The sequence below is a fragment of the Streptomyces sp. NPDC048643 genome (genome assembly GCF_040650615.1).
Taxonomy (GTDB): domain Bacteria; phylum Actinomycetota; class Actinomycetes; order Streptomycetales; family Streptomycetaceae; genus Streptomyces.
Genome location: NZ_JBEZHO010000007.1, coordinates 230,686 through 271,519 on the forward strand (window position 1 = coordinate 230,686; position 40,834 = coordinate 271,519).

Annotated in this window: 36 protein-coding genes and 4 pseudogenes (1 of these 40 cut by a window edge); 20 read left to right on the plus strand and 20 right to left on the minus strand. The window is 66.9% G+C overall.

Annotation, left to right across the window (positions count from 1 at the left end; genetic code table 11):
• A protein-coding gene (locus AB0C62_RS10160) for a GNAT family N-acetyltransferase (protein ID WP_362971440.1) crosses the window boundary here: on the plus strand, nucleotides 1-141 show its end. 387 nt of this gene lie to the left of the window's left edge; 141 of the gene's 528 nt are visible here — the last part of the coding sequence; its start codon lies off the left edge, out of view; the stop codon is at nucleotides 139-141.
• A gap of 16 nt (nucleotides 142-157) precedes the next feature.
• Here the strand turns inward: AB0C62_RS10160 and AB0C62_RS10165 are convergent, their stop codons facing one another.
• Both AB0C62_RS10165 and AB0C62_RS10170 read right to left on the minus strand, forming a co-directional pair.
• Complete coding sequence (locus AB0C62_RS10165) at nucleotides 158-3,031, minus strand: hypothetical protein (protein WP_362971442.1); 2,874 nt, start codon at nucleotides 3,029-3,031, stop codon at nucleotides 158-160.
• Nucleotides 3,032-3,231: 200 nt separating this feature from the next.
• On the minus strand, nucleotides 3,232-4,503 hold the full coding sequence (locus AB0C62_RS10170; protein WP_362971444.1) for a hypothetical protein: 1,272 nt from the start codon (nucleotides 4,501-4,503) through the stop codon (nucleotides 3,232-3,234).
• A gap of 501 nt (nucleotides 4,504-5,004) precedes the next feature.
• Between AB0C62_RS10170 and AB0C62_RS10175 the strand changes: the two genes are divergently transcribed.
• Nucleotides 5,005-6,030 carry a hypothetical protein gene (locus AB0C62_RS10175; RefSeq protein ID WP_362971446.1) on the plus strand — a complete coding sequence of 342 codons (1,026 nt, stop codon included), beginning with the start codon at nucleotides 5,005-5,007 and terminating at the stop codon, nucleotides 6,028-6,030.
• Nucleotides 6,031-6,081: 51 nt separating this feature from the next.
• Here AB0C62_RS10175 and AB0C62_RS10180 read toward each other — a convergent pair whose 3' ends face one another.
• From AB0C62_RS10180 to AB0C62_RS10195, 4 genes are all read right to left on the minus strand, one after another.
• On the minus strand, nucleotides 6,082-6,267 hold the full coding sequence (locus AB0C62_RS10180; protein WP_362971448.1) for a hypothetical protein: 186 nt from the start codon (nucleotides 6,265-6,267) through the stop codon (nucleotides 6,082-6,084).
• Nucleotides 6,268-6,393: 126 nt separating this feature from the next.
• Nucleotides 6,394-7,158: a hypothetical protein gene (locus AB0C62_RS10185; RefSeq protein WP_362971450.1), complete on the minus strand. Its 765-nt coding sequence runs from the start codon at nucleotides 7,156-7,158 to the stop codon at nucleotides 6,394-6,396.
• A gap of 204 nt (nucleotides 7,159-7,362) precedes the next feature.
• Nucleotides 7,363-8,352, minus strand: a complete 990-nt coding sequence (locus AB0C62_RS10190; protein ID WP_362971452.1) for a DUF4238 domain-containing protein — start codon at nucleotides 8,350-8,352, stop codon at nucleotides 7,363-7,365.
• A 66-nt stretch (nucleotides 8,353-8,418) separates the two neighbouring features.
• A complete protein-coding gene (locus tag AB0C62_RS10195; RefSeq protein ID WP_362971454.1) occupies nucleotides 8,419-9,582 on the minus strand; it encodes a hypothetical protein in 1,164 nt (387 codons plus the stop codon).
• A gap of 233 nt (nucleotides 9,583-9,815) precedes the next feature.
• On the opposite strand from AB0C62_RS10195, the gene AB0C62_RS10200 reads away from it, so the two are divergent.
• The 3 genes from AB0C62_RS10200 (at nucleotide 9,816) to AB0C62_RS10210 (ending at nucleotide 12,985) form a co-directional block, all read left to right on the plus strand.
• The gene (locus tag AB0C62_RS10200; protein ID WP_362971455.1) at nucleotides 9,816-10,040 is read left to right on the plus strand and encodes a hypothetical protein; all 225 of its coding nucleotides are present in this window, start codon (nucleotides 9,816-9,818) and stop codon (nucleotides 10,038-10,040) included.
• Nucleotides 10,041-10,150: 110 nt separating this feature from the next.
• Nucleotides 10,151-11,548 (plus strand): hypothetical protein, encoded by a 1,398-nt coding sequence (locus tag AB0C62_RS10205; protein ID WP_362971457.1) that lies wholly within the window; start codon nucleotides 10,151-10,153, stop codon nucleotides 11,546-11,548.
• A gap of 117 nt (nucleotides 11,549-11,665) precedes the next feature.
• Complete coding sequence (locus tag AB0C62_RS10210) at nucleotides 11,666-12,985, plus strand: ATP-binding protein (protein WP_362971459.1); 1,320 nt, start codon at nucleotides 11,666-11,668, stop codon at nucleotides 12,983-12,985.
• 96 nt (nucleotides 12,986-13,081) lie between these two features.
• Here the strand turns inward: AB0C62_RS10210 and AB0C62_RS10215 are convergent, their stop codons facing one another.
• The 5 genes from AB0C62_RS10215 to AB0C62_RS10235 all read right to left on the minus strand — a co-directional run bounded on the left by AB0C62_RS10215 (nucleotide 13,082) and on the right by AB0C62_RS10235 (nucleotide 16,152).
• Nucleotides 13,082-13,303: a hypothetical protein gene (locus AB0C62_RS10215; protein ID WP_362971461.1), complete on the minus strand. Its 222-nt coding sequence runs from the start codon at nucleotides 13,301-13,303 to the stop codon at nucleotides 13,082-13,084.
• A gap of 66 nt (nucleotides 13,304-13,369) precedes the next feature.
• Nucleotides 13,370-13,699, minus strand: coding sequence for a hypothetical protein (locus AB0C62_RS10220; RefSeq protein ID WP_362971463.1), 330 nt, complete (start codon nucleotides 13,697-13,699; stop codon nucleotides 13,370-13,372).
• Nucleotides 13,700-14,342: 643 nt separating this feature from the next.
• A complete protein-coding gene (locus AB0C62_RS10225; RefSeq protein WP_362971465.1) occupies nucleotides 14,343-15,233 on the minus strand; it encodes a hypothetical protein in 891 nt (296 codons plus the stop codon).
• On the minus strand, nucleotides 15,230-15,796 hold the full coding sequence (locus AB0C62_RS10230) for a helix-turn-helix domain-containing protein (RefSeq protein WP_362971467.1): 567 nt from the start codon (nucleotides 15,794-15,796) through the stop codon (nucleotides 15,230-15,232). Before AB0C62_RS10230 ends, AB0C62_RS10225 begins: the two co-directional genes overlap by 4 nt.
• A gap of 17 nt (nucleotides 15,797-15,813) precedes the next feature.
• Nucleotides 15,814-16,152, minus strand: a complete 339-nt coding sequence (locus tag AB0C62_RS10235; RefSeq protein ID WP_362971469.1) for a replication/maintenance protein RepL — start codon at nucleotides 16,150-16,152, stop codon at nucleotides 15,814-15,816.
• Between the two features lie 310 nt (nucleotides 16,153-16,462).
• Here AB0C62_RS10235 and AB0C62_RS10240 point away from each other — a divergent pair.
• The 3 genes and pseudogenes from AB0C62_RS10240 to AB0C62_RS10250 form a co-directional block, all read left to right on the plus strand.
• Nucleotides 16,463-16,588, plus strand: a pseudogene (locus tag AB0C62_RS10240) (IS110 family transposase); the annotation flags it as partial.
• Nucleotides 16,589-16,775: 187 nt separating this feature from the next.
• A complete protein-coding gene (locus AB0C62_RS10245) occupies nucleotides 16,776-16,865 on the plus strand; it encodes an ATP-binding protein (protein ID WP_362971471.1) in 90 nt (29 codons plus the stop codon).
• Between the two features lie 319 nt (nucleotides 16,866-17,184).
• A complete protein-coding gene (locus AB0C62_RS10250; protein WP_362971473.1) occupies nucleotides 17,185-17,904 on the plus strand; it encodes a hypothetical protein in 720 nt (239 codons plus the stop codon).
• Between the two features lie 113 nt (nucleotides 17,905-18,017).
• On the opposite strand, the gene AB0C62_RS10255 is transcribed toward AB0C62_RS10250, so the two are convergent.
• A complete protein-coding gene (locus tag AB0C62_RS10255) occupies nucleotides 18,018-18,887 on the minus strand; it encodes an IS5 family transposase (RefSeq protein WP_362971475.1) in 870 nt (289 codons plus the stop codon).
• Between the two features lie 311 nt (nucleotides 18,888-19,198).
• Here AB0C62_RS10255 and AB0C62_RS10260 point away from each other — a divergent pair, with 311 nt between their 5' ends.
• Nucleotides 19,199-20,050: an IS5 family transposase gene (locus AB0C62_RS10260; protein ID WP_362971477.1), complete on the plus strand. Its 852-nt coding sequence runs from the start codon at nucleotides 19,199-19,201 to the stop codon at nucleotides 20,048-20,050.
• Nucleotides 20,051-20,907: 857 nt separating this feature from the next.
• Nucleotides 20,908-22,164: an IS701 family transposase gene (locus tag AB0C62_RS10265; RefSeq protein WP_362971479.1), complete on the plus strand. Its 1,257-nt coding sequence runs from the start codon at nucleotides 20,908-20,910 to the stop codon at nucleotides 22,162-22,164.
• 79 nt (nucleotides 22,165-22,243) lie between these two features.
• Here AB0C62_RS10265 and AB0C62_RS10270 read toward each other — a convergent pair whose 3' ends face one another.
• The gene (locus AB0C62_RS10270; protein ID WP_362971481.1) at nucleotides 22,244-22,762 is read right to left on the minus strand and encodes a hypothetical protein; all 519 of its coding nucleotides are present in this window, start codon (nucleotides 22,760-22,762) and stop codon (nucleotides 22,244-22,246) included.
• Nucleotides 22,763-23,008: 246 nt separating this feature from the next.
• Here AB0C62_RS10270 and AB0C62_RS10275 point away from each other — a divergent pair, with 246 nt between their 5' ends.
• Both AB0C62_RS10275 and AB0C62_RS10280 read left to right on the plus strand, forming a co-directional pair.
• A complete protein-coding gene (locus AB0C62_RS10275; RefSeq protein WP_362971483.1) occupies nucleotides 23,009-24,232 on the plus strand; it encodes a hypothetical protein in 1,224 nt (407 codons plus the stop codon).
• A 625-nt stretch (nucleotides 24,233-24,857) separates the two neighbouring features.
• Complete coding sequence (locus AB0C62_RS10280) at nucleotides 24,858-25,295, plus strand: hypothetical protein (RefSeq protein WP_362971485.1); 438 nt, start codon at nucleotides 24,858-24,860, stop codon at nucleotides 25,293-25,295.
• 272 nt (nucleotides 25,296-25,567) lie between these two features.
• On the opposite strand, the gene AB0C62_RS10285 is transcribed toward AB0C62_RS10280, so the two are convergent.
• Nucleotides 25,568-26,212 carry a hypothetical protein gene (locus AB0C62_RS10285; protein WP_362971487.1) on the minus strand — a complete coding sequence of 215 codons (645 nt, stop codon included), beginning with the start codon at nucleotides 26,210-26,212 and terminating at the stop codon, nucleotides 25,568-25,570.
• A gap of 1,126 nt (nucleotides 26,213-27,338) precedes the next feature.
• On the opposite strand from AB0C62_RS10285, the pseudogene AB0C62_RS10290 reads away from it, so the two are divergent.
• From AB0C62_RS10290 to AB0C62_RS10300, 3 genes and pseudogenes are all read left to right on the plus strand, one after another.
• A pseudogene (locus AB0C62_RS10290) lies at nucleotides 27,339-27,515 on the plus strand (IS701 family transposase); the annotation flags it as partial.
• Nucleotides 27,516-27,661: 146 nt separating this feature from the next.
• Nucleotides 27,662-28,594, plus strand: a complete 933-nt coding sequence (locus tag AB0C62_RS10295; protein ID WP_362971489.1) for a transposase family protein — start codon at nucleotides 27,662-27,664, stop codon at nucleotides 28,592-28,594.
• A 97-nt stretch (nucleotides 28,595-28,691) separates the two neighbouring features.
• Nucleotides 28,692-29,447, plus strand: a pseudogene (locus tag AB0C62_RS10300) (transposase); the annotation flags it as partial.
• Nucleotides 29,448-29,586: 139 nt separating this feature from the next.
• On the opposite strand, the gene AB0C62_RS10305 reads toward AB0C62_RS10300, so the two are convergent.
• The 4 genes from AB0C62_RS10305 to AB0C62_RS10320 all read right to left on the minus strand — a co-directional run bounded on the left by AB0C62_RS10305 (nucleotide 29,587) and on the right by AB0C62_RS10320 (nucleotide 35,190).
• Nucleotides 29,587-30,375 (minus strand): NUDIX hydrolase, encoded by a 789-nt coding sequence (locus tag AB0C62_RS10305; protein ID WP_362971491.1) that lies wholly within the window; start codon nucleotides 30,373-30,375, stop codon nucleotides 29,587-29,589.
• A 37-nt stretch (nucleotides 30,376-30,412) separates the two neighbouring features.
• Complete coding sequence (locus AB0C62_RS10310; protein WP_362971493.1) at nucleotides 30,413-32,989, minus strand: CHAT domain-containing protein; 2,577 nt, start codon at nucleotides 32,987-32,989, stop codon at nucleotides 30,413-30,415.
• Nucleotides 32,990-33,262: 273 nt separating this feature from the next.
• Nucleotides 33,263-34,798, minus strand: coding sequence for a CATRA conflict system CASPASE/TPR repeat-associated protein (locus AB0C62_RS10315; protein WP_362971495.1), 1,536 nt, complete (start codon nucleotides 34,796-34,798; stop codon nucleotides 33,263-33,265).
• 47 nt (nucleotides 34,799-34,845) lie between these two features.
• A complete protein-coding gene (locus AB0C62_RS10320) occupies nucleotides 34,846-35,190 on the minus strand; it encodes a CATRA system-associated protein (RefSeq protein ID WP_362971497.1) in 345 nt (114 codons plus the stop codon).
• Between the two features lie 212 nt (nucleotides 35,191-35,402).
• Here AB0C62_RS10320 and AB0C62_RS10325 point away from each other — a divergent pair.
• From AB0C62_RS10325 to AB0C62_RS10335, 3 genes are all read left to right on the plus strand, one after another.
• Nucleotides 35,403-36,232, plus strand: a protein-coding gene (locus AB0C62_RS10325; protein ID WP_362971523.1) for an IS5 family transposase whose coding sequence is annotated in 2 segments (ribosomal slippage) — nucleotides 35,403-35,715 and nucleotides 35,715-36,232 — 831 coding nt in all. Because the reading frame shifts where the segments join, the coding sequence is not laid out codon by codon here.
• A 33-nt stretch (nucleotides 36,233-36,265) separates the two neighbouring features.
• Nucleotides 36,266-36,523, plus strand: coding sequence for a DUF6221 family protein (locus AB0C62_RS10330; protein WP_362971499.1), 258 nt, complete (start codon nucleotides 36,266-36,268; stop codon nucleotides 36,521-36,523).
• 59 nt (nucleotides 36,524-36,582) lie between these two features.
• Nucleotides 36,583-37,173: an IS5 family transposase gene (locus AB0C62_RS10335; protein ID WP_362971525.1), complete on the plus strand. Its 591-nt coding sequence runs from the start codon at nucleotides 36,583-36,585 to the stop codon at nucleotides 37,171-37,173.
• 65 nt (nucleotides 37,174-37,238) lie between these two features.
• Here the strand turns inward: AB0C62_RS10335 and AB0C62_RS10340 are convergent.
• A pseudogene (locus AB0C62_RS10340) lies at nucleotides 37,239-37,468 on the minus strand (transposase); the annotation flags it as partial.
• Nucleotides 37,469-37,623: 155 nt separating this feature from the next.
• Nucleotides 37,624-37,932 (minus strand): hypothetical protein, encoded by a 309-nt coding sequence (locus AB0C62_RS10345; protein WP_362971501.1) that lies wholly within the window; start codon nucleotides 37,930-37,932, stop codon nucleotides 37,624-37,626.
• Between the two features lie 876 nt (nucleotides 37,933-38,808).
• Between AB0C62_RS10345 and AB0C62_RS10350 the strand changes: the two genes are divergently transcribed.
• Nucleotides 38,809-39,381 carry a transcriptional regulator gene (locus AB0C62_RS10350; RefSeq protein ID WP_362971503.1) on the plus strand — a complete coding sequence of 191 codons (573 nt, stop codon included), beginning with the start codon at nucleotides 38,809-38,811 and terminating at the stop codon, nucleotides 39,379-39,381.
• Between the two features lie 724 nt (nucleotides 39,382-40,105).
• A complete protein-coding gene (locus tag AB0C62_RS10355; protein WP_362971505.1) occupies nucleotides 40,106-40,654 on the plus strand; it encodes a DUF4262 domain-containing protein in 549 nt (182 codons plus the stop codon).
• The last annotated feature ends 180 nt before the right edge of the window (nucleotides 40,655-40,834 follow it).

Below are 40,834 nucleotides of genomic sequence, written 5' to 3' on the forward strand. Positions count from 1 at the left end.
CTTGCGGTGCTCCTAGTGGACACCACTCATCCGAAGGTCCAGGAGTTGTATGCGACATGGGGTTACAAGAAAGTGGGCGAGCAACAACCGTTCGCCGACTCTCCGCTGTATGCCGTCATGGTGAAGGCTCTTCGGTCTTGAAAGACGGCCTGGGACGCTACGTAACTGCCTGTGTGCTTGTGGTGGGAAAGTCCAGTAGCCGCGGAATGAGGTTCTGAGTCTCGAGCTCCAGAGAAGTATCGATGGACCGGTTGACTTGTTGGAGGCGCGAGATAGCTATGTGGAGGCCGGAGCGGTTTCCGCTGGCGTGCTCGATCCTGAACCAGTCGCGGTAGAGCAACTCGGCACTGTTGTCGACTTCGAGTCCGGCGGCCACGGCCTGGCGCGCCGCGACCAGGTCGTGCCTGTGCCCCGGCTCGGTCCGCCACTGAGCGACCGTGTGCGCGACGTCGATGATCCGGGTGACCATCTCCTGCGCCAAGGGCTCCGCCCAGGGAAGGAGATGCGTTCCGAACGGGCGGCCCCGGACCATGCTCAGCGCCTCTTCCAGAAGTGCGACATCGGCCGGTCCGTTGACCAGAGCGTCCTCGGCGAGCGCCTTGAACTCGGTCCAGTCGCAGCGGACCTCCGGGCTGAGGAGGTACGGGTCATCCAGCGAGGCCCGACGGGGCACGTAGGGGTTGCCCTCTGGGTCGTCACCGAGGGCGCGGCGAAGGTCTCCCAAGCGGGTGTTGAGGGTGCGGTGCGTCCACGGGTTGAGCGGGTCAATGTCCGTGCACAGCGTGTTGGCACTGCGGCCCGGCCTGAAGTGAAGCAGGGCGGCCAGTTGCGCTTCGCGGGGACCGTAGCTGCTGCCGGTGGCCCCGATGATTTGCACGGTGCCGAGCACGCTGAGGATCGGGCTCTGTGGTTCTGCCGCCGTCTGCGGCACGCGAGTAGCTCTTTGGGGGCGCGCAGGCGAAGAGGTATCGGCACCCGCGGCGGCAGCTGCAGCGGACGCTTCTGTCGGCTTGCCGTCGGCTCCCGATCCCATCGCCAGTCGTGCTGGGAACACACCCAGGTCTGCTGGTCCGAGGCTCGCGGGCTGCGGAGCGCCGGCTTCCTCTGCTGGCGGTGTCGGCCGCATCTGTGAAGCGGGAGCGGAGTCATGCGGTTCTTCTGGGACTGCCTGCCAGGCTCCTTCGGCCGGGTGTGGCGGCTGTCCGGAGATGTGCAGGTCGGTGGTGATCTGCTGGTAGGCCGCGTCGTCGATTCGCTGAATGATGAGCTCGACGTCGGTGCCGTCGAGGTGCTGCGGACCCGTCGCGGTGATGTCGAGGACCTGGGCGTCGGCGAAGTGCCGGGCGGTGTGTTCCGCGGGGGCGATCACCATGACGGTCAGGTCGCCTGCCTTGTCGAGCATCTCGGCAAGCTGCCATGCACTGTCCGGATCGAGGGATGAGGCGCAGACCAGGAGATAGGCATCTCCTGATTCGCCGGGAAGCTGTACGGAGGCGAGCATCCAGTCGGCCAGGTCCCGAAGGGCGTGCTCGGTCTTTTGCCGGTACCCGAAGCGCAGAGTGGGCAGAAGGCGGATGAGGTCTTCACCGAATCCCAGAGTGATGATCTCCAGCCGTTCCGACCAGTCGCTCATCGCCAGTTCCAGAATGATGGACCGGCACACCTGGCGCACGTCGTCCTCTGCTTCGTCGAGGAGGACGACGCGGTCGGTGGCCATGTTGAGGAGGACGAGGTCTCCGGTCCTCTCGTCGGCCCCGATGGTGACGAACGCCGGATAGGGCGCTGCCACGTCACGCGCCGGGTCTTCGTCCAGGAGCTCCGCGTCGTCGGGGAGGTGCCACCAGCCGTCCTGGCCGGCGGTGAAGGGGGCGAGTGGCGTGCTGTCCTCGTCTACCGGCAGGACGGACAGAGAAGACTTCTGGCTGAGCCGGGCGACGCGTAGGGCGGGCAGAGGCTGTCCGACCTCGTCGCAGGCGTGAGCGAGGGTGCGCAGCGCCAGGTTGAACCGCGGTGCGAGCAGTGGTTCGGCCAGTGCGCGAGTTGTGCCGCGGCGGGCGAGGGTGCATCGCCGATGGCGATCGTCTCGCCCACCTTGCGGCGTCGTCGCTGCAGCAGGCGCCGGGTGCCGAGTGCGCCGGTCACGGCGGCGGCCAGCAGGGCGAAGGCCCCGAGCGCGGTGCGCAGTTCGGTGGTGCGACTCGGGGAACTCGTGGGCTCGGCTGAGGCCGGGACTGTGCTGTCGGTCGTGCTCTTGGAGGTGGTGGCTGATGCGCCGCTCCTCGAAGAGCCGTCTGGCCTCTGCCGACAGGGCTGTTGTCATGGCCAGCATGTTCAGCAGGACCTCGCCGGAGCTGGACAGTCGAACCTTGACCACGTTGCCGACCTGGCTGTGGACGGTGCGCTCCAGCAGTCCCAGCGTTGCCCATTCCCGGCCGTGAGCGAAGCCGCTGCAGATCTGCCACAAGGCCTGCGCGGAGGGCTCTTTGCCCTTGTTCAGGAGTTCATCGACGTACTTGACCTGCTGCTGGGTGCTCCAGCGCCCGCAGACCCCGTTCGGGTCGATGCCGTGCTCTGTGGCGAGGTCCCGGATCTCCTGAATGCGCGTCGCGGCCGATCGGCCCGAGGGTTGCACGTCGGCAAGGTCCGCGAACTGCTGGCCCTTGCTGACGTTCTCGTACGCTCGTTTGAGGCACCGGTGTATCCGTTCCTGTCGACTGTTGGGTCCCAGGAGCCAGATCGCTTCGCCAGCCGCCTCCACGGCGGCGCGCAGCAGGCTGTACGGCGCATACGCATGCATCATCTTCGCTTCGAAGAGCAAGGCCTGCACCGCGTGGAGGTGATCCACGGCGTGGGAGAAGCACTGGTAGGCGGCGCTCGACACCATGAGCGTAGGGACCTTGGCGTCGTCCCCGAAGAGACTGCTGCCCGGCTCGACCGGGGGAACGCGCTCGCCTGACTCCTTCTGCCACGCATTGATCAACGTCAAAGCGTGCTGCGCACTCGGCGGAACGGGGATCTGTTCGTTCGACATGGCACATCAGCCCGCGCGCAGGAGTCCACGGCACTGGATTTCTCCGACCTGCGCAACAAGGCCCTGCCCGGCGCAGGATCCGGGCCCAACGGCTGCTCTCGGCAACGTGGGTTGGGGGGCGGGCGCCGGGTTCTGGTGGACGGCCCGTCGAGTGCGCATCAGCGTCTGCGCTGGTTCCGAGGCGGGCTTAAGGCGCGTCGTCAGCGTCGGGCACCGTCCAGCCACCTTGCGAACCTCGTTCGGCGTTCGCCGGCGTCCGGGACGCGCGGCGGGAAGGGCGGGAGCGGCGGCGCGACAACCGCAGGGTGCGCTGGGGCCGCAGGGGGCGGCTCGGCGGGCGGTACCGGAGGCTGCGGAGCGTCACCATGAGGCTGGGGCTGCGCATCCGGTTCCGGCTCGGCTACTGAGCCGTCCTGAGGAGGCGGCGTGGCTTTCACTTCCGAAATTGGGGCGGATGCCGGAGGTGCCGTCGCTGGCGGCGGAAAGGTACGGCGCTCGGGCTCGGGCTTGCGTGCAGTCCGGGGTTCGGGAAGGGGGATAGTGGTGCCGTCGGTGTCCCAACGGGTCGCCTGCCAGGGCTGCTTCACCCAGAGCTGGAGTTCGATCCAGCCTTGCCTGCGGGCCTTGGCCGGGTCGGTGGGGAAGAGCTGCCAGTAGCCGTAGCCGAGGACCTGCCCGGAGCGGGTGTTCGCCCCGATCCAGTCGGCCTGCGCGCTGCGCACCGCGACGCGCAGCCGGACCGGTTTGCCCTCGATGTGGACGGGGTTGGTGGCCTGGTACATGACGACGTAGGAGTCGTTGTTGCGGCCGGCGGCATCAGCGGAGTGGACGGGTCCCCACACGGCGTGCGGGATCGGCGCGGCGGTGCGGTCGAGGAGGGCCTGGGCGAGCTGGTCGGCGTCCGCGCGGCCGCGGCAGAACTCGGACCAGGGGATGTCGCGTCGGCCGTTGGGGGCGACGGCGGCGAACTCGGCCGCGACGTCCGGGTCCTGGTCGAAGTCGTCGAGGATCCGCACGATCCGCCGGGCCGAGGCGATCGCAGCGCCGGCCTGCTTGCTCGTGACGCGAGGACCCGACCCGCCACCACGTCCAGGGAGAGCGGGGCAGCCGGGGACCGGCTTCTGTCCGCCGGTGCCGCCGTGGTGCAGCGGAGGGCAGATCAGCCGCCACTGACCGGCCTTGCGCACTACCGTGCCGGGTGCCTGGTCGACGAGCTGCTTGCCGCGCTGGTCGAGGTCGTACCGGCAGGCCGCAGAGTGGGGGTCGATCCGGAAGTAGTGGGAGGTGCGGCTGTCGGGGTCCTCCGCGTTGCCGTGCCGGGCACTGACCCGGGTCCCGCACCCGCCGCACTTCAACGGCGCCACGTACCGCGGCGCGGGCTGACGGTCGATCTCGGAACGGTCGTAGCGGTCCCCGCGGCTGTCGGTGACCCACGGGATCCGCACGCCGCGCTTCTTCAGCGGCTTCGGCACACACCCTCCCCCTATCGCCCGAAGACGGACGCACAGCCCGATCGTGCCCTTCTGCCAGCGGTACTTGCTCGAATTCCGACGAATTAGGACCACACGGCGCGCCAGCTACGGCCGATGCACCTGACCGTCAAAAGTCCTGGGGGCCTGGGGAAGGGCGACGACCCGCTCACCCCGGTCGGGAGGCCCATACGGTGCACCGGGCGGATCGCGCGCGCCGGCACCGACGGCGACCGACAGCCCGCGCACCGATCTTCCCGCTGAACCGAAAGGGTGAAGATCGGCTCCAGACCAGCCTGTCGAGTCCCAACGACGCCTCTGCGTGACATCATCCTGTCCGGCCCTTAGGGGGCCTTGTCCTGGTGCTCTCCCGACTGACTTACGGGCACCCACTGAGGGGACAGAAGTGGGCTGCGCCCCACACCGGTACGACATGAGGCGGCCGCACACGACCACCCTGCCGTGCGACGACGTCGGGACGTAGTACGGCCATGGGGAGTCACCATGGCAAAGACCTCTCTGACCCGGGACGCCGAACTGCTCGCGCTCTACACCGGGATGTCCCACCAGCAGGCGCTTCAGATCGCCGGAGCCACCCGGCGCCGCGACGCGCTGATGCCCCTGCCCACGCCCGCCCAGGAGCTCCTGGAGCGCTGGGTGCTGCGGAAGATCGCCTGGCCGTCCCACGATCCCGTCTACCCGTGGGGCATCGTCTGGGCCCGGCCCGAGCTGGAGCGACTGACGCTGTGTATCGACGGCGAGGCCTCAGCTGCGGAGTTCGCCCGCGTGCTGCCGCCGCGCCTCGACAAGGGCGGACAACTGCTCGGCATTCCCGGGGCGCGGATCTCACCGCCCGGCAAGCACGGCATCACCGTCAGGCTCCTGGGCACGCGGGCCTCCGTCCAGATCACCGGCGTCGACGCCCACGTGTGGAGGGACGTGCTTGCCGCCGAAAAGCAGGCACGCGCAGACGAGGGCGTGGTCAGCTGCCAGCAGCGCTCACCGTGGCGCTGGACCGAGGAGGAGCGCGCGTACGGCCGGCACAAGGGTGCTCTGTCGGTCCAGCGCTCACGTCGGGCCTCCGACACGGCGTGGCTGGCCAGCGGGGTGCTGCGCCGTGTCGGCCTGTGGCGCACGCTCGGCGTCCCGCTCTCCACAACGTCCTGGACCAACCCGATGAAGCCCGGTGAGCAGTGGATCATCGATCACATTCACCACGCGCCTCCCCAGTCCGACCGGCACGACGCCTTCATCCGGCTGCTCACCGCGCCCGGTTGGGGCTTGCCCGTGAAGGCGACTGACACGTGGTGCTCGTGCACGTATGGCGACGCCGGCTGCCAGGTCACCTTCACCAGCCCTGCGGGTCTGCCCGGGGAGCTGCAGATGCGCTTTTCGCGGAGTACCGACCCGTGCACCTGGCAGGACCTGGATCCCGATGAGCACCAAGCACGCGAGGGCATCACCGTGCGCGTGAAGCCCTGGATGCTGAAGACGGTCAGCGCCACGGCCCGGCGCCACTCGATCCGGTGAGCTGGTCGGTGGGACTTCCGCGGGCGTAGTCCTACGGAGGCTGTGCGGTTGTCAGCTCGCAGGCTGGAGCCGTTCTCCGGGCTTGACCGGCACGATCTCGATGTCGCGGCACTTCTGCGCGGTCAGTCGCGCCTCCCGGTCCTCGGCGCTGGCCTTGTCGTAGGAGACGCCAGCTGCGCGCGGCACGCCGTCGGGGTCGGTCCAGCGGATTCCGTAGCTCGTCATCGTGGTCGCCATGGGGTGAGTATCGCCGTCGGGTCTGACATTCGTCGGACGCGGGGGATGGTGACGCTTGCGCTGTTCGCCGGGCACCGGAGGGTCACGCTGTCTGTCGCTGCTACTCCAGAACAAGCCGGTGGGTGACTACTTTCGGGGGAGCTCTGGGAAGCGGTCGTAGGCGTGATCACCAGGGAAGGCGATTGACTCGACGTGGTGGGGTGGAATCGGGTTGCGGTAGAAGACGTCGGCGTTGGCCGGTGCATATCCGAGGGCCTTCCCGACGAAGGTATGGATCACCGATTTGAAGACGGAGTGCGTGCCGGGACTGGCCAAGTCGACGTAGGCGGCAACGAGGGCGGGGCGTCCCAGGGCGCGTAGCCGCTGAGTGATGCCTTCATCGTCGTCGCAGTGGTGCCAGTAGATTGCTTCGCTACCCCAGAAGGTCAGCAGCCGCCAGACTCCGGACACGTCGTGGGAAAGGGCCTCGGCGGAGAGGGTCAGGCAGACCTGACCCTCTCGGCGCCCCAGCTTTCGTTTCTCCGGGACGACCATGCTGTGGGCGCGCAGGGTTTCTCGGTCGGCCGCGGTCAGGTAGCCGCGCTCGTGGGCTTGGTCGAGGCGGTCCTCGACGAGCGTCGCGTCCAGGAGGCGCAGGCCGTGGTCACGAATCGCGGTGGCCTCGTGGTCGAGCAGCCTCGTTGCGTGGTGGGCCCGCAGAAGGTGCTCGCGGAGCAGGTCGTGGACCTCCGACTCTCTGTCATGCAGGTCCAGGTCGACGTACAAGTCGGGCTCGGCCAGTTCGGCTGCGTCGGCGATCTTGTGGATGAGATCCGCCAGTGCCGGTGGCCAGGTGCGGGGATCATCGACATCCACAACGGGCCGGTCGCTGGCGGCGTGATCCAGTGTCATAACGAGTCAGTATTCCCTGCCGGAGCCGGATCGGAGATCGCAACGTCTGCCCTGGCCTGCCTGTCCCCTCCGCGGCCTACCGTGCTCGGCTGCCAGGACACGGCCCGGCGCCGGCTGACGCAGTTGGTGCATTCGCGCCGTTGCCGAGTCGGCAATCGGGACGTTGGCGCCGGAAGCTGAGGCTACCCGCGGGACCGATGAGGCTCATGCGCTCGCGACCTCGTCGTGGTCGGCGAGCCAGTGGTGGCTGACTTCCCGAATCATGGGTGCGAGAGGGCTGCCCGGGCGGGTGTACACGTAGCGGCGGGAGGCTTTGATCTGGAGCACGTTCATGCGGTCGACGTCGGCCTTGGATGCGGTTGCGTAGCGGTCGGCGGGTCCCAGGGCGAGCATGTAGCGGGGGCCGATGGGGAGCACGGTGGAGTGGGCGTCGCCCAGGGCCATGCTGTACAGGAGCAGGTCGTCGCGGTGGCGCACCGTCAGGGCGGGGTTGTCGCCGATCAGGAACTCCCCGTCTTCGGGTTCCAGGATTTCGAGCGGGGTTCGAGAGATGAACTGGCGGGCTTTGCCGAAGCTGTCCTCGATGCGTACGCGCAGCAGCGACCCGTTGTGGTAGGTCGTCATCATCACGTCCAGGACCTCGTCCGCGCGAGCGGCAAGTCCCTGCGGGCCGGCCGTGTGCAGGCCGGTGCGTTCTAGAACGGCGGCCTGCAGCCGGGGTGCCCCGTCCGTGAGGAGCCAGCGGCGCTGCTCGTGGTAGGTCTCGACGAAGAGGCGGTGGAAGAGCTCGCGGTAGTGCTGCGAGCGGACGTAGTGCAGTGCGATCAGGTCGCGCAGCACTGTGCCGATGTGCGGGTCGTTGAACGCGTCGCCCGCCTTCACCGCGTCCAAGGCGTTGGGCAGTTCGCGCTCGACTGCGCCCCACAGGTCTTCCAGGGACGCGGAGGCGAAGGGCACGAAGTTCTCGATCTGGGCGACCCCGCGAGGCGCCCGGGTCTTGAGCCGGCGCTCAGGATGCCGCAGATCGTAGGGCTGGACGTGCCGACCGGATACGCGCTTGCCGGGCATCGCGAACTCGCGCAGCAGAACCTGCGAAATCACATGCTGGTGACGCACGTTGGCATTCGCCTGAGGTGTGAGTTCGGCGATCCTGGCCAGGTCCCCGCTTCCTGCGACGGTGCTTCTGACGTTCACGTGCTCCATGGTCCCCAACAGCCGAGGTCCGCGCATCAGGTTTCCAGCAGGTCCATGACGATCGCATCAACTCTCCCGGGTGGAAACCGTGCGCTGCAGGGCTGCGAGGATCAGGTCCCGGACGGGCGGCGCCATCACCCCCTCCATCTCCAGGACGGGCCATTGGCAGCCAGGCACCTGCTCGTCAAGTTTTTCGTACATCTGCCGCTGGAACAGCAGCACCAGTGTCGAGACGGCGGCACCGGAAGGTGACCAGCGTCGTTCGCGCAGCGTTTCGAGCACGGAGATCCCGGACGGCATACCCCTACCGAACAGCCAGAGAGTGGCAGCGTCACCGAGCTGTCCGTCGTCCAGTTCGGCTTCGACTCGCTTGCACAGATCGAGGGCCCACTCGCGGACCTGCTGGGCAGTGCGCCAGCAGACTCGGAGGTCTTCCAACGGTGCGGTGTCGGCCAGGTCGCGCAGGCTGTCGCGGGCGTCTCCGTCGGGCAGGAGAGTGAACGTGCCGTCGTCCGCCATCACTTGGTCTGCGGCTTCCGGCACGTCTTGCTGGGTGGTTTCGACCAGCGAGGCGAACGGATGAGCCGTAGCGCTCGGGTTCATGCCGCGCAGCAGGCTCCCGATCTCGTCCACGGACATGGTGCCACCGAGGACGGCGGTCACAGCGGTCAGGGACGCGTCGTGTGTTGTCATCGGGCGGGGCTCGGTATTCTTGTCCAGCTCCGCCAGTTCCTTCGGGGCCTCGCCCAGGAGGCGGGCGATCCGCTCGTCGATCCGCCGCGCGCGGGCCGGAACGAGAGTGAAGGCCTGTCCGTTCTCCGCGAGGCGGCCCACGAGGCGGTCCACGCGCTCCTCCAGCGCCTCGTCGTCACCGTCGATGCCGTCGTCCTCGCCGGGCAGGGCGACAGCGTCCACGGCGCCGCGGAAGGCCGCACGGACTGTCGCCTCGGGCACCGGGTGACCGTCGGCGAACAGCAGGAGTGCGAGATCGGTCGGCCGTTTACCCCGGCTGGCACAGCGGGCGAGCGCGAGGATCAGGTCGAAGCTCTCGGGCGGCGGGGATGACGTACTGCCCCTCCCGCGGCCGAGACCGCCGCCCGGCACGTTGCCCGGGAGCAGGCCGGCGCGCCGCCAGATTTCGAGCTGCTTCGCCGTGACGGCGAGGTCGTGGAGCGCCGCGTGGTCGATGAGCTGCCGGTCAGCAGCGCTGGGACTGTCGTTGGAAGTCATGACCAGGAACCTAGCGGCGCCCTGGTGCGGGCACGTCAGGCTTTTAGAGACCCCCCATCTTCGTCCGGTCTCTGTGCTGGCCGTCCTCTGAAATGGCAGTCGAGTGGCAGACGGATGGCGTACCGACGCCGTCGCGCTTCCACCACGGAAGCAGCCCCGACACCTGCTGCCCTGCAGCGCGCCCACCCTGGGGTGTGCGCTGGCGGCACTGAATCGCAAAGGACCCATTTCCGATGACCACGGACACGGACGGAACCGCTCGCCAGGATCGCGAGCATCACGAACTGCGCTTGGTGCTCCTCCTGCTCACCCTCGTGGTGGGCCTGCTCATCACCGCGGCTGCCATCTACGTGGCCCGTATGCATCCGGCTCTCGCACAGCCGCTAGGGGTGGGCGCCGCCGTCGTGAGCGCGCTCGCCGGCATCGTTGGTGTCATCGGCCGCGCGCTGCGGAGGTGATCAAGTCCTGCGTTGGAGCGGCGGCTCGGTTGTGGGCGCCCAGAGGGCGGGTGGCCGGTAGCCGAGGCCGGCATCTGGCCGGAGACGTGGATCTGTCTCATCATCGTGTGATGGCTGATGAGACGGGCTTGGCCCGGTTGCGGAGCTTGATCGATGATTTCCTGACTTCCGCGTACCAGCAGCACCGCCATCAGGACCTGCACGGGCTGTGCGAACAATTGCACCTCCCCGAGCCTCCGCCGCAGGAGGGGCACAGCAAGCATCAGCGCCTGACAGCCAGCCTGCAGGCGTGCAACGACAACCGGCTCGAGGCGGTCGCCGAGGCGATTCTCGGCAGTCAGCCGCTTGCCGCGTGGGAACGCAACCGTCTGCAGGACGTTCTGTGGCTGCGGCGCCCGCATGTACGGATCCCCGGCCGCGTTCGGCGGGAGTTGGCCAAGGAACTCGACCTGTCCGATCACCTCGAATACGCCGACCGCTTCATGGCCCTGCTGAGCCGGGTCTGGGATCTGGGTGACGATCTGCGGGGCTCATGGGACCTTTCCGCATCCACCCTGCGGGAGGAGATCGAACGCCACGTGATTCGTTTCCGTAACGACTGGAGCGCCGAGTACCTCTTCGAGCAACTGCACGCGTTCGAAGCCCCTGATCCTCGCTTCGGGCGTTTCCTCGAAGGTCTGGCTTCCGCCGCCGCCCTGCCAGATGAGCGCGCCCAGCGTCATTTCGTGAACTTGGCTAACAAGCATCTCCAGCCCATGGGGGCACAGTTGCGGCTCGAAGGCGAGGAGGACGGATACCCCGTGTTCCAGCTCGTCCAGACCGGTCAGGGAACGAGCCGGCGGCCACGGAACCTCATCTTCGCCACGTTGGGCAAACCGGACATCCGCTTCACCAGCGCCCTCGACAACGACATCGAGATCGCCGAGCGCTCCGATCAGGTCCTGGTCTACGACCGACCGGTCGGCAAGAACGGACTGCTCTGGGCCGAGTTGCTCACCTGGTGGCAGGAGACCCGGAACTTCCCCGACCCGAAGGAGGCAGGCCGGTCCCTCTACGACCGCATGTACGCCTCGCTGCCACCGAAGTCCGATGGCCAGCAGAACCTGTTCTGGCTCTACCACAACATCCACCGAGAGGACTTGGGCGCGGTCCCGGCTCTCCTTCCTGAGATATGGGTGCACTGGGATCCCAAGACGGTGCGGGAACGCGGTGCTCTGGCTCTGCAGAATCTGCGCATGGACTTTCTCATGCTGCTGCCGGGCAGCCGACGCGTGGTCCTGGAGGTCGACGGCGTGCAGCACTACACACGCGAGCAGGGCAGCATCCCGGACAGCGGGCGGTACGCGGCCACCATGGCCGGCGACCGTGATCTGAAGTTTCGCGGCTATGAGGTCTTTCGCTTCGGTCACGATGAACTCCGCGACCGTGACAAGGCCAAGCCCGTCCTCGCAGCGTTCTTCGAGACCCTCCTCGGCAGAGCTCCTCGTGCTCCCGAGCAGGCCAATTGACCGGTGAGGGCACTGAACCCGCGGCTCTGAATTCTCATGGTGAACAGACCTGGGATGCGTCTACCGTGATGGGGCTGACGAACGTCAGCAGCGCGTAGCAGCACTTGTGGAGTACCGATGGCACTGCCTGCACGACTCACCGCCGCACTGGGAAGCCACCCCGACGAGCTGTCCGAGGACGATCTGCAGCGCGCGGTCGACAACCGGATACCCGAGGGTCTCGACCTCGACTGGAAGAAGGACTTCTACAAGGGGACCGACGCGGGCAAGAAAGAGCTCGCCAAGGATGTGAGCGCCATGGCGAACACTTCCGGCGGCATGATCGTCATCGGCGTCGACGACGGCAAGCAAGACCACGCACACGGCCTCGCGCCCAGTGAGCCGGACCCGAACCGTGGGGAGGAGTGGATCCGCTCCGTGCTCGCGAACTGGATCCAGCCCGTCGTCCCCAACGTAGGGGTGCGCCCCCTGCGGTCCGCGCTCCACGAGGGCAGCGCCTACTGGCTGCTCACCGTGCCGTCGAGCACGCAGGCGCCGCACGCGGTCTCAGCGCCGGGCAACGACTACAACTTCCGCGTCCACGTCCGGCACGGCACCACGACCCGCACCCTCGCCGAGTCCGAGATCGCCCAGCGCTACCGCGACCGCTTCCAGGCCGCGTCCGCAGACGCCGACCACCTCCGTGAGATCGCCGACGCTGGCCTGCGCCACCTCGGCAGCCAACTGTCAGTCGAAGTCCCCATCGGGGGCAGCCTCATGGACCACGAGCCGGGATGGATGAGCCTGACGGCCGTGCCGACAGTCCGCGGCAACTATCCGCTCACCAGGCAGACCGAGCGCGCAGCCGCCTTCGACCGCTTCCAGGGGATCGCCGTCCAGGGAGTGACCCGAGCCTTGATGCCACGGCACCCCATCCTCGCGGGACGCCGACAGCTGCGCTTCGAAGGATCCCCGACCGGCCACCTGCACCAGGACGGCAGCTTCTGGTCCGCCCTGCCGCTCAACATCGGGGGCGACCGACGTAGCCCGGAGGGTCCGAAACTGCTGTACCAGCACGGACTGGAACTCGGGCTGGTCGCCCAGGTTCAGGCGGCTGCAGCCTGGGCCGCTGAGACCGGTGCAGCAGGAGACATCATGTTCGAAGCCGCGCTCCACCATTACGGAGGCAGCGACGTGCCCCTGCGCTTGGCCACGTCGGCGGACGCATTCCAGCGTGGCCCTGTGAGCCCAGTGCCGGCTACGCCGGCTCAGACCACAGCAGATCTCGCGGCACTCACGCTGAGTAAGCAGGAGGCCGTCGTCGTGGCTCACATCTTGGTGTCCGACTTGCTGGCCGACATGGGAGCTCACGAACCAGAACTGCTGACCGCCGACGGCAGCATCGCAGCTGACAAGCTCAACTCCGAATGGCGGGCCGAGCTCACTGGCTGGCACTGAGAGCCTTCAGTCCAGCCAACTGGACCACGATCGGCGGGCTGCGAACGGGAATGTCCTCAGCCTGCGTTCTCGTTCGGTTCGCTGATCTGGCCGGTGTCAGCGTTTGCGGGTTTTCAGAGCCTGCAGGGCTGCGTTCAGCAGGTCGGGCACCGCCTCTGGCGGGACGACGCGCATCGCCACGTAGGTGAGGACCAGCGTGACGATCGCGGTGAGCGCGATCCGGACGATGCCGGTGACGTCGGTGTCCTTGGCCTTGTCCAGGGCCCGCCATACAACGCCGGCGACGATCAGCAGGGCCAGCGGGAGCAGCACGATCATGGTGGCTTCCTTCAACGAGAAGTGGTTACCTCTCGGTCCTGGGAGCCACCTTGACCGGCAATGTTCCTAACGTTCCTGTCTGGGCGGCCCTTCGTGACGCTCAGAGACGCGCCTGCGTTGCTCGGCAGCCAAGCGCTTGGCCTTCCGCCGCACTCGTTCGCCGAAGGCCATCGGGTAGGCAGCGCCGGCCACGAGGCTGGCCTCCGTCCAGGTCACCCCTTCGCCAGCGGCGAGAGCAAGAACAACCCGGCGTTCCTCGGGTGTCAGAGCGCGAAGCACTCTGTTGAGTCGCTCGTCCTCGAACACACCGCTTTCCACGCGGCTGAGTAGGTCGAGGTCGCTCGCTACGAGGTCGTGGAGAGACAGGCCTCCGAGGTCGGCATCAAGGGAAAGCATGCGTCCATGCTTCCGGGGCCCGTTTCGCCACAGCGGCACCAGTTGCCGGTGCAGGGTGCGCGTCTCGGCCCGGAGAATGTTGAGGGACAGGATTGCCGTACCGGAACGCTCGCCCTCACGCCACCAAGGGCCAAGCAAAGCGGTGGAAGCCGCCTCCCTCCACCGGCTGCTGGTGGTGCGGAGGCCCAAAACCTCAGTACAGAGGGCGTCCATGTTCCGCGCGATGACGAAGTCAGTTACATCCCCCAGCACTTCGTGGACTGGGCTGATGAGCAGCTGACGGTAACGACTAGCTTCCGCAAGCTCCCCGCGGCCGGATCGATACCACCGCCGGCCTTCGTGCTCCGCCAGACGGACCGAAGTTTCGACCGAGCGGGATCGATTGTCCACCCTTGAGTCCCCCGGGTGAGGCAGGGCTGTCCACTCAAGGGAGGCTCGCCTCAACGCCACCCCGAGTTCCGCTGGTGGAGGGGACGAGAGGCGTCGGCGTCCGGCAGTTTCGCGGACCGGGCTGGAGGAAGGGGGCACTGGCGTGAGCTCCTGCTGATGCGGTGTTTGCGATGTCACTCTTCGGTCGCGGCAAGAAGACAGAGCAGCAAGAAAAAAGTGTGATACCCGTCACACTTGGGTTGGGGCTGCGAAATCAGGCACGTGGGAAATCGGGTGACGCATCCGACGGGACGGGATCCTCCTGCGCTCCGGGCACATTGGTGCCTGCCTGGATGAAGCCATCGACCACGCGGCCGAGGGCTGCTGCGCGCTCCGGCTCACTCAGACGGTCTGCCAAGTGCTCAGCGGCGAGTAGGTAACCGCCGGCGAGGGGTTCACGGAAGTAGAACCGTGCCTGTTCGACCGAGACTCGGTAGGTCGCCAGTAGCGTGGCGGAGATGTAGCCGCTCAACGCCGTGACGAACGCGGTCAGAGATGCAAGCGTGACCGCGGTGGCGGTCTTGGAAGCCCAAATCACGCTAAGGGCGCCTGCGGTAATCAACACTGCCGATGCCCCCATCACCCGCTGCGCCAGTTGAAAGGCGGACCTCGCCTGGCCTGTCGAGAGGCGGTGGTACTCCATCAGAAGTTGTCGATTGGCGAGCAGGGACGACTGGCTGTCAGCGGCGCTGTCAAGTTCCGCCAGCCGTTCCGCAAACTCGCGCCGTTGAAGGTCATGAAATTCAGTTATCCTGTTGGCTCGTCGGACACCGAAAACAGCCATAGCCAATAGGCCGAGACTTAAGAGACCGACGCCCCAAGCCATCGACGCGATGTGGAATGGCTTGATTCTCGACGAAGTGAAACCGGATATCAGCCAGGTAGCAACGATATAGGTGCCGGGAATTATGCAGAGAATAAAAGGGCCAAAATAAAACAGGTCCTTTACCGCGGCAGCCCGGACCTTTGCATGGGCCTGTTGAGCCTTGTAGAGGGCAAGTGCCTCTGCCCTCAGCACTGAGGGGTTGGCATCGGCGGTCTCTTCTGCCCTTCCCATGGCGGGCTGTGTTTCTGGGTCTGGTTCTTCCATGGGCGAGGTGGTCATGGCTCCCTGCTCTGACGACCGTGGATCGCGTCTCTTCCCGGAGCTGCCGCAGGTTCCGGGTGGCTGAGTGTCCGGATACCTGGGCATACTGGTGGTGGACGCTTACGCGTACAGGTGCAGAAGGCCCCGGCAATCGCGCCGGGGCCTCGCTGCGTTCTGGGGGTCAGGCGACGGCGTGGAGGCCGCCCTTGCCGGGTTTGGGCGGGCGCTTGGCGTAGCCGGGGACCTTGATGGGCCGGGGGGCCGCCCACGGCGAGCTGCTGGGTCATGGACTTCTCGAGCTCGGTCTGGGACTCGTAGCCGGCCACCGCGGGGTTTAGGGCGTAGCGGTGGCCGCGGCCGCCTCCTGAGCGGATGACGATGCCTCGTTCGACGAGGAGGGCCATCGCGCGGCTCATGGAGGCCTGTCCGACGCCGAGGATTTCGTCGATCTCGCTCTGCTTCATGCTGACGTTCCCGCTGGCGTCCTGGTGGCCGACCATGACGGAGAGGACGTCGATCGCTGTGGGGGTGAGCTGCAGCTGGTGGAGCATGCCGAACAGCCCGGTGGTTTGGAACAGCATGTCGAGTATCCCTTCGGTCAGCCGACCTCAGACCTGGGGAACAGGCTGAGCTCAGGTGCGAGTTCGTCGGGGAAGTTGGAGTCCAGTGCGAGTGCCCGCAGCTCGGCCAGGAAGTCGTGCTGCTCCTGGCCGTTCCCGTTATACGCGACGCGGGGGTTGAGCTGATAGGAGGACCGCTTGACCTTGCGGACGAGGTTCTTCTCGCACAGGGCGTCGAGGGCGTGGCCGATGCTTGTCCGTTTGACGCCCAGTTCCTCGGCGATCTCGGCGTGGGTCGCCTCGATCTTGCCCTTCTTCTGGCGCCCGATCATGTTGGAGAGCACGGCGGCCTGGAGCTTGCTGATGATGTTGTGCATCAGGCAGTAGGGCCGGAACCGCTGAGGGCGGCCAAGGGCCTCGACCAGGTGCGCGACTCGCTATGTCGCTTACTGGGGTTCGGCCGCAGTCGTCGGCCGCCCGCGGCGGCGGGCCCAGCGGTGGCAGAACGCGACCTGCCCCCGTTACCTTTTGCGTGGCTCCGCAATGGGGCCTCCGGCCTTCGGGTCCGGCGTGACTTCCCCCTCCTGTTGTTCATGATCCGGGGGGGTGTCACCGGGCTCGGAGGCATCGACGGACCGCTGATGAGGGGCTTGAGCACCGGCTTCACCCGAGCTGGAAGAGCTGCAAGAAGTCGCCCAGGGCAAGCACCGCACCCTGGCTCTGCTCTGCCTTGCCAGACGCCGGGCCGACGTCCTGTTCGCGATGCTCCGTAACGGAACCTTCTACGAGCCCCAACGGGCTGCGGCCAGGTGAGGAGTCCAGACCGCTCGATCAGTCCTCCGGCCGAAGCCGCTGACGAGCGGCTTCAAGCCGCTGGTCATAATCGGGCGCGAACAACTCGGGAAGGGTCTTGTCGAGGGTTTCGGCGATTCGATGAATCGGTGCCCAGACCTTCGGGCGGTGGGGAGAGACCTTCTCAGACGACGTCGCGGCCGCCGAGATGATCGACCGCCTGGTCCACCACGCCGAGGTCCTCACCCTCACCGGCGACTCCTACCGCCGACAGCCGACGTGGGCCAGGCGGCCGTGAGCTCGGATCGCGACCGGCTCTTGAGGGCGCACACCAGCACGCGGACATCAGCTCGCTCCTGCCCTGGCAGGATTTGCTCCTATTGCCCCAGCCGGACCACGCGATCGTCCGGTTCGGCGACGCCGCGTCCGAGGCTGCCGTACAGGCCGCGGGCTGGCTGACCGATCTCGGCGGAGCCGGCCGCACCGTCCCGTACGGTCGAGGTGTGATCATTGAATCGGGTGCCCCGCGTAGTCTCGGCCTTCCCGCGCCTGAGGCGCGGTTGCGTTTCGGCACAGAGTTGCAGGAGGTCGGCGGTGGGCCGAGGCGTCGTTTGCTCATGGTGGACGACGAGCCTGCGTTCGAGCTCAGCTTCTACTGCGGAACGTGCCCGTTCTTGTTTCGCCGGCTGGAGGGCGCGAAGGAGAAGCTGTCCCTGCAAGACGTGCAGGCCCGACTCAGCGGCGCGTTGCACGAGCTGGACGAGGGCGGAGTGATTGATGCGTATGCCAGCCTGCTGCCCGAGGGCGAGTACCTCCCACTGCTTCTGAGCGTCAAACCCAGACTGGTCGTCCCGGGCGAGGAGGGCGACTACTTCAGCGGCGAGCAGGTCACGACGTGGGGGATCGATCAGTTCTGGGGCCTTCCGGAGTACCCGCACACTCCGTATTACCGAACCTTCGAGACTGTCGTAGACACGGACGCTCACCTATACGAGTTCGTCGTGCCCATGGTTCCTCTGGTATGGAACGAGAGGGAGCGCGTCAAGCGGTACGTCACGCTGATGGAACAGGGAACGGTCCCCACAGCGGTGGCGGTCTCCACTCTCGACGTGTGCGAACCCGCCGTCGGGGCGCCGGTCGACCACTACCGGCACTGGGGCCTGACCCACTTCCTCCTGGACGGCCACCACAAACTGGAGGCAGCTGCCACAGCCAGCCAGCCCGTACAGATTCTCTCGCTGCTGACCCTCGGGGAGAGCTTGGCCGGAAAGGAGGACTGTGCTCGACTTCCCACGCTGCGTGCCCAGCCTAGTGCGGCCCGCAGTGAACGGGCCTGATCCAGCACCTATGGATGCGTTCGCGGGTCAGCGACCGTGCATACCCGAGCAATGAAGCACTGCGTTACACGCCGCTAATAGCGGAGTCTTAGAGGTCGTTTCATCCCGTTGTTTCATCCCCGAATGCGGCTTTGGTGTGCTGGTGTCGGATCGTGCCAGGAGATGGTGTTCTCGCTGGCGAGGCGGCGGGCCATGAGGTCGGTCATGGCGATGTGGATCATGGCTTCGGAGCGGGCGGGCAGGGTTTCGTAGTCGCGGGCCAAGCGGCGGTGGAGCATCAGCCAGCCGTAGGTCCGCTCGACTGCCCAGCGTTTCGGGATCGGGGTGAATCCCCTGGTCCCGGGCTTGCGTTGAGTGATTTCCATGTCGATGCCGAGGGTGGCTGCATGCTCGACGAGGTGCTGACGGTAGCCGCCGTCGACCCAGACCTTGCGTAGGCCAGGATGGCTGGCGGCGGCCTGGTCCAGGAGGGTTTCTCCGGCGGTGGAGTCCTGGACGCCGGCCGCGGTGACCAGCACCGCCAGCAGCAGGCCGAGGGTGTCGGTGATGATGCTGCGTTTGCGGCCCACGATCTTCTTGCCCGCATCGATGCCCTGGCTCCTGGCAGGGACACTGGTGGAAGTCTTGACGCTCTGCGCGTCGATCACGCAGGCCGAGGGCTCGGGGCTCTTTCCTTCCTGCTGGCGCACCAACTCCCTCAGCAGACCGTTGAGCTGGGCGAAGACACCGTTCTTTTGCCACCTGGCGAAGTAGCCGTAGACGCTCTGATGCGGTGGGAAGTCGTGCGGGAGATAGGCCCACTGGCAGCCGGTGCGATCCACGTAGAGGATCGCGTTCATGATCTCGCGCAGGTCATGCCTCGGGGGCCGGCCGAAGTCCAGAGCCCGGCCGCGATGCTCGAAGCGCCAGGCTGACAGCACCGGCTCAATCAACTCCCAGCGGGCATCGGACAGATCACTCGGATACGCACGACGTTCCGTCATGACCTGGACATACCGCTGCCCGGGGGCGTGCGCCCAGGCGTGCACCCTGCCGCGTCGAAGCACGGAACAGACCCGGGCGTCCTGGAATGAGACAGGCGCAAGCAAACCTTCATCCCATCCGTCACACCACCAGCCTCACCGAGAAGAACCGCCTCCACAGACTCACCAGCAACACACCAAGAGGCGGAACAAACCAACTCAGAGTGTCGCACTCAAGATGAAAACGACCTCTTAGAGGGCAACTGATCTATTTTGCAGGCGATTTGAGGCATTCGCTGTGACCCGGGTGATGGTGGGTCGTTGCGTGTCTTGTGAGTCCACGACGCCCATACCGCAGTGATGTCTCCGATGCCCGCTGGAGGTTGATCGAGCCGGTGTTCGCCTCTTGGCGGGCAGCCCGCACGGGGCCGGGAACCGCTGCGCGGGTCCATGATCTGCGGGAGATCGTGAACGCGATCCTTTATGTCAACCGGACGGGCATCCCGTGGGAGTACCTGCCGCACGACTTCCCTCCGTACAAGACGGTCTATGACTACTACGCGAAGTGGGAAGTGGACGGCACCACCCAGCGGGTGCATGACCTGTTACGTGACAAGGCCCGTCGCGCACAGGGACGGCCGGCGGCCCCGTCGGCCGCTGTCATCGATGCGCAGAGTGTGAAGACCTCCGCAAATGTCGCCGAGGTCAGTCAGGGCATCGATGCCGGCAAGAAGATCAAAGGGCGCAAGCGTCATGTCGCCACAGGCACGCTCGGCCTGGTCCTCGCGGTCATCGTCACGGCCGCCTCGGTCCACGACTCAACCGGAGGGAAACGCCTCCTCGACGAGCTCGCCACATCGCACCCCAGCGTGATGAAGGTCTGGGCCGATGGCGGATACCAGAACAGCGTCTTCCAGCACGGGGCGTCCAGGGGCATCGACGTCGAGGTCGTGAAACGCTCCACCGTCAAAGGGTTCCAACCCCAGAAGAAGCGCTGGGTGATCGAGCGCACCTTCGGCTGGCTGATGCAGAACCGCCGCCTCGTCCGGGACTGCGAAGCCCTCCCTCAGCGATCACGCACCATGGTCCACTGGGCCATGGCTAACAAAACCAGCCGTGAACTCACCGGAGAATCAGCACCAACCTGGCGAATCGAAACAGGTGATTCAGACAATCCAGCCTGAACATTGATCAGATGCTCTCTAAAAGGCCCTAACAGAGGCTTTGGACGTGCCGGTGGGTGATCAGCAGGTGGCGAACCGAGGAAGGCCTCGAGGATGTCGTAGCGTCGCTCCCAACGGATTTGCAAGCCACCGCCTACCCCGAAATGGCCGAGCCGCGCCAGGTTGCGGTAGGCGGGAGCGGGTAGGCGGTCTGCGGCCAGCCCTCCGCGCGTCGAGCACGGAAAATTGTGCCGAGAACCCAGCCGGGAGTTGGATGAACGCTGGGCACCATGGCGTGGCAGAGGGCTTCTGCTTCGCTGGGTCAGCTGGCGTTCGATTCGCCCACAGGTTGACGGGTGCCCGTGTTGTGCGTTATGCATCAACTCGTCTGTGACGTCGGTTGGTTCGGGCACGAGACGGGGGAGGGAAACGCGCGTGTCGCCTTCGTATGTTGCGCCGCCACCGCATGCAACGGAAGCATCCAGGTTGCTGTGCGCCGGCACGTACCTCGACGACACTTTCCGTGACGCGGTTATCGACGAGCTCTACGTCCACGAGGAGCGAAGAGTCGCACCCGCATTCGACTTCGACGCGGCCCGTGTGCTGGCGCATGCCTTGCACGCACGGCGCATGGCAATACTCTGGGCGGCTCTGATGCTGGTTGTCTGGGTGGTAGGTTCCACGCTCAGCAACGGCCTACTCAGTCTCTTCGCACCGCCCTTCGCCTTGCTAGTACTCCAGCCGTAGATCGTGATCTTGCTTCTCGGGGCCGGTGGGGAGACGGCTGCGGCCACCGTTGATCATCGTGAGTTGTGTCGACAAACGAAGATCAGGCGGTGGCCGCAGGTCACAGCGCAGTACCTGCCCGATGGCGGTCGATGTTCGACCAGCTGACGGGCCGTATCGCAGCCCGGTTCGCGCGGGTCGAACCACGCCGCCATGCAACGGCGTTGGTCCTTGGCCTGCTGTCGGACCTGCCGAGGAAGAACTGCTGGACCCTGGCCGAGCACGCGGGCGATGCCACCCCGGACGGCATGCAGCACCTGCTGCATCGCGCGAAGTGGGACGCAGACGCGGTCCGCGACGACGTGCGCGCCTACGTGGTCGAGCACTTGGCCGACGACGAGGCTGTGCTGGTGGTCGACGAGACCGGCGACCTGAAGAAGGGCGCCGCCACGGTTGGCGTCCAACGTCAATACACCGGTACTGCCGGGCGGATCGAGAACTCCCAGGTCGCCGTCTACCTCGTCTACTCTGCCGCCCGCGGGCACGCCGCGATCGACCGCGCCCTGTACGTGCCGCTCTCGTGGACCGACGACCCCGGCCGCTGCCGGGCCGCCGGCATCCCCGACAACCTCGCCTTCGCAACCAAGCCGGTCCTGGCGGCCCGGATGATCGGCCGGGCGCTGGACGCAGGAACGCCCGCCCGCTGGGTCGCGGGCGACGAGGTCTACGGCGACAACCCGCACCTGCGGACCGCACTCGAACACCGCCAGTTCGGCTACGTCCTGGCAGTCTCCAGCACCCACCAAGTCTCCACCGCCGCAGGGACGTGCCCGGCCAAGGCCATCGTGGCGAAGATCCCGAAGCGGGCCTGGCAGCGGCGTTCGGCAGGAGCGGGCGCCAAGGGCGAGCGGTACTACGACTGGGCCCAGGTCGACATCCATGGCCCCGCAGACCGGCCCGGGCACTGGTGGCTGCTGATCCGCCGCAACCAGCGAAGCGGTGAACTCGCCTTCTTCCGCTGCTTCTCACCGCGTCCCGTCCCGCTGACCGACCTGATCCGGGTGGCCGGACGGCGCTGGACGGTCGAGGAGACGTTCCAGGCCGGCAAGGGCCTGGCAGGGCTGGACGAGCACCAGGTCCGCCGCTGGACCTCCTGGCACCGCTGGGTCACCCTCGCGATGCTCGCCCACGCCTTCCTCGCCGTCACCGCGGCCGCCGAACGCCGCGACCACCCCGTCCCCGACGACCTGATCCCCTTGACCTGCAACGAGCTCCAGCGTCTGTTTACCACCATGACCAGCCCGGCCCACAACCTCGCGCACCGACTCCGCTGGTCGCACTGGCGCCGCCGCCACCAGGCCCGCGCACGCAGGTCTCACTACCAACGGCAAGCGGCCACCCATCTGTGACTGAACGCTGTAGTTGGCCCGTCTGGCCAAGCAGGTGCTCAGCCGGAGCTTGCCGTGCAGACCGGGTCCGGCCCAGAAGTTAACGGCCGACGGTGCTCCAATCGGCGGGGGCGGGCGGCACCGAACGGCCTGCGGCGTGTTCGCGGAGGCGTCGGGTCAGTTCCGGCAGGTCGTGGGCGGGGAAGCTCACCTGGAGGAGGCGCAGGCCGAAGTGCGATGGTTGGTCCTCCTGGAACATCGCCGCGTCCATCGGCTTGATCTTCACATGCCAGGCGTCCGGGGCAGCCCAGTGAGTCATCCGCACGTAGAAGGCGTCTCGCGGGCCGGCGTTCGCCGCGGCCGAGAGGAAGGCGAGGCCGCTGTCGACCGGGAAGTCGATGAGCATCCAGCCACGGCGGGACTCCACCCACTCCGCCATATGCGGCAGCTTCTCCGGCCAGTCCGCGTTGCTCTCTGCCAAATCCTGGCAGCAAGTGAACGTGTCGAAACCGCACTCCCAGATCGCCTGGATCGTGGGTGCGAGCTGCTCGTCGATTTGGGCATGGCGGCTACCCACCCGGACGTGAACGGTCCGATGCGTTCCTTCATAAGACGTCATCGAAGGAGCATAGAGGCGGGGCACGACATCAACGCAGACGAACCCCAGGCAGCTTGGGCCGCTCCCCAGGCCAACTGGAGCGCACACCGGTCAAGAAGATCACGATCTACGGCTGGAGTACTAGCCGCTGCCTCCCGGTTCCGCATGGCATCGGTGAAGCGGCCGGACCCAAGCCGGAGCAGGGCGGCGGCTGCCCAGGTGCTGCGTTGGTGGGGACGAATCTGGCTGGGCGCCATCGTGTTCTGGATGTACGCCATCTATCCGGAACTGAGACAAACGTCTAATTCCCTCGACAGCGGGTACAACTCCTACCCGTGGGTCCCCGGCTTGTGGGCAACAGACTTCGGGTACCAGCCGCTATACGTGTGGGTAGCGATTTTGTGTCTCCTGCTGATGACCTTCATAGCGGCGGCGCAGCGTGCGCAAACGGCCAGGATGCTGGCGCGGGAGTTGTCCGCGGCCTATTTCAGCGGTGCGGCATCGGACCCGGCTGAACGTGCGCTCAGCATTCGGTTCCAGCGACTTCGGCAACACATTCGCGCGGAACAGCACTCGCCGCTGGTGTTGTACAACGCCGCAGCGCCGTTCCGCGGGGCGGGTGTCCCGTATCCAGCGTGGACGCACGCCGTGACCATCCGGTCGAGGCTCGAGCAGGGATACGAAACACGCAAGCCCGAGCTTCATAACGAAGATGTTCTGCGGTGCATCGTCGCACGGCTGGAGCAAATGCGAATCCCGTCTGCGCACGGCTCCACGCAGGCTGGTGCCGTGGTGCGTGACCGACTTCGCCAACTGAGCATCGATGAGTGCGTTTTCCTTCCGGTGGACGGACTGCCCAGCCGAGCTCAGGCTCCGCAGACCCGCGCCGAATTCGAGGCGCACCGCGTGTCAGCGGTGGAGGAGAGCGGGGATAGGCGGCGCCACTTTGTACGCGTCCAGGTAAGCGGCTGGGATGGCGGGCTGGTCGCCACCGTTTACATCCGCGTGCACACCCAAGGTGGGCTGCTGACGTTGGAGGTGGCGCCGTACGTGCTGAGGCCAGTCCGGTCCGCGTTCCAGAGCGCGGACCGGATTGCGCACCGTCAACGTCAGGCCGGGATCGTGGCCAAAGTGGCGCAGGCGATCGTGCACGTTCCCGAGGCTGCGGGGTGTGCCCCGCTAGTGCTCTGGCGGGGTGTGAAGGTCGTCTGGAGACTACTTATCGGAGGCCGAGCCAGCCTGCCGGAAGGCCCCGCCCTATCGGTACGGGAACTGGCATCCGACCGGATTACGAGCGCGTTCCAAGACATGGATGTCCAGCGCTACCTGAAGTCCGTACGCGAGAGCATCGCCAATGGCGTGGTGGACGCACTGCGGGAAGCGGGTTGCCAGGTGGACGATTCTGCCCTGGCCACGGGCATCTTCGTCGGGCCGGTGGGCCAGCAGCAGGAGTTGTCGGCCTTGCGGCACGCAGGGGGCGGGGCGGCATGAGTATCAGTCAGCCGTTCTGGGACCCGGATGCCCAGGGCTGGACTAGCAGAACTCGGGGCGAAAGTCGCAGGAGTCTGCGCCACCCGCGAGTTCGGCATCGGTGGCAGCCGCGGCCGCGGGAGTGGCTGTGGTCGAAGGGGGACATAAGCAAGGTCAGTGGGGCAGCCGAGTGGAACCAGGCAGTACAAGGCTGGGATACGAGCACCCAGGACGCCGATGCAGCGCGCCCCACAGCGTGGCCTAACCGTTGGATCGCCCTGGCGCTGCTGTTTGCCGCGGGCGCCGTCTCGTTGGTCGCGGGGTGGTGGCCCGGGGCGCTTTTCCTAGCCTGGACGTCACTGGTGAGGTCGGGGGTCGCGGCGGTCCGTAGGCAGACTGCTCCTGCAGGTGTAGGAGCCACACAGAGAAGCGCCAGGCCGGTCGGCGCCTCACCTATGCCGTGGCAGGCCTTCATCGAGGGCATGCTCGCGGTGCTAGTGCCCACGCGCACGTTCAGCACGGCGCCTACGCCTCCGCAGCCCACTCCTGTGCCGATGCCAAGAGAGGGCAACCGGTTGCGCGTGGAGGAGTCCGTGCGCGACGTCGTCGCCCGGCTTGCTGCCGCCCGGGCCGACGAGGACACCCCATGAATGCCCCCGTGCCCCCGCAGCCGTCGTTGCCGGGCCCGGACAGCGACGACGGCAACGGCGCTCCGCCCCTACAGCCCTCCTCGCACCGGGCATTGCCGCTGGGCGAGGACATGGAGGTGTGGAAGCGCGTCGTGGACGGGGCACCAGAGCGGGTGCTGAGGATCGTGGAGCAGGAGTCGGCTGCACAGATCGAGATCCAGCGGGCGGAGAGCCTGCGCCGTTTCCAGCTCGACCAGCATCAGATGCGCATGGACATCATCAACTTCCGCTTTCGCGTCGGGGGTGCAATCTTCGGTGCGAGCGCCTTCGTTGGCGTCCTCCTGCTCGCCAAGTACTTCATCGACCACGGCGCTGTGGCGCCGGCCGCGGGCGTCCTCAGCGCAGCAGTAGCGGCGGTTGGCGCGTTGGTCTTCGGAGCGCGGAGGGGGAAGTAAGACAGCGCCGATCACGTCCAGCCGCGCGCCCCCGGCACCCCATCGGGTCAACGGACCGGCCCGGCTGCCGGCGGGGTACTCCTCGCGGGACCGTCGCTAACGTCCCTTACGCAGCAGCGAAGCCCTGAACTGCAACGAGGCCACATACACCCGAGATAAGCATCATGGTCGTGGCCTACATCGAGGTCTGACGAGCAGAACCTGGATCAGGGCGCCTCGGGAAACGGCAATCTGCCCAGAGGTAGGTAGTTGCACATCCAACTTGTACACAGCTATTGCCGGTTCCATGGTTGCCGGGGCACGTTACGTGCCTGGAATCGCTCGACACGACGGTAGTACTCACCCATAGCCAGGCCTTCTGTTCTCAGCATGGCGGAAGACTTTCGTCGGTTCGTCGAAGAAGAGGTCAGATATATCTGCGCCACGGTCAGGCCCAGGTATATCGCGCAGAAGAATGACGGCCAAAGCGAAAAAATAAGCGCTTCGCCGAACCAGCGCGGTAGGCCCTCTTGTGGAGGCGGGCTTTTGGCGATCGCGAGATCGAGGAAGGCGGCGCCGGTTACGGCCAGGAGGGATTTTACTTTCTGAGCAGTTCGGAGCTCCTGCCACACCCAGTTGAGGCCAAGCGTCGGTTTCCTGGGCGGTGGAGGCCATCCCTGATCGATTGCTCTCCGCGCGTTGAGCGTCAAAGATGGCCGAACTTTCCCCAGGTAGACCATTCCGGTGACTGCACCTAGGGGGGAGAAGCCTATGGAAATCAGAGGCGCAAAGATCAAGAATATTCTGAATTTCTGACTCGATCCCGCCGCCTTCCAGTCGAATGGGTGCCGCGTGGCTACGTCAACTGCGACGCAGAAGCAGATCAGGTAGCCAACGATGAAGAAAGTAAATACGAGGGTGGTTATGAGCCGGTCCATGGGGTCTACCTTTCTCTTTCTGCGCTGTCGCGATGCATCCGCTCGCCCGGGATCGATATCCTAGGGGGTCACCTCCAGATTCGTCCCACTGTTCCTGGAAAAATTGCAAACTCCTGCTCAGGGCAAGCGTTTGTGGATTCCTGTGATTCCTGTGAGATCGGTGATTCGCTCCCACTTTCGGCTGGGCGATGCTGACTGTGGTTGTGTTCGGTCAGGAACCGGATCAACTGGTCCCATGTCGGCCCGTCGAGACTGCCCTCGGCAGGCCATTCGATCGAGCCGGGCCTGATGCCGGCCGCCTTTGCGGAGGGAAGCAGCGAAAGCAGGGGTACAGGCCCTGTGGAACGACCGGATCACCGATGCGGTCGGCCAGCTCAGCCCAGCGCAGCCGCGCCCATCCAGGGCCGGGATGCTCGTCCCTGCTCTGGCTGTCGTTGACGAATTGCTCGCGGACGTCCCGCGCTCGTACATGGCGCCGAGTACCCAGGCGGCGTCAGGCCGCCGAGGCACCTCGTGTCCGGTGAGCCCGTCGTCCCGAGTGAGCTCGGTGAGCCAGTCGGTCTCGGAGGCGGGCGCTAGGGGCCCTCGTGAGAGGATGTCATCGGACAGCCGGTCAGCCTACGGGGCCGGTCCAGAGCCGCAGTCGGCGTCGCGTCCGGAGCCTCTGCGGTAACAGCACTGGCCATCGGTTCCTGAGCGTTTCAGGGGCAGACCTGGCCCGGATGTGGGGAAGGTGACTGGCGCTGGGGCGGCGCCGAGTCGCCGGCTCCCGAAAGGAGACGGTTCGGGCTTCGGGTGCTGCAGTGGGACAGGGTCCCTCCAGAACTTGCGAAGCTGTGCCGAACCGATTGCTCGGTCGATGATTCCCAGGCTCGGCCGCGCTAAGCATCTTCGAATCGTAGGCCCGTCCTGCAAGGTATGTGGGCCCCGAAGCCGCGCATCCTTGGGAGCTAGCCAGCCAGCCGGCGAACCGGCAAGGTGTGAGAGCTTCGGCGTACAGGGTGGATTCGTCGGATCAGCCGCCGGCCTGAGTGGGGGAAAGGGGCATCCCGCCCCTGAGATGTGGTGCATCTACGGGACGTTGCCCGCGAAGATCGCGGTCCGCGATTCGAAGGACGGCTGCACGCTCAAACACGGCCTGGGTCTGGACCACTTCGAGGGCCGCACCTGGCGTGGCTGGCACCACCACGTCACCCTCGTCACCGCCGCCCAGGCCTTCCTCACCCTGCGCAGGCTCGACCCAAAAGTCCAGCCACGAGCCCGAGTCTCTACCAGACCCTCGACGCACTCCAAGACCTGCTGAGGTGCTGGACCGGCACCTGCACCACCTGCGGCCGCCCACTCACCGCCAGCAGAACCAGACCACGAACCTAACGAAGCACTACTAACGAGCTCGTGCACGACAAGGGGTGAGACATCGAGCCCGTGATGGTTGATCATGGTCGGGTGGTGGGAAACAGGGCTCGAGCAGTGATCGTCAGCAACCGTCGGATCACGGGTCTGACAAGCGAGGTGATCGCTGAACTCGTAGTCGAGATAGGCCCGTTGTGGCATGAGCGGCACCAGGTCAAGCTGGCCTCCCGGTCGCGGAAGCGGGCCGTGGGCGGCGGGCCCAAGCACCGTCTGGTGTTCGTCGACCGCATGCTGGCCACCCTCGTCCATCTTCGGCACGGAGTCACTCACGACGTGCTGGCCTGCTGGTTCGGCGTGGACCGCTCGACTATCACACGAGCTGTCGGCGAGGTGCGGCCGCTGCTTGCCGAGCGGGGCTGCACGGTCAGCTCCGACGTGCGCCTGCGGACCCTGGCCGAGGTCGTCGAGCACCTCGGCTCGAGCGGGATGACCGGCATCATCGACGGCACCGAGATCCGTGTCCGGCGGCCCGCGGCAGGGCGCAAGGACCGGGACAGGTTCATCTCGGGCAAGAACAAGCAGAACGCTGTGAAGTCGATGGTGGTCACGGGCGGCGTAGGCAGCGTGCTGCGGTGCAGCCCGTCTCGTCCCGCGAGCTGTGCGGACATCACCCATGCCCGCCAGTTGGGGCTGGCCACGCTCCTGGCCGCCGCACCCGCGCTCGAGATCCTCGCCGATGCCGGCTATCAGGGCCTGGGTGCTCAGACCGGCGGCCGGGTGGTGACACCACCGCACCGTAAGTTCAAGAAGAACGCCCCGGACTGGTACGAGGAGATGTATGAGCACCGGCGCAAGGCGCACTCCTCACGCCGTATCCGGGTCGAGCACGGCATTGCCCGTCTGAAGAACTGGCGGACCCTGGCCCGCCACCTGGGTCGCCGCGAGCACATGAGCGACACCGTCCAGGCCATCGCCGGCCTGCTCTCTCACCAGCAGACCGCAGACCTTCACTCGACACGGCAGATGTGAACACGGGCCCCACCGAGGTTGTCGACGTCTCACCCCTTGTCGTGCACGAGCTCGTAAAGGGTGTTGCACAAGGTCATGATCTGGGCATTTCTCCTGTATGGGTGGGGTGTTGAAGGCTGATCCGTTGTGGGTGGAGACGTTCACCGGGCTGCGGATGGAGCGGTTCGCGAAGCTGGTGAAGGTGGTGCGGGAACGGGCTGGGCGGTGGTCGGCCGTGGTGCCTGCCGCTGGCGGACCGGGTGCTGCTGGTGGCTGTCTACTACCGCACCAACCTCACGATGCGCCAGCTCGCCCCGTTGTTCGGCATCTCCTCAGCGATAGTCTGCCGGGTCGTCCAGCGGCTTGGCCCGCTGCTTGCCCTGGAGCCGGCGCCGCGGCCGACGGAGGACATCGAACGGCTGTGGATCGTGGACGGCACCCTGATCCCGGTCCGTGACCGGAAGATCGGTGCCTCGAGCCGTAATTACCGGGTCTCGGCGAACGTGCAAGTTTTCATCGACGCCGACACGCGCCTGGTCATCGCCTCGGCCCGGCCCGCGCCGGGCAACAAGGCCGACGCCCACGTCTGGCGCGAGTCGGATCTGCCGGCCGCGGCGGCCGGAGTGACGGTGATCGCGGACGGCGCCTACCTGGGCACCGGGCTGATCGTCCCGCACCGCACGAGAGCCGGACGGCATCTCCTGCGCGGGCAGGAGGAGGACAACGCCGTGCTCGACGCGTAAGGGCCCGCGTCGAGCACACCTTCGCCCGCATGAGGAATTGGAAGATCCTCCGCGACTGCCGTCAAAAGGGTGACGGCCTCCACCACGCCGTGCAGGCCGTCGCCACCATGTACAACCTCGCCCTCGCCGGGTGGAACACCAGGTCAAACACAACTTCGACCTACCCGAGAAGGACCTTGTGCAACACCTTTTCGGGCGTGTCCGCAAAATCTCGCCTGCCCGGCGATGCCTGGCATGCACTCTTGCCGCACCGGGCCCGCCCGGCGCTCGTCAGTCCGAGGGGCGCAGCAGGTCGCGGGCGCGTGCCAGACCGTACGCGGCCAAGGTGTACGCGTCAGAGATCCTGCCGCTGAGGAGCATGTTCTCGAACTCCTTCAGGGAGACGGGACGGATGTTCCCGATGCCCTCTTCCCGGGCGTCCGGGTTCGGGGTGTCCTGGAAGGCCGCGGCGTCGATGCGGCCGAGATACAGCTCGTCGTGCCCGGCTTGCAGGCCCGTGTCGGAGGACATCGGGCCCAGGTAAGTCAGGTCCACGGCGTCACACCCCAGTTCCTCGTGCAGCTCCCGGCGGGCGACTTCCGAGCCGTCCTCCCCGGGAGCTCCGAAGCCGCGCGGGATCTCCCAGTGCCAGCCGCGCGTCGCGTGACGGAAGTGGTGCAGCAGGACGAGCCGACCGTCGCTGAGCACCGGGAGCACGGCAGCGCCCGGTGCTCCGCTCTCGGGGACTATACGGATGTAGGTGCCGGTGCGGCCGGAGGGAAACCGCACGGCGTCGCGGAGCACCCTGACGTAGGGGTCGCGGTAGACGATGCCGATGTCTCCGGACTCCTCGGGAAATCCGAGAGCGACAGCGATCTCCGATGTCTCACGTGCCACCCGCTCCTGATCCGAGGGGTCGAGGAGGATGTCGATCGTCCCGCCCGGCGGGTTCACGAACATGTCCGGGTGCTGCTCGCGGAGCGCGTCGTACGCGGCGAGCCGGACGCTCCTGCGTGCCTTGCTGGCCGTTTCCTCGCCGCTGGCCCCGTCGGGCGCCTCGTGCCTGTGACTGCGGTTCATGTCTGCCCCTCGTGCGCCGCGATCTCGGTGATCCCGATCATAGGTACAGGGCGAGTGGCATCGCCTCGATGCGTCCGGCTGCGCCGTCGTAGTCCTGAGCGGCCTGCCGGTAGTGACCGTGTAGGGCCTCGACCACGTCGAAGATTCCCGCTCCCGAGGGCCCGACCGCTTCCCTGCTCTGCCGCAGTACGGACCGCACCGTGGCCACCATCGCCGAGTCCAGAACCTTCCACAGGGGGACACCGATGGCACCGGCCCCGCTGATGATCAGCGACCGCATGAACCCGAGGACGTCGCCGCCTTCCGACCGCATGCCCTGACCTGCCAGGCAGGCCCCCAGAATCGCCACCTTGTTCCGAGGAAGACTGAGGCGCAGTGCGAGGTCGAACTGGGTGACCCAGTCGCCGTCGCCCAAGTGCAGGAGGGGACCGTAGTCTTCGGAGGTGTCGACGAAACGGCCGTGACCGGCGTACACGAAGAATTCCGGTTTGGACGCGGTCAGCTCCGCGATGCCGTCCCAGTCACCCGGCAGTTTCCGGACAGGACCGGTCAGTTGCGCCGGCACCTGTCCCGCGACGGCGATGTGCTCGGGCGGCCAGCCCGTTTTGACCACCTCGCCTCCCGTGGCGGCGGCGTCCGTCACGAGTAGGGCCGCCAAGTCGTCGTTCGATTCGACGAGTTGTCGTTTGAGCAGGTGTCGGCCGTGGGTCACGAACGCGGCCACGCTCACGGAGTGGGACAACGGAACGCGCGCGGCGAGGGGATGTGGATCGTCGGGTGCCAACGCGACGTGCAGCGGGATGGCGAACACATCGTCGGTCGGGATCAGCGTCAGATGGGTGGGCATGCCACCCTGGCGGACCGAAGCCCAGGCAGGAGCGATGAGTAGATCCCAGACGCGGCGACAGGTCCGTTCGCTGGGTGCCTTGTCCTGGCGGTCGGACGACACCTGGCGCGCTAGTTCGGTCACTTGGTCGTACGGCACTGCGGGCAGCATCGTCAGCTGCCCTTCCTTGCAGACGACCATGCCGAGGGAGTCGGGCACGGCCTCGCCTCCGGTGCCCTTGACGCCGTCAGGAGCGGCGAAGCGGAAGTAGCGGATCACGCAGGAGCCGGGGTGGTTGAGTGTGTACTGGGCGAGGCGGTGAGCGATGTCTTCGTCGTGGGTAGCGGAGGTGAGCGGCTCGTGGAGGAAGCGGTCCTCGTAGGCGCGTTCCCGTTCGGCGACCAGCTCCCGGAGAGCCGCCTCCTCCTTCCCGGTGACCGGTTGCGGTGCCCGCCGGCGCTCCTCGTCGCCGGCGGGCGGGCGGGCGGGGGTGGACAGCGTAAGGGTGCGCGCCGGAGGGCCGAGGGTCTGAGGGCGGGAGGACGCCAGCAGATCCAGCAGCTCACGACCGGACGATTCCTCGATCAGGGACACCACCTTTTCCACGTTCTCCCGCGAGCCGTCCCCGCGGCGGACGTGGTGGGCGATCGCCTGCAGGTACGCCGGTCGTACGTGGCGGGCGTAGGCGCGTTTGTAGAGGGGGAGGGCGATGGCGGCACGGACCGACTTCGCCATGTCGAGTTGGCGGGAGAGCAGGTCGTCCGGGCGGCTCTTCTCGGGGAGCGTCTCGGCCACCCGTCGGTACCCCTGCACGGTGTACGCGTGGAAGTCCACGTCCATGCCTGTCTGACGGCCCGCTCCGGGCGTGTCCTGGCCGAGCTCGTCCAGGAGCTGGCCCAGCTCCCTCAGACCGTCGAGACCCCCTGTGCCGATGGCGAGGTTCTGTCGGGCGATGAGCCGGCCTCGGCGCCATCCCATGCCGCGCAGCCTGCCAAAATGTTCCGCGGACCGTTCCTTGTCCCGCAGGCCTTGGTTGGTGACCGACTGGGCGATCCGGTACTCGTCACGCAGTCCCTCCGAGATGGCCAGGGACCGTGCGGTGACCTCCAATGAACGCGCGCTGTCACCGGACTGGCCCAGTGTGGTCGCCAGGTTGTGCAGGGCATTGGAGTATCCCCGCAGGAACTCCCGGTGCTCGCGGGGGAGTTCTGGGGACGGCTGCGCTTCCATGTTCACGTTGTGCGCGCGGCCGGCGTCGGCGATCGTGTCGCACAGCTCGTTCAGCACGGCGATGAATGAGGGAGCCCCCGTACCGCCGTCCCCGGCGCGCGCCGTCTGGTTCTGTTCCTCGTAGCGGGCACGGGCGAAATTGCTCTGCAGGTCGGGTAGGACCCACCACAGGTCGGACGCCTCCGCCACGGCGGCTGCGGTCTCGAAGGACAGCCGCGCGGTGGTGAAACTGCCCAGCCGGTACTGGATCCGGGCCGCCCCGTCGAACCACCGGGCGATCACATAACGGGTGAAGACGTCCGCAGGGTCCAGCTGTCCACGCGTGACTCGTGCGTGCAGGTACTCGGCGTCGGACCGGGATGCCTCGATCTGCCGCAGGCCGGTGAGTAGTTCGTAGGCCACGTCGGCCCGGACCGTCTCACACCAGTGCACGCCGACGCGGCGGGCGGTGCGGCGGACGTCGTCCCGGGGCCCCGGCTCGTCCGCCTCGGCCAGTCGCAGCATGCCGATCGCGCGGGATTGCCGCATCGGTACGTCGAAATCGACGTCGAATCTCATGATGAGGTCCTCGACGTCCAGCGCCTCGACGAAGTCGCCGATGGCCGAGCCGGGGTCCGGCTGCGGGCGTGCCCCCGACGTCTCAGGCCGCCCGGATACGTCCGGATCCCCAGGTATGCCCGGCTCCTGGGCTTCATCCGGCTCCCGGGGCTCCTCCGGTTCTTGACGTGCGTCATTGTTGCGGCCCATAAGAAACCTCGTTCCAGTCGCCGAGATGGTCAGGCAAATTCACGTTCACGCCGTACGAGTTGCGCCCGGACTCGGTTCGGAGGGTCAGTAGGGCCGTGATCTTCGCCGGTCCCAGCAGTGGTACGCGCCGTAGGCGAGCAGCCCGCCCGCCCCGCTGGATGGCACGGTGGCTACGAAGGGAACAGGCGCGTGCCCGTAGTGCACATTCCACTCCACCACCGCCGTCCAGCCCGCGGCGACTCCCAGCAGGACCACGGCGCTCGCATCCAGCCACCGGTACGGCGTGGACACGGCGGTTCGCGCCGAGCGCAGTACCAGCAGCGGCAGGGCGAGCGCGAGTGATGCCAGCAGAAGGATCACTGGAGACTTCAGATGCTGGGAGAGTGGGGGTGTGTACTGGAAAGCCTGGACGACGGTGAGGGCCGTGAGGATGGCGCCCAGGACGGAGGTCTGGACGAGCGTCAACCAGACCCGGTGCTCGTTGAGCGCCCGTTCGGTGATGCCGGAGGCCAGGGTGCGAGCCGCGTCGGCGCGTTCGCGACAGGCTTCCAGCTGGACCTGATCGCCCTCGACCTGTCTGATTACCCGCTGTGCGACGGCGAGTTCGGCCTCAGGCCACGTGCTGCCCGGACCATGCCGCCGGACGCCCGGCGTGTGAATGCGCAGGTTGTCTACGGCGATCGAGACGGTACGTACCAGCTGGCGCTGTTCCGTGATCGTCCACAGCAGTCCTTGGGGGCCGAACTGGCCCCGGTCGAGGTGCGCCGCCGCCGTGCGGATGCGTTCCAGTGACACTGGGCGGCCCGTCGACGTCGGCGCGAGGACCCGGAGCAGGGCTTCGGTCTCCGCGTCGCCGCGGTCCACGCGCGTGTGCACGAGCTCGGAGGATGCGTAAAGCCTCTCCTCGTAGCGCACCTTCGCCGCGTGTATGAGGTAGCGCGTCAGCGGCCTGAGGCCCTGATGCCCGGGCAGCGCCCAGGCCCACGCGTCCAGTGTGTCCTCATGCCGGACCGGTGCCAGGACGTAGAGAGCCGAGAGCGGGTCCGGGGAGTCGTACCCGTCGGCGTTCCATATACGGAAGCCTTCATCCGTCTCGTCGAACCCTTGCCACCACGTACCGTTCCTGCCCGACGGAGCGTCTCTGCGGATGTGCTCCGGGTGGGTACGTCTTCCGCTCGCGCCGCGCCCCCGGTACAGCGCCTCGAAGATGCGGAACTCGTGCAGGATCCCCTCGGAAGAGGGCACCGGCCCCGTGCCTGTGAGCGCGTCCGTCCACTCCCGGAGCAGTGGATTCCAGCCTTCCAGCCCCGTTTGGGTCTCGTTGGGCGCGAGCAGCGCGACCAGACCGGTCACGTCGTGCTCGGTGAAGGCGAACGCGGAGTAGAGCCCGCTCGTACTTGCTCGGACGGCGATGCCCAGCGACGTGAACTCCTGGTCATGGTCGAGGCCGGGCGGCAGGACCTCCAAGGGTGCCGGGGCGCCGGCGACCGGTGAGGTCATCCCAAGAGCACGGCACGCCGACCACATGGCCTGCAGATACGGATGGTTGGGTTCACCGGCCTCTTTGGGGCGCGGTGCGAAACACGTCACGAGCAGGGCCGGTCTGATGAAGGGTCGCATTGCCGGTGACTCGCCTCCCTGTGTGGAGAGCCGGACGGATGCCGTGGTCAGCCGCTGTGTCGCGGATGCCTTCCCTCGGTGCCGCCGGATGCCGGTGGCGGCTGTCCCAGATCGAGTGTGAGGCGACGGACCAGGTAGTTCAGCTGTTCCCGCTGATGCGGGGGGATGGGGGTCTTCGCCGTACCGGGCAGGGCGTTGGCGCGCCGGGCATCTTCCTCCAGGGACTGCAGTGTGTCGAACACGGCGCGGACCGCTGTGTCGTCGCGCCGTACGACAGCCGACTCCAGCTCCGTGAGGGCTGAACTGACCAACCGCCATTGGTCCTCGGCCAGGAACCAGTCCTCCACGGCTTCCACGCGACGGCGTACCCGCCCGATATCGATGGTGTTCATACCGGTCCCCCTTGGCCCGCGAAGGGCGCGCCGGGCCTGAAGGCGCCCCTCGCTTTCGGTGCTCACAGCGTAGCGCTCCGCGATCGTTGCGACCTGAGATCCGTCGAAGTGAACATCGCGGGACACGACGCCGCCCGGCCGCTAGAGCGTGTCTCTTTGATCGGGTGGTCAGTTGATCGGATGTGTCTGTCCGATTAGTGATCACTGATGCGATGTGGGGCCGGATCGAGCCACTGATGCCAGCCGATCCGGTCCGCGGTCGACGATGGGCCGACCACCGCCGAACCTTGGAAGCCATCGCGTGGAAGTACCGCACCTGCTCGCCCTGGCGGGATCTGCCGGATGAGCTCGGCTCGTTTCAGACCGCTCATAAACGCCTGATCAGGTGGGCCGTGGACGGCACCTGGGAACGCATCTTCGCCGCAGTTCTGGCAGCAGCGGACGCTGACGCCGACATCGGCTGGACCGTCTCGGTGGACTCCACCGTCTGCCGGGCTCACCAGCATGCTGCCGGCGCCAGGAAAAAGGGGCACCAGGCCGGGCCGAACCCGACGACCACGCCCTCGGCCGCTCCCGCGGCGGCCTGAGCACGAAAGTCCACCTCGCCAGCGATAGCCGTGCACGGCCACTGGCCCTTCGCGTCACCGCAGGCCAGGCGGGCGACGCCCCGGCCTTCGAGACCGTCATGGCCAGCATCCGTGTTTTGCGAAGCGGACCCGGCCGACCCAGAACCCGACCCGATGTCGTCCTGGCTGACCGCGCGTATTCCTCCCGCGCGATCCGCAATCACCTCCGGCGACGCGGAATCCGCGCTGTCATCCCGCAGCCGTCCGACCAGGTCGGCCACCGGCTGCGGCGCGGCCGCGACGGAGGCCGCCCACCAGCCTTCGACGCCGAGGAGTACAAGCAGCGCAACGCCGTCGAACGGTGCATCAACCGCCTCAAGCAATGGCGCGGCCTGGCCATGCGAACGGACAAGCTCGCCATCGCTTACCAGGCCGCACTCCACGTCGCCGCCATCCTCATCTGGACACTCGCTTGACCGCCCAAGCACCTTGCCCGCAAGGATGTCCACATGGACGATCTTGTGGAATTCCTCGTCGCACGCATCATGGACGACAACCACGCTTACGCCTATGTGGCCGGCGTCCTGGGCGGCGAGGCTCTACTCGACAGCCACCTCCCCATGCTCGACCTGATCGAGCAACTGGCGAAGAACTACAAAGCCATGGACCCCTCGGACTCCCGCTCGGTCGGCTTGGCCTACGCACTGCGAATCCTTGGCCAGTCATACGCCGAACACTCCGCCTACCAGCAGGAATGGCGCCCCTAGCCTTTCAAGGAGACAGTCCCTAGGGGGCGCTTGCGTCGAAGGGGGCGATCACGTGGGACCTGAGTGTCGATTCCACGCTCTGCCGCGCCCACCAGCATGCGGCAGGGACCCGCAAACAGGGCGACCGGCGGAAGGAACCACCGGGCGGCATCTTCACCGAGCCCCAGGATCACGGGTTGGGACGGTCGCGCGGCGGGTTCACCACCAAGCTCCACCTGGCCGTCGAGCAGGGCAAGAAGCCCAAGGCGATCGTAATCACGGCAGGACAGCGCGGTGACTCGCCACAGCTCGAACCCGTGCTGGCAAAGGTCCGCGTGCCACGCATCGGGCTCGGCCGGCCACGCGTCCGTCCCGCTCGGGTGCGGGCCGACAAGGCGTACGCCTCCCGCAAGAACCGCGCCTACCTGCGCCGCCGCGGGATCCGCTGCACTATCCCGGACAAGGCCGACCAGGCCCGCAACCGCCGGAAGCTCGGCTCGCGCGGCGGCCCGCCACCGTGCTTCGACCCGGTTGACTACCGCGAACGTCACGCGGTCGAGTGCGGGATCAACCGGCTCAAGAGACACCGCGCCGTCGCCACGCGGTACGAGAAACTCGCGGTCCGCTACGAAGCGACTGTCCTCATCGCTGCCATCAACGAGTGGCTGTGACCCTCGGCCGTCATACGACGGGATCCATGTTCCACGTCTCCGGCAGATCGCCGCCGCAGAGTGGAGGCTCCGGCCGCGTGCTGATGAGCGCGGCAGGTCGTGGAATCGACGCCAACCATGCTGCAGTCGATCCGTTCCTCGGCATCGGCATCGGCCTGGACGGCTCGCAGGATTCTCTCCCACTTGCGTCCGCCGACCACCTTCGATGACGGTCGTGAACAGTCTTCCAGCTACCGAAGCAGGGAGGCAGCTCCCGCCAGGGAAGGCCGGTCCGCTGCCGGAACAGAATCCCGTTGCCCGAAGCGCAGGCTCCTCCGGATCCGAGTCCACTCGGCATCTGTCACCACGAACAGATCTTCGCACCTCCGTCCGGCACGCAATGCGAACCGAACAGCGTCCCCCCATGATGTTCGCCTCGCCATCATCGTTTCGCCATCGTGAGCAGGACCGTCACGGTTGCTCGGCAGTCCCCGAGGGCGCAGTGGTCGCCGGCGGGCTGGGGTTGCCAGTGTGCCCGCCCCAACAGTCCGACCAGTCGCCGCACCAGGTCGCGTACGGGATCATCACGTCTTTGAACCGCACTGCCACGAGCCGCACCGTCGCGGCGGCCACGTGGCCGCCGACGACGGCCAAACCGCTCTGGACAAACTCCTCGATCGGCTGGCCGACGTTCCCCACGCCAGCCGGGCCGACCCCGCGCCAGATCGCTCTCCCTCCGAACGCCAGCGATCGTCGACCGAACTCACCGTCGGCGCCCATGCCAGGACGATCATCCGGGCTGACGATTCCGGCCGTCATCTACACGGTCAACTCGCCGGGAGGAGATCCATCATCTCCTTGAAGCGCGTCGACACCCGCATCCGGGCAGACCCTCCGGCAGGCGCGTTGGCCCGCGCCCGCCGATCCACCGAGCCGGCGCCATCCCCGGTGCCGGCTCGGCGCACTCCCACCGACTCCAGACCCGTGAGTAAGCCGACCCAACGTCCATACGAGGACCTACCGTTCGTATGACGCGCAGCCGAACCGGCTGCCATCATCGGCCGATGGAGTACTTCACCCTCACAGCAAAACCAACGGACCAGGACGCTCACGCCATCGACGCCGCCCTGCGTCGAGCCTGGAACGCATGCGCTGGGGTGGCATGCCCCAAGTGCCATGTCCCATCCTGGCAATACTGCCGCAACTGGAGCCGCGGTGCCTGGTTCGTGACCCGATACCACCGGCCCCGACAAGATGCAGCAGGTGCGCCCCAGGTTCTGGCACCGATGGGGATCCGGGGGCTCAGCTGAGCCAAGGGCACGGGCGCCTTCAGGTGGGACAACCGGCGCGTCCCAGAGGTATGACGGGGCATTCTCCCTAAGTGTGAGCTGTGTAATGCAGCCGGCTTCTCTCACGAGTGCCACAGATCGCGGTTGACAGAACAGACGAGGCGGAGCTGCGACGTCGGACAGGCCACGATCACGCGGCCCGTTCGCGACAATCTAGGGCGAGTGCCAATCAGCCCTGGTGGCAGGATTCCTTGGAGACCTGCTCCACGGCGCGACGGTCGGTGCACAGTGTGGCCAAGTGTCAGGCTGGGTGCTCGTCTTGCAGAGGCCGTACAGTGATCCGTGGATCCAAGGACCGGAAGAGGCGATGCCTGAGCGGAACCTCGAGTTCGGGAAGTACGGCGCCCGCGGCCTCAAAGGCCACGAGGCCGTCGCCCGGCAAATGGACGACCTGGCCGGCTACATCGCCACCCCCGTCACCGCGCGCCGCGGTCTCCTCGCCCGGCTGCATTACCTGACCCGCAGCGACCACGCCCGCGCAGCCGCCCGCGCCGCCGGCCTGACCATCACGGACCGCACCCTGCGCGCCTGGCTGGAGGGCCGGCGCTCACCCTCATGCAAGAACCTGGACAGGATCGAGCAGGCGTACCGCACCGTGCGGCGCGAGAACGTCGCCCGCTACCTCCTGGCCCGCCTCAACCGAGAGGGACGTGGAACGCGCGTCGAGATCCATCCGCTCAACCAGTACCAGGTGGCCAGGCCCCACCAGCGGGCCGTGGAGTTCCGTCACCTCAACGTCCGCCGCTGGGACCGCATCGTCGCCGCGTTGGCAGCTGGCAACGACCGTGAGCTGGACGAGGCGTGGGTGGACCAGGTCATTGATCTGGGCAGCCAGTGGGGCCAGTACGAGTACGTGACCAACGTTGGATTCGCCGCATAGCCGGTTCTGACCATCACCACGCCGCCGGCCCGAGCGGCGGATGACGCGACAGCCGGTGCACGGACGTCCGGTGGGACGGTGCACCGGTGGCGGGCCTTGATTGCGGCGCTGGCCGCGATCGCCGCCGTCGTCGCAGGCAGCGTCATGCTCAAGAGCTGCGACCTGCTCGGAACCCAGGGTCCGGTCGCCTCTTCCTCGGGCAGCAAACCCGTGACGGAGGAAGGCGCCATGGTGGCGTACGGGGGCGGGAGCGTCTCCTACACATGGAAGCTGGCGGGCACCCGCCCGGTCACCGCGCACTTGGTCTCCCACGACCGCCGACTGCTCGAGGCCGTACACGCACCCGCCGCCTGCACCTCGAAGACGGTCAGATCACCGACACCCCCGCGTAGAGGGGAGGCGACTGATATCCGCCGCGGCCGGGGTGGCCGGGGTGGGCCGCAGCCGGTCCCGTGTGGCCCGACGACTGCACATCGCCGAGCCACACGCAGAGAGCTGGCCCGCAGCTCACGGGCCCAAGACTCTGGCTTCTGCTGCCTTCGCTCCCGCGTACTCAGCGTGCAGGATGGTTTCGTAAGCGGGAGTGAGTAACGTTTGTCGATGGTTCTTGGGTTCTGGCACAGATCTTGGGGAGCGGTCGCTGAGGGTGACGATGTCGTTCGATTGAACGGGTGGTCACGAGCCCGGCTGACCGACTCAAGCACTCACCTCGTAGCCTCCGCGTATGACTGCTGATCCGTTCCAGTGCCGCTGCGTCCTCTGTCATGACTACGGCGACCGGGACGAAGCGGACCGCATGGATCTGACGATCATCGAGAATGTGCAGCGGCACGGATGGCACGTCGTGATGGTTCCCGAGGACGACATCGGTCCTGGATTCGCCTACACGATCGGCCTCGCACACACTCACGGCGCCCCTGAACTCGCCATGTTCGGACTCGACATCCACGCCATGCACCGCATGCTCAACGGAGTCGGCGAGAAATCCGCCGCGGGCGCCGTACTGGCTGACGGCCAGAGACACCCTGACGTTGTCGACGGTCACCACGTCGCGCTCAGACACGTTGACCTCCGCTGGTACCGGACCTTCTTCGGGCAGGCCATCGGGTTCTACCGGCGGCCTCCTTTCCCTGTGCTGCAAGTCGCGTGGCCCGACGCGGATGACCGCTTTCACTGGGAAGAACAGGCCGAGGAACGGCATCGTGAGTCACAGCCTCAGTTGTGGCTGCCGCCGAGTGAGCACCCTGTCGGGATCTGGACTACTGAACTCTGACCTCTAGCGTGCCGACCAGCGACAGACCGCCGTCGCGAAAGCTACTGAAGCAAGATCATTTTTCGGAGCAGTTCGAATAGGACTCCGTTAGGCGCTGTTTCCCGGATCTCCTTACATGAGCGGGGTGTTGGGGTCAGGCTTGTTGTATGGGCCGTGGTGATCTGACGAATGCGGAGTGGG

What these genes read in the sequence shown, in the direction of transcription:
- AB0C62_RS10165 (WP_362971442.1), bottom strand. Translation starts at nt 3,031, where the DNA reads ATGTCGAACGAACAGATCCCCGTTCCGCCGAGTGCGCAGCACGCTTTG.
- AB0C62_RS10175 (WP_362971446.1), top strand. Translation starts at nt 5,005, where the DNA reads ATGGCAAAGACCTCTCTGACCCGGGACGCCGAACTGCTCGCGCTCTAC.
- AB0C62_RS10180 (WP_362971448.1), bottom strand. Translation starts at nt 6,267, where the DNA reads ATGGCGACCACGATGACGAGCTACGGAATCCGCTGGACCGACCCCGAC.
- AB0C62_RS10185 (WP_362971450.1), bottom strand. Translation starts at nt 7,158, where the DNA reads ATGACACTGGATCACGCCGCCAGCGACCGGCCCGTTGTGGATGTCGAT.
- AB0C62_RS10195 (WP_362971454.1), bottom strand. Translation starts at nt 9,582, where the DNA reads ATGACTTCCAACGACAGTCCCAGCGCTGCTGACCGGCAGCTCATCGAC.
- AB0C62_RS10200 (WP_362971455.1), top strand. Translation starts at nt 9,816, where the DNA reads ATGACCACGGACACGGACGGAACCGCTCGCCAGGATCGCGAGCATCAC.
- AB0C62_RS10205 (WP_362971457.1), top strand. Translation starts at nt 10,151, where the DNA reads ATGGCTGATGAGACGGGCTTGGCCCGGTTGCGGAGCTTGATCGATGAT.
- AB0C62_RS10210 (WP_362971459.1), top strand. Translation starts at nt 11,666, where the DNA reads ATGGCACTGCCTGCACGACTCACCGCCGCACTGGGAAGCCACCCCGAC.
- AB0C62_RS10215 (WP_362971461.1), bottom strand. Translation starts at nt 13,303, where the DNA reads ATGATCGTGCTGCTCCCGCTGGCCCTGCTGATCGTCGCCGGCGTTGTA.
- AB0C62_RS10220 (WP_362971463.1), bottom strand. Translation starts at nt 13,699, where the DNA reads ATGCTTTCCCTTGATGCCGACCTCGGAGGCCTGTCTCTCCACGACCTC.
- AB0C62_RS10225 (WP_362971465.1), bottom strand. Translation starts at nt 15,233, where the DNA reads ATGACCACCTCGCCCATGGAAGAACCAGACCCAGAAACACAGCCCGCC.
- AB0C62_RS10230 (WP_362971467.1), bottom strand. Translation starts at nt 15,796, where the DNA reads ATGCTGTTCCAAACCACCGGGCTGTTCGGCATGCTCCACCAGCTGCAG.
- AB0C62_RS10235 (WP_362971469.1), bottom strand. Translation starts at nt 16,152, where the DNA reads ATGCACAACATCATCAGCAAGCTCCAGGCCGCCGTGCTCTCCAACATG.
- AB0C62_RS10245 (WP_362971471.1), top strand. Translation starts at nt 16,776, where the DNA reads ATGATCGACCGCCTGGTCCACCACGCCGAGGTCCTCACCCTCACCGGC.
- AB0C62_RS10250 (WP_362971473.1), top strand. Translation starts at nt 17,185, where the DNA reads ATGGTGGACGACGAGCCTGCGTTCGAGCTCAGCTTCTACTGCGGAACG.
- AB0C62_RS10255 (WP_362971475.1), bottom strand. Translation starts at nt 18,887, where the DNA reads ATGACGGAACGTCGTGCGTATCCGAGTGATCTGTCCGATGCCCGCTGG.
- AB0C62_RS10265 (WP_362971479.1), top strand. Translation starts at nt 20,908, where the DNA reads ATGTTCGACCAGCTGACGGGCCGTATCGCAGCCCGGTTCGCGCGGGTC.
- AB0C62_RS10270 (WP_362971481.1), bottom strand. Translation starts at nt 22,762, where the DNA reads ATGACGTCTTATGAAGGAACGCATCGGACCGTTCACGTCCGGGTGGGT.
- AB0C62_RS10275 (WP_362971483.1), top strand. Translation starts at nt 23,009, where the DNA reads ATGTACGCCATCTATCCGGAACTGAGACAAACGTCTAATTCCCTCGAC.
- AB0C62_RS10280 (WP_362971485.1), top strand. Translation starts at nt 24,858, where the DNA reads ATGAATGCCCCCGTGCCCCCGCAGCCGTCGTTGCCGGGCCCGGACAGC.
- AB0C62_RS10285 (WP_362971487.1), bottom strand. Translation starts at nt 26,212, where the DNA reads ATGGACCGGCTCATAACCACCCTCGTATTTACTTTCTTCATCGTTGGC.
- AB0C62_RS10305 (WP_362971491.1), bottom strand. Translation starts at nt 30,375, where the DNA reads ATGAACCGCAGTCACAGGCACGAGGCGCCCGACGGGGCCAGCGGCGAG.
- AB0C62_RS10310 (WP_362971493.1), bottom strand. Translation starts at nt 32,989, where the DNA reads ATGAGATTCGACGTCGATTTCGACGTACCGATGCGGCAATCCCGCGCG.
- AB0C62_RS10315 (WP_362971495.1), bottom strand. Translation starts at nt 34,798, where the DNA reads ATGCGACCCTTCATCAGACCGGCCCTGCTCGTGACGTGTTTCGCACCG.
- AB0C62_RS10320 (WP_362971497.1), bottom strand. Translation starts at nt 35,190, where the DNA reads ATGAACACCATCGATATCGGGCGGGTACGCCGTCGCGTGGAAGCCGTG.
- AB0C62_RS10330 (WP_362971499.1), top strand. Translation starts at nt 36,266, where the DNA reads ATGGACGATCTTGTGGAATTCCTCGTCGCACGCATCATGGACGACAAC.
- AB0C62_RS10345 (WP_362971501.1), bottom strand. Translation starts at nt 37,932, where the DNA reads ATGGGCGCCGACGGTGAGTTCGGTCGACGATCGCTGGCGTTCGGAGGG.
- AB0C62_RS10350 (WP_362971503.1), top strand. Translation starts at nt 38,809, where the DNA reads ATGCCTGAGCGGAACCTCGAGTTCGGGAAGTACGGCGCCCGCGGCCTC.
- AB0C62_RS10355 (WP_362971505.1), top strand. Translation starts at nt 40,106, where the DNA reads ATGACTGCTGATCCGTTCCAGTGCCGCTGCGTCCTCTGTCATGACTAC.